The organism is Komarekiella delphini-convector SJRDD-AB1 (genome assembly GCF_014831675.1).
In the GTDB taxonomy this organism is placed as follows: Bacteria; Cyanobacteriota; Cyanobacteriia; order Cyanobacteriales; family Nostocaceae; genus Komarekiella.
In genome coordinates, this window is the sequence record NZ_VJXY01000040.1 from 1 (window position 1) to 57,671 (window position 57,671).

The window sequence follows — 57,671 nt, forward strand, 5'->3', positions numbered from 1 at the left end:
CTTGGGAGAAAGAACGCAATCAAAAAAAAGCCAGCGTCTATTGGGGTTTTAAAACCAAGGATGCACGTAAAAAAATGCAGCGTTTATATCCGAGCATTTAACCTAGCAAAATTGCCTTGGCAGACTACTAGGCACAGAGGCTTAATGGCTTTTACTAAATAGCGATCGCTATCATGAATAAATATCTTGTATAAATGCCTAAATTGTGATATTTAGCAAAGCTAAGCATAGGAGTGGGATTAATTCCTGCGTAACTAAGGCGTAGCTTGCAAATCTTGTAGGGGTATTCTCCACCGCGTTCCGTACCACTCAAATAAGAAAGCATTCAAGCATTTTGAGAAAGCAAAATGCTTGAATGCTTATTGAATTGCCAAGATTTTTAACTAACTGCTGCTAAAGGCTGAGGTGTTTCAGATTTCCGCCACACTGATTGCCCTGTTAGGAGTTCTGCTACATCCATACCATTGCCAATTACACCAGGTACGCTAGGATAACCAGCACTCGCTCCTACAAAAAATAGGTTAGGCAACTCTGTCGTGTATCCTAGGCGATTTAAACCAACCTGTTTGGGCACTAATTTTGCACCATAAATATTACCCTGCGGTTGACCTAAATAAAACTCGCTGGTAGTGGGTGTGCCATAAACTTTCATCCGGGCGTAGTTGTCTATGTCTGGAATCAAATCCCGCACGCTAGTCATTATCTGCTGATAAACTTCTCGCTTTTTGGCTTTATACCCTTTTGGGTTAGTTTTGTGCAGCTGTTCAAAAGGTTCATAAGGGCAGACAGTGGCAATTTCTAGGACATGATGCCCCTCTGGCCCCATCCCTGGTTCGCTGGATTTCATCGTCGGACAAGAGAGGAAAATCCACGGGTGGTTGAGATCACCTTGCAATTGTTGTTGATATTCTTTGTTCAAGTCACCTGTCGGATAATACCAAATATTCCAGTTACCGATGCCATAGCTTTGGGGATCGAAGCGGTTATCTAAACCCAGGTATATATTGAAAGCACTGGCTGAATATTCGTATTTAGTGAGACGTTGACGCTCTTTGTAACTCAAAGCTTCTGGATCATGCATTAACTCTACTGTTAATTTGGGGTCGAGGTCGCTGATATAAGCTTTGCTGGCGCGGTAGATTATACCATCGGCAAGTATGCTGTGAACAGTGTGGTTACTAACTTGTATATGGTTAACTGAGGTTGAGTACTTAACGACACCTCCACCTGATGTAATTGCCTCAACAATACTGTCAACAAAGTGTTTGAAGTGATGTTTTGGATAGTAAGCACCTTCTGAGTAGTCCCAAACAAGAGAAGTGTGGGTGAGTAGCGCAATTTCTTGCGGTGGTAATGCATAGTCGCCACTTTGCCCCGCCAGCAATGCTTGCAGTTTGGGCGACAATCCAACATAGTTATACAAATCTTGTAAAGTCCAAGTTCGTTTCCAAAATAAATTTAAATATTTTGGCAACTTCAACCAGTCAGAAAACTTCTGATCAAACCAGCGTACTTCTCGCACTAGGTTACGAATTTCTTGATGAAGTTGCTGAATTTCGTGACAGTATCGATTGATAGCATCAGTCTCTTCTGGAAATGTGGAGAGTAAACGCGATCGCAGATTCTCCCATCCCAAGGGAATTTTAAAATCTGCCTGTGGTGTGATGACTCGATCAATGCAGTCTGGATCAAGACTATTAAAGGGAACGTCCTGATGAATATAGTCGAGAAATTGCCCTATGGTTTGATGAGCACCACATTGAGAAATATAATGCACGTCAGCACAAAAGCTGTATTCGCCATAATCAAAAGTGTGACAGCATCCACCAGGTAAGTAATGTTGCTCTAGAACTGCTACGCGGTAGCCTTGTCGGGTTAAACAAGCTGCGGTCGAAAGTCCACCTAGTCCGGCTCCCAGAATCACATAATCGAAGATTTCCATCTCAGCCTCCTCTAGCAATTTGATTTCTGTTTATCGGTGATCTGGTTCTTCATCACCGTTTTTTATGCGTATAAATGCCAAAACCTTCAGCAGATCTTCATCTAGAACACCAATTCAGCGAAAAACCGATTATTTCGTAGAGACATTGTAATGAAACGTCTCTACAATCAACGAAAATTGGTCGTTTTACCGAAAAGAAATCGGGTTTTGCAATTACTGAATCAATGCTCTAGCTTTGAAATTTTCAATCAATGAAAATAAAGCAGACCAACCTGAAGGAGAAAGTGTAAGGATTTTCATCGGTATCAAGGCAATTCTGCCAAAACCGAATTTTTTAATAATTTAGCTACGGCAATTTTTTGCCAACACAAATTAGCTAAGATTTAGATGCCCAGAAAGATGTTTAAGTTTATGGCGAACTAACTGCAATTCTTAATAAAATGCAGCTAGATTATAAGGACATATATGACTTTAAGTCCTTTATCTTCACCCTTTATTTATTTAGCTTATCGAAGCTTGAAAAATTTGTTTGCCAATATTTGCTTTTTTTAACATGAACGATCACAAGAGCCCCGACTTCTTTGAGAAGTCGGGGCTCTGGGGAGAGGGATCTTATTTTATTATTTAAGCTGCAATACGTGGCCGGCTCTTGGGTGTTGGTGCGGTCTGAGCTAGCAGATGAGTGTATAGCTGAGTCAGTCTCGATGCCACACTATACCAACTAAAGGCAATTTCTGTCCGTTGCCGAGCAGCTTCACCCAACTGATCTCGCCAAGCTGGATTAAGGAGAATACGATCTATGGCAGCCGCAAAAGCTACTTCATCTTTGGGGGGCGCAAGTAACCCTGTGATTTCAGGTACGACTGTAAATTGTAACCCGCCAACATTACTAGCTACAACTGGTGTCTTACTAGCCATTGCTTCAATAGTGACTAAACCAAAGGGTTCATAATGGCTGGGTACTACGCAGACATCAGCAGCAGCGTAGTAAAAGGGAAGAATATTATCATCTAAGCGACCAGAAAAGGTTGTGCAATCTTCTAGCCCAAGTTCTGCGACAATACTGGCAATGCGATCGCGTTCAATTCCATCACTCTGACCTGGACGGCTACCACCACCAATTACTAATTGGAGGTTAGCCTCACCCCTTAAACTAGATTTGGCAATGGCTCTTACTAAGGTTTCAATCCCTTTACGCCGATCAAAACGACCAACGTAGAGAACCATCTTGGCATCCTGTGCAATTCCTAGTTTTTCCCGTGCAGCAGACCGCTGAATTCCTCCAAATTTATCAATATCTGTACCACAGGGAATCATTTCAATTTGTCCCTTAGCGGAAACGAGTATTTGCATGTCCTTCTGCTCTTGTGGACTAGTCGCAACCACCCGGTCTACAGTCTCCAAGCAGGCTTGTTCTACAGCTAATCGCTGGGTAGCAATTAAGGGGACATCACTAATACTTCTATATTTGACCGCTCCTAGAGAGTGATAAGTATGTACTTGAATCAGCGGTTGCAGCTTTTTCAATTCCATACCTACCCAAGATGATAACCAGTAGTTGCTATGAATTAGGGAGTACCAAAATCCTTCGCGCTGCTGGAATTGTTGAAATTCTTCGATAAATTCAGGTAGATAGTCGAACAGGTTATCTCGCCCGATGAATTCAGCTGGGCCAGCTTTCAACCGAATAGTACGACAGTTGGAGCTATGTTGAACGATCGCAGCTTGCTCAGGACTACTGCGACGCGTAAACATATCTACTTGCCAACCTTGCTGGGCTAGTGCATAACCGACTTGACGCACATACACATTTTGTCCCCCAGCTTCTTCCTGGCCGATTTCAACAGCAGGATCACCATCAACAGAAATGAAGGCAATGCGGTGTTTTTTTTGAAACATAGTCAAGTTTTACCTCAAGGCAACTAATCCTGTCTCTGACGCCATAAATCAAGCTAAATATTAGCTTTTCTTTAAGACTGAGCGCAGACATAACGAAGCGTAAAGTTACCAGCCAAGGACACTAACGAGAACAAAGCATTACTTGTTAGAATGCTGCTCGTTCAATCTCCTCTCAATGCCGACGAAGTTAGCTGACGGGCTAGGACTGAGAGATGTCCTTCTTGGAAAGAATGAGGTCTGAAGTTTGAAGTTTGTGCTTCTTACTTTAGTCCTGATCTTTATTTGCAGATATGCCCCAAACTTGGTTCCTCCGTTCCAGCTGACTCTCGTAAACAAATGTTTACTGGGGAAGAGAGCGGATTAGGCAGACTGATTTACATTTCTTCAGACTCTAACTTGTAACTAGAACTACGTCAACAGTATGAACAAAAATAGTGTAATTGCGATTACTTTTATTTCCACTGGTAGAATACTTATTTCTTTGGTCAGCAAGGGTTTGGTAGGCTGCTAAAGTAGATTTTGTTACTTGATATTTTAGTTGAAAGAAGCGATCGCCTAATCCCAAAAAGTAGGTTCAAGTATCAGTTAGGATTGTAAAACTGTCTGTCATCGGTAAACTTTTCACTCTTGCGGTCAGTATTTGTTTTATAGCGATAGCAGCTACGCCAGAGGAAAAAAATATGCAGTGGATAGAATTAAGTCTCGATACAACAAACGAGGCGGTTGATTGGGTCTGTACACTAGTTGCTGAAACTATCAATATTGATGATGTTCAGATCACAGAATATGCTGAATTAAACCAAGCTCAGTGGACGTTTACAATTCGCTTATATCTGGCTTATGATGTCCATTCACGGGCACGTGTAGAAAAAATTATTAATTTACTATCGCCTTTACACCGTACGGGATTAGCAACGGCAATACAAACTACTGTAGTTGATCAAAAGCCTACAAACGCAGACATACTCAACCCGCCTGTGCATCGGATTGGGAAACGATTCGTTGTGCTAACTCCTGATGCACTTTATCAATCTCAAGCAGCAGACGAAATAACTTTGAGATTGAAGACAACCCTGTCCTTTGGCAGTGGTTTACACCCAGCAACCATTGTTAGCCTGCAAATGCTTGAGCGGTACGTCTTACCGACGATGAATGTTCTTGATTTGGGATCAGGTTCAGGTATTTTAAGTGTTGCGATCGCCAAGCTAGGAGCAAATGTCTTAGCATTAGACAACGACAGTATTGCTGTGGATGCAACTCAGGACGCTGTGTATCTTAACGGCGTAGAGCAACAGGTAACAGTGACCAAAGGAAGTCTGGGATGTGGAAGCGACTTAGGGCATTGGATGGGTGGAGATACCATCGACAATGTCCCAAAAATCGAGGCTAGAAATAAATTTGACCTCATCGTTGCCAATATCCTTGCACGGATGCATATCGCCCTTGCTAATGATTTTCAGCGTGCGCTGCGTCAGACTGATGCACACCCAGGACTACTGATTACAGCCGGTTTTACTACGGATAATGAGGACAATGTTGCTAAGGCATTAACAGAGGTTGGATTTGAGTTAGTCGGTTGTGAACGATTAAACGAATGGGTCGCACTTACCCATCGCTTGAAAGTATAGCGACTTATAGCGATTTTCGTCGTATCCTACTGTTGAGCAACGTAAATCATCGTGATGGCATTAATTGTGATTGGTAGTATTCTGTACGTTAAACAACAACGTTGGTTATAGCCTCATGTCTAACCCTGTCAATGTGTAGCATTCCACATTTGATGTTATTCGTGCTTTTGTGGTGACAACAATTCATTTCATAAACCACAAAGATACAAAGACACAAAGTAAAATCATTTATTAATCGCACCGATAAAGCTAAAGCAGATTTTTCACCATCTTGACAGGGATGACCTCATGTCCTATGTCCACGACAAATGCATCCTTAGCGATCGCACTAGTGTAAAACTAACCATAGATTAAAATTGATGGTTATTGTAAGTTTGCTCTAATGTATCAATCATAAAACTATGGAACTGTCAAAACATATAAACTTTTCTCTATGATTGCAATTCAATAACGATAAAAGCATAATTAACAATATTGGCTTGAAAAGCTGTAAGCTAATTTAAACATCCCAATGAATGATGGTTATAAAGAAAGCTTGCAATTTAGATAAGTATTTATAACCAAATTTTTAATTTGTACTTTGCCCTAACTTTCTCTACTGAGATTTGGACTATGGCACACCATGTATAAAGGCGCGATCGCCTTTAGCACTGTAAGAAACTTGTGTTTTTTTTGCAGAAATCTTCGTAGGCATAAAAAATGAAATTTACTCAAAGTAGATCGCATTTTTTCTAAATCAATATGTTTACGTTTTTGTTTTTAAATACCCCAATATGTCATTGACCAACACTATCCATTTTAGAAACTTACGAGGCGATTTATTTGGTGGTTTAACTGCCGCGATCGTTTCCTTGCCCCTGGCGTTGGCGTTCGGTGTTGCTTCTGGTGCTGGGCCCGTAGCGGGTCTTTACGGTGCTGTTTGTGTTGGCTTTTTTGCCGCACTATTTGGGGGAACACCAACTCTAATTTCTGAACCAACTGGGCCGATGACCGTAGTCATGACTGCAATTGTCAGTTCAATGACTGCAAATAACCCAGAGAATGGTTTAGCAATGGCATTTACTGTAGTCATGCTCGCCGGGATATTTCAAATCTTCTTTGGAATATTTAAGCTGGGTAAATATATTACCCTCATGCCCTACAGCGTGATTTCCGGCTTTATGTCTGGGATTGGCGTAATTCTAATCATCTTACAAATTGCGCCTTTTGTCGGGCAGCCAAATCCTAAAGGTGGCGTACTTGGAATGGTACAAAATCTACCCAATCTGTTAGCAAATATAAATCCTGTCGAAACAGTTTTGGGACTTTTGACCTTGGCAATCATTTTCTTAATGCCATCCAAAATTAAACGCTTTGCTCCACCGCAATTAGTCGCATTAATAGTAGTAACTGTAGTTTCTCTTGTCTTCTTCGGAAACGTTGAAATTAGACGAATTGGCGAAATCCCGATGGGGTTGCCAAAATTGCAAATGCCCACCTTCAGTGCATCCCAAATCACTGTGATGATTGTTGATGGCGCGATGTTGGGGCTGTTGGGTTGTATTGATACCTTGCTAACAGCAGTGATTGCCGATAGTTTGACTCGTACCGAACATAAATCTGATAAAGAATTGATTGGTCAAGGTATCGGGAACTTAGTATCAGGTTTGTGTGGTGGACTACCTGGTGCTGGTGCAACAATGGGAACGGTGGTTAATATCCAGACTGGTGCTAAAACGGCTTTATCTGGACTAACTCGTGCCTTAATCTTACTAATTGTAGTTTTGTGGGCTGCGGGTCTAACTCGAAGCATTCCCATGGCAGTTTTGGCTGGTATTGCCCTCAAAGTTGGGATTGACATTCTGGACTGGAGCTTTTTGAAACGCGCTCATAAAGTATCCTTGAAGGGCGCAATTATTATGTACGGTGTATTGTTCCTCACCGTATTTGTTGATTTGATTGTTGCCGTCGGTGTGGGAGTTTTCATTGCCAACATCTTGACTATCGAACGTCTTTCCCAGTTACAGTCTCATGACGTGAAGACGATTACCGATGCTGATGATGCAATTGTCTTGAACAATGAAGAGAAACAATTGCTAGATCAAGCTAATGGACGCATCCTGCTATTTTACTTGAGTGGGCCGATGATCTTTGGAGTTTCTAAAGCGATCGCTCGTGAGCATTCAGCAATGGCAGATTCCGACGTGCTAATTTTGGATCTAAGCGATGTACCCATGTTGGGCGTGACTGCTTCACTAGCGATCGAAAATGCTATCAAAGATGCCCATGATCAAGGTCGTCAGGTATTGATAGTTGGTGCAGCTGGCAAGGTCAAACAGCGCTTAGAAAAGTTTGGGATTTTGAAATTTGTACCCCAACATCACTTCTTTGCAAATCGTGTAGAGGCACTCAAGCAAGCTGTTTCTTTAGTTAATCCTCATGCAGTTGCAAATGCTACTAACACTAGCGAATATTCCTCTCAAGTGAATGATACTGACACCTACGGCTATCAAGCTTAATCAAAACGTAGGAGGGTATTAACACTTTTTGCATAAGTCTAATTACCTCTGTTGAAGTCTCAAAATATAGTTGAAAGGGAGAGGGGAAAAACAAGCATTTTCCCTTTTTTATTTTTTCAATCCTATTAATCATAGTTTGACTTCACACTGTACTTGGCATTAATCACAACTACTTCTCAAGTGCCACATGATAGCAAAAGACAGTCCATCCCATAAAGGAGTATTAGCATTAGCTTTTCTCAAACCTTCTGCTGTCCAAGAATTACAAGTTTTTAATATTGAGTAACTGCCATTTGCTGCATAAAACCCTGTATTTTTGGTGTGACCATCACCAAGACGAATTTTGCTACCTTTGGCATCTACTTTAAAACTAGCTTGGATAAATTCCATTAATCGCAAATAATCTGTTTGATTAACTTTAATACATTTTACTTCTAAATAATTAGGTATTGATTGATAAACTTTGACATCCATAACAGAAGGAGTTGGTAAAAATAGTGCCTTGAAAGTTGTAGATAATTTTAGATCGGTTATAGAAGGGGTTGACATATAAAAATCACGATCTCCCCAACCAAAACTTAAATAATTGTAATTATTAATCGTATCTCTACCTATCTTATCTATCAAAATATTCTGATACCAATCAAAAACATGATTTTTGATTGGCACTATAATATTAGAATGAATACCCGTATTAGAAATACAAATATTTAAATTACAGTGTTTTTGTGAGTAATTACCCCATTTTTTAGGTATTAACACACCGATAGCTAATAAAGCTAAACTAGAGAAAACAAAACTAAAAAAGAAGCGGCCACAAAAAAACAAGCCTTGACGAACTGAATTATTATTAACTCGCATAACAGCCTAAACACTTTTTTATAGTAAATTCCAAGCAGAGTCTATGGATGCAGATAATTGGACATTTAAACTACAAAGGGCACTACCCATAAGTTCCCGCGCACTGCTGTTAGTAAATCGTCACGCCCGCCAAGGACAAAAGAGTTTGTCAGAAGCGATCAATTATCTTAAGACACTGGGCTTTAGTGTAATTGAGGAGTCTATAGAAGACCCAAAACATCTTTCTGAAGTTATAGTTCAATATCAGCAGCAAGTTGACTTGGTAATTATTGGTGGTGGAGATGGTACTCTTAATGCCGCAGTAGATGCTTTAGTTGATACCCAATTACCCTTGGGAATCTTGCCTTTGGGAACTGCAAACGACCTAGCGAGGACTTTGGGAATCCCGAACTCTCTACCCGAAGCTTGCAAAATTATTGCCTATGGAGATTTGCGACGCATCGATTTAGGATGGGTAAACGGCAAGCACTTTTTCAACGTTGCCAGTTTAGGGCTAAGTGTGAAAATTACCCAGCGACTTACCAAAGAAGTCAAACGCCGTTGGGGAATATTCGCTTACGCCGCCACTGCATTGCAAGTAATTTGGGAAGCACGACCTTTTAGTGCGGAGATTGTGCTCAATAGTAAATCGCTTCGTGTCAAAACTGTACAAATTGCCGTGGGTAATGGTCGTTATTACGGTGGTGGGATGGCAGTAGCTCCTGATGCCACAATAGACGACCAAAGGCTAGATCTTTATAGCTTGGAGATTAAGCATTGGTGGCAGATTATACTATTACTACCTGCAATGCGACAAGGGCGACATATACATTGGCGGGGTGTCCGCGCCCTACAGGGACAAGAAATAGAGGTTTATACACGTAAACCTCGTCCGATAAATACCGATGGCGAAATTACTACTTATACTCCTGCCCATTTCCGAGTTATACCTAAAGCGATAGCTGTTCTAGTGCCTCCAGAAGAAACCAATATAGTTAATGGTCAATAGTCAAGGGTCAAACCAGTTCGCTGCGGGGCTGCGCTAACGCTATATAGCCAATTGCTGACCGCTAATGGTAAAAAACAATTAGTGATTAGCAATTAGCACTATGACTAATTTTCTGCAACCACCAAGGTTACGCATTGGTGAAAACAGCGAAGAAGAACGACGCGCCACTTGGCTGGAACTTTTTTATGATTTGGTGTTTGTGGTTGCAGTCTCTCAACTTGCCCACAATTTAACTGAGGATATTTCTCTATCAGGATTGTTTGGGTTTGTAGCTCTATTTATACCCGTTTGGTGGTCATGGATTGGCACGACATTTTATGCCAATCGCTTTGACAGCGATGATATAATACGCCGATTGCTTGTTGGTCTGCACATGCTGACGGCTGCGGCGATGGCTATCAACATCCACCACGGCTTAGGCGAGAGTTCCGCTGGTTTTGCCCTTTCCTATGCTCTTGGTCGTGTTGTGCTGATTGTCGAATATATTCGTGCGGGAATGCACATACCTTCAGCGCGTCCTTTAACTACTCGCTATGCTATGGGTTTTGCGATCGCAGCCTTTCTTTGGCTAGTATCGGTATTGTTACCCATTCCTTGGCGATTCGCACTCTGGACACTAGGAGTCATCATTGACTTTGCCACACCCCTGACAGCACGTAAGTTCCAACTAGGGTTACTTCCCCACGCCTCCCACTTACCAGAACGTTTTGGGTTGTTTACCATGATTGTTTTGGGTGAAGCAATTATTGCGGTTGTTAAAGGTGTATCTGAACAAAAATGGGATTTTTTAACAGTAATTTCTGCTGTATTTGGTCTAATTATCGCTTTTAGCTTGTGGTGGGTTTATTTTGATAATTTAGGTGGCACACCCATTCAAACGGCGCGAGAAAATGGACGAGTTGGTGTTGTCAATCTCTGGCTCTACACGCATTTACCGCTAGTGATTGGGATTGCTGCGACTGGAGTCGGCGTAGAACACATCTTGTTGAGTAAATCGGGATTAGCACTACCCGATCCGCAGCGATGGCTTATCTGTGGTGCAGTTGCATTATGCTCGCTAGCCCTCGGCATTCTCCACCGATTTGGGGTAATTCGCTATTGCAAAATCCGCTCCCAGTATAGACTTTGGGGGGCAGTTTTGCTAGTGGCGATCGCCATCTTTGGCAAAGGTTTATTACCCGTTACAGTCATCGCCTTTGTAGCTGTAGTTGCTGTTGTGCAAGTTGTTCAAGATTTATACCAAAGCCGTCCCACTACTCGCTTAGTCGATCCAGAAATTTAGTTTCTTTATTAAATAGAAAACGCTTTATAGCTTGTAGTTGACGTTATCTTTGCTAAAACGCCAACTACTAAATTTAATTTACTTATACCTACCTGCCTATCAAACAATAGGGTTCATTTAAGAAGAATAGTAGTAGTCTGTTGCAAAAGTTTCGAGAGGTTCGTAGTAAGCACTTTAGTGCTGAAAAAATTAAGGACTAAAGTCCTTATTACAAACACGTATGATTATTAAAATCAATGAGACAGACCACTAGTCTATTAGTTATTTTGTAACCAGTATAGTATTTTTGCTTACCTGCAAAAGAGTCTTTAAGTATACTAAATAGTATGAGGTATTATATGACATCTCTTCCTGACTACAAAAATGATCCTGAAGCTTACGAAATTGAAGAACGCTCTCGTCCAGACGAAATGCTCATGCTTGAGGTTGCTGGCGAAATGGCGATAGAATCACTTGAAAATATCCATAATGTCGCTGTACTTGATTTGTGTTGTGGTACAGGGCTTTCTTTGGAACGTATTATTAATCATCCAAATATCTCGTGTGCTGTAGGCGTGGATATCTGCCAACCATACCTAGACTTTGCCAAAATAAAATACAAACAACATAGATTAAAACCAACTTTTATCCTTGGCGATGCCGTATCAGTTAGACTTCCACGTGAGCAATGGGATGTGATCATGTTGGCATCAGCTTATCATCATATCGAACATGAAAGAAAGGTTGAATTCTTAAATCGTGTACACTACCTTCTTGATAATTCTGGCTATGCAATCATTGCAGAAAATGTTTTGCCGGAATATGAAGAAAGTAACACTAAAGAATATGCTCATGCTGTTAAACAGTTTTACACTGAAGTTCTAAATACTGCAAAACAACAAAATCCTAACCTTCCTGACTATGTAGCGAATCTAATCAAAAGAGTAGCTCAGTATGGTTATGATGGAGACTATGAATATAAAGTTTCTCTGTCGCTGCTACTAAAAGATTTAGCTAAAGCTAGACTTCAGATTGTTACACAAAAGCGTGTTTGGCCTAAAGATGAATCCAAATTGGGTAAAACAGGTGGTAATTACGTTTTTAAAGTATGCTGCTTGTGAAAAGTATACTAATTTAGTATACGCAAAATCCCATAAATCAGACCTTAAGTGAAGACTCTCAAAGGATAAAAGAATGGATAGTTCCTTAAAAAGAAACATTGCTTTTGCTTTTATTGGCGCATTGTTTTCTTTCATTTTAACGTTAAGTAGTACAGCATCTATAGCGCCCTCAGAACAGCTACACAAAATTATCTTACCTGCTATTATCTCAATTCCTCCAGGTTTAATTGCTGGATTGCTTTTTGCTTTCATTCAAACTTATCAAGAAACGCTAATAGAATATAAACAAGAAGTTAGGGGATTAACTAAAATTCTTGATAAGAATGAAAAACATCTTGAACAAATTTATGATTTTCTTGATGCAGCAAAATCTAGCTTAAATCATTATGCTACTGTCAGGGGATTGCTGATTGCGAGTAAAACTCACAGATATTTAGTAGAAAGCTTCATTGAAAAAGCGGTAGGACATCCTTGCTATATACCAAGAGCTTCTGAAGATGACTTCTACGAAATACTAACCTTGGGTATTAGAGCATCATCTAGAAGCTGGTGTGCAATTCACCAAGGACAGATTAGCAAGTTAGGTTTCAACCCTATTGATAACGAGGGAGAATTTTACTTTTCCTCCTTAAGAAATTCTGATTCTCATATTGATAAAAAAAGAATAATTATTCTTAATAAAGATGAACAAAAAGAGCTAATAAATCCCGATATTATGAAAGCATTTTGGGATAAGACAGGTAGAGACATCCCATCTTACTGGATTAGCGATGATTATTTCTACAATTTAACTAGACTAAGCCGGGATATCAGAGTAGATGATTGTTCTCTGCATGATGATGAGGTACTTCTTCATTATCATCGAGAAAATAAGTTAATTATGTTAGCTTTTGAAGATAGTAGAGATCCTATTTGGAGCGCGGTGAAGAAACTTTTTCAAAGGTTGGATACCTTAGAGAATAGAAAAAGTTCGGAATTTAATCATATTACTCAACAGCAGATTGATAATTTAATAAATCAACAAAATTCTCCCTAAAAAAATCTAATTAAGGTAGTGTAAATTACCATAGCTCAATTTTTTTGAGAATATATACTACTTCTATGCTAGACATTTAGCGTTAAATCATAACATTAGGTTTAAGAATTTTGTGAAATTACCATCTCATTTGGATTATCGTGTTTTCAGCTACAGTTATATTCAAGCAAAGTAGGCAATAATATTTATAAATAACTAGAAAGGCAGCCCTTTCTGTAAACAATGCTGCTGTTTCATGAAACCTCGAATTATTGTTTGTGGCTTAGGACGTACTGGATATAAAATTTTTCGTTTGCTGAGACAGCAAGGAGCGTTTGTCGTTGGCATTCATAACAAACCCATTCTTGGCGAAGACACAGGAGACGTGATTGTTGGTGATTTACAAGCAGCTGCTACGCTGAAAGCAGCTGAAATTGAGCAAGCACAGACTTTAGTGATCGCTGGGCCTGATGATGCTGTAAATTTGTCAATTATGATGCAGGCGCGGGTGCTGAATCCCCAAATTCGGATTATCAACCGTTTTTACAATACAAATTTAGGGGAACGCTTAGATCATACTTTACCGGATCATTTGAGTATGAGTGTTGTCGGTTTGGCAGCACCCGTATTTACTTTTGCAGCATTAGGAAACCAAGCGATTGGACAAATCAAGTTATTTAAGCAAACTTGGCCGATTCATGAAGAATACATTGATGAAAATCATCCGTGGAAGGGCCGAAAGCTAAGTGAATTGTGGGAAGACCGATCGCGGATGCTAATTTATTACTTACCAGTGGAAGGTGAGATGAATTTGGTATCTGCGGTGCTAGCGGGACAAGAAATCAAAATAGGCGATCGCTTAATTATTGGCACTCAGCCTTATGTCCGTTCCAAACGCAGATCAATGATTAGAAAACTGCTGAAAGTTATGAGTAATTTTAGGCAGTTTCAACAACATGGGCGATCTGTAGTAGTTGGTGCTATTGTTTTGCTCGCCGTTATTATGGTTGCCACACTCACCTACATGTCTGCTGAACTAAGCTTGTCTGTTGTAGATGCTTTATATTTTTCTGTAGGCATGATAACAGGAGCAGGTGGTAATGACAAAGTTGTAGAAAAAGCTCCCGACAGTATTAAATTATTTACCGTTGTCATGATGCTAGTTGGGGCAGTGGTGATTGGTATTTGGTACGCAATGCTCACCGATTTTGTCCTAGGAAGCCGCTTTAAGCAATTTTGGGATGCTGCTCGCATTCCCCAGCGACATCACTATATTGTCTGTGGCTTAAGTGGCATCGGTTTAAGGATTGTCCAGCAACTCCACGCTAGCGGCAATGAAGTGGTAGTGATTGAAACTGACTCCAATAACAAATATGTCAACACTGCCAGGGGGCTAGGTATTCCAGTAATTCAGGGTGATGCTAGCTTTCGCGCAACACTCAAAGCTAGCAATGTAGACTCTGCCGCCGCAGTGCTTGCGGTTACTAGCAATGATGCCACTAATTTAGAGATTGCCCTCAAGGCTAAAGGACTAACACCTAGCATTCCGGTGATTGTCCATTATGCTGATCCCGATTTTGCTGGTATGGCGCAACAAGTATTTGATTTTGAGGCCGTACTGAGTCCGGCTGAACTAGCCGCTCCAGCTTTTGCGGCAGCTGCACTAGGGGGGCAAATCCTTGGTAATGGGATCACAGCCGATAGTCTTTGGGTGGCTTTTGCTACGGTGATTACCCCGTTACATCCTTTGTATAATCAGCGTGTGAAAGATGTAGCAATGTCTGCTGATTTTGTTCCCTTGTACTTAGAAACGAATTACCAAACCCTTCACGGGTGGGATTTGCTAGAATCCATCCTCAGTGCAGGGGATATCTTATATATGACTATGCCAGCAAATCGGTTATATCAATTGTGGCGTGACGAGCGATCGCAAGTCATGATCAGTTAATTATTTCATTGCTCGCTACTACTTTGTCAACTTATTACACAGGAGATAAGAGTCATTTGTCATTAATTATTCTCTTCCCCTGCTCCCTCACTTTCCCACTCTCCTTATTGATGCACTTGCAACCAAGCTATTAAATCCTCTGTCGTAGAGAAATCTAACAGAGCTTCACTGAGAGCTTCTAGCTGGACACTAGAAAGCTGTTGAATCTGTGCTTGCAACTCTGGAGAAACTGTACCCAGTCGGCGCGTGAGTAGGCGCAGAGCTAGTGTCACCTCTCCTTGTTGAATACCTTGTTGAATACCTAGTTGAATGCCTTGTTGTACACCTTCTTGTAGAATTTCTTGATATAGAGGTGATTCCCGCATAAGCTCCTCCCTGAGAAATTGCCGAACTAAATCTTCTTCAAATTTCAGCCTTGCCAACACTTCCACACATGCAGAAATGTTTCGTTGTTTGTCTGATTCTTTGATCATATCGACCTTTGCAGCTACTTGCTCTAACAAGCCTGCTGAAGAGTCTGTCTGAGCTAGAACTGCTAGAGGTAGCAGTCCCGGATTTGTCAATAACAGAGATGGGTCTTGTTCCCAGATTCGTACAACGCGGTAAGAGTGGAAAGTTTTATCCACAGCAAACTGGTTAATGTAAACCGCCTCCGAGGTGGTTTCCTTCAAGAAAATAACCACCTGTTCAATGGAACAATTATACTTACGGTAAAGCCTGACCCAATAATCCAACATCCGCAAAGGTAGAGTTGGTTTGGAAGTAGGTACAGTTTGAAATTCTAAGTGGAGAATCTGATTACAGTCTGGCAGCAAGTAAAGGGCATCAGAGCGGATAGGTTCAAGGTTAAGTTCAGTGGGTAATGGCTGAATTGCCGTGATATCGCCATCAAGTAGCCAATTTACAAACGCGTCTGGGTACTCAACTGCCAGATAGCGACAGATGTTGTCGTAAGCCAAGAGGATGAAACAATAGGATGGACTATACAATTTTAGGGATTGTATGTCTACTATGGCGTATACGCAAAGCGAGTTGTAGTTAGAAATCGCTAGCACTAAAACAATTTTAGAACTTACGCACTGAATCCTGAAACCTAGATCCCCCCTAGCCCACGCCAGTCGCTCATGGGGAGCCACCCCCTTGCGGAGGTTCCCGACGCTCGTTCGCGCAGCGTGTCGCAGACAAGACTCGCTAACGCTGCGCTATCCGTTGTGGGGAGTGGCGTGGAAACCCCCTTGGCGCTAGCCTCTCCCTTTGGGAGAAGACCGCGCTGGCTCCCCTTAAAAAGGCTACGGTGTACACACATCTCTGTACCAAACCAAAATCGTGTAGATCCTCCTAAATCCTCCTTAAAAAGGAGGACTTTGAGAAGTTTTTGCCCCCCTTTTGAAGGGGGGTTGGGGGGATCAAAAGCTTGTGAGGCCACTCTCAAAGACTTGTGTGTACACCGTAGCCTTAAAAAGAGGGGAACTTCTAAAGCCCCCTTTTTAAGGGGGTTGGGGGATCTGAGTGCGTAAGTCCTGAATTTATGTGGTCAGTGCTAAAAAAAATTCCTTAATTAGCACTTCGTAAATTAAATAATCACAGTAATTTAACTTAAAAGTACTTCAATTTTAGTTCTGAGCTTGGATGATGGAGTTCTAATCTCGGAGTTCCGAGTTCTGAGCTTGGATGATGGAGTTCTAATGTGGCGATTCTACGTTTTGAGCTTGAATGATCAAGTGCGATCGCAAAGTTTAGATGAAACTTTGACACTATACTCAATAGCAATTCCCAACAGCAGTAATTTACTCTAAAGATTCCATCAACTCAATACACTTGCCCATCTGCTGGCGCATGGTATCAGTATCAGCATGAAATCTCCGTCCATGGCCCGGTAGTACCCACTCAAAAGAGTAATTAGCCAATTGACGCATTGATTTAATCTGTTCTGACCAAGAATACCAACAAACATCGTAAAATGCGGCCAACTGATGATATCTTTCTGACCAAGCGAGATGGTCGCCAGTGAAGAGAAACTTGTTTTTGTAGAGTAAAACAGTATGTCCTTTAGTGTGACCGGGAACTGGGATAATCAATAAATCTGGAGTCAAGTTAAATGTTTGAGAACCAGTTAGCTGAATTTCTACATTGCGAGTACCCGCCGAAATTTCATCAGTGTGGAGAATGCGATCGCACTGAAAATGCTCAGCAAATTTTTGATGATCTGCTATATCATCCCTATGAGTTAGATACATATAACGAATTCCCCCCATCTGTTCTAGACGCTTGACCAAAGGCGGCGTAAACCGGGGAGAATCTACCAAAATATTACCTTCTGGTAGTTGAATTAAATAGCTAGCAGCACCGTAGGATTTTTCGGAATGATAGCCGCAGTGGTAAACATTTTCCTCTACTAAAATTGGGAAACTCTGCTGAGCGACTTTGATATCTTGCGGGTTTTCAACTGTACCAATGGAACTGGTAGGACAAGATAACAGTGCTTCTAGCGCCACTAATCTTTCTGCTTCATTTTTTGGTTGGTGATAAACTACTGACTGTTCATCAACACGAGAAAATACTTCAGAAGCCATCCAGCGACAGGTATCACAATCAATACAGGTTGTATCTACATAAAAATCGCCGTTGACATTTTGGGTATGACGTTGATTTAAATGTGCCATATTAATCCTCTAGTTTTCAGTCACTTATCAGGGAGTGATTAAACCTCATATCACTACGCTAGCAAAAATGACTTCAGACGGTTGTGTCGGAAAAATAGGTCAATTGCTTGTTCTTAGATGATTGCTGCAATAGAACCGAATTTACTCTGTATCTTGAGCAAATGGTTTTAAGTGGGCTGTAACTCTTAATTTACTGAGCCTTCGCACTAAGTACAAAGCTTGTTGTTTATATAGTGCTATTGGTAGCTGTCCAGGCAAGTTATTCATCAACTTTCTAGCTGTGCTCATCTTACATCCTGAAATTAAACTTATTTCATTTGCGCCGTCAAAAATAGCATCTTGAGCTAAAACTTTTTCCACTTGTACTTGCCAAGTTCGGGGAAAAATTTCGCCTCGCTCAATCCGCTGGAGACTATTACTATTAGCCAGAACAATCAGGCGATCGCCAACAGCAAGCCGCGTATGATCAGTAGGCATTAACTTAACAGGCGATCGCTTAGATTTTTGGTATAGAATCGGCACAACACCATAACCATAGGCGACTTCAGCTAAGAGTAATTCATTTAGTGTATCTCCAGCTTCAATCATGTACTCCACTACCAAAATAGTTTTAGTATCAAAGTGAAAGACGCTGAGAATATTTTCTCCAAAAGCAGCAGCGGCAAAGACTTCTGCTGAAATAGCAGAAGTACAAAGAACTTGAGCATAGGGAAACAATCGTGCTACGTTATCACTAAAGTATCGGTCGTAAGTACGAATAACCACATGAGTAGTAGGACTTTGAACATGAGCCATCAAAGCTATTTCTAGATTCTCCATGTCATCGTCTGTAACTACAACAATACTTTTAGTATTAGCGAGATTTACCTTACCTAAAGCATCAGAAATATTACCAATAATCAGTGGAATTTTATTTATAAAATCGGCGTTAACTGCTGTACTACTAATACCTACCAAAGGTTGCTTGAGTTCTTGTAACAAAGCCGCAACTCGTTGACCAACTCTATTTAACCCAATCAGTACAACATAATTATTTTTGGGCATCAATGGCTGATAATTATTGAAAAATTGGAATCTTGAGCTTAACAAAGCATTCGTTAGCAATGCATATAAAACTCCTACAAAACCTATACCAATCACCGTTAATCCTAGACTAAATAATCGTAACCACCCTGGCATACGTTCAGCTAGCTCTGGTGGTGTTTTAAAATTAATCCCACCAAATAAATCACCATATCCTCCCAAAAGCAACATCGCAGTACCATAAAATGCTTCTACTATATTAGTGTCAGGATAATTTAAGCTATAAATAACTGTTCCAAAACACCAGAGAAAAAAGACTGTAATACCACAGATAATTGCTACTCGCAAACTCTGATAACGATCTGATGTTTGCCAAAGATATGCTATTTTCTGTTTTAAATTTTTGTATACTCTGCCTAATACAATCTCTTGCCATAACTGCTGCAAATTGTATTTAGGTTGATTATTAAGTTGTTTGGCTTTAAGCTGCTCTGTAACTTCAAGATATATAACAATATCCCCTGGCTGTAATCTAGCTTCTGGTTCCCACTGATGAAATTCTTGAGGCAAGTAAGATGGATTATTAGTGTGATTTAATACCCTACGATATAAAGTGTTCATCTCACATACACGCCATTTATTGCTCCATTGATCACTCGCTTTAATCTGATGCTTTACCACCCGAAGTTGATGTCCTTCAAGTTGAAAGCATCCGAGATTTTCATCTCCAAGGGCTGCAATAGCAAAGCCAGAAGCAGAAATTTGATTCGGCTCAAAGGCAATAAAATTGCCAAGATTCTGACTTAAAAGCTCATTAAGATTTTGTTTATCAGAACGGACAACAAGACGAACTTGGGGATTTAAAAGCCTTGCTGCAAAGGCAGCTTCTATATTCACCCGTTCATTACCAGTGACTAAAAGTATAGTTCGGCACTGACTAATATTGGCTTGTTCTAAAATACTGGTCTGACGGCAATCACCAATTAGTAACTGTTCTAATAAATCTAATAAATTTGGTACCTGCCAGTTTTTGGGTTCTTCTTGATCAATAGCATTGACAACAGCACCATATTCTTTCAAGATGGCAACACAATGCTGACCCAAACTTCCTAGCCCACAAACTAAAAACTGATCTAGTTTTGTCTGAGAATCTTTAACAGGCTGGTAATTACTTTCTGATGATGGCAGCATACAATAAATACCGCCAATGGTATACATTATTTACCTAATATTATTTATATCGTACATTTTGATAGGCTTTTTACCCGCCAATACCAGAGATATCAATCAACAGCAAAAATGGTATTGTTGAATTAAAGACGATTAATGGCGATGGAGCTCGCCAAAACCGCTATCCCAGTCTGATCTGGGAAGCTGATGGCTCCTACTTTCCTGAGTTACAGCGGGAGAGTAGGGCTTGGCTCAAAGCATCACCTAACTCCCCTGTAGAAAGTATCTGTCTACAAATTGCACTTCCAGGAGTTATGGGATGTTAGCCAGTGTGTTATGGATTTTGATGATGGGCTTTTTTGTGGGTCAACTTGCCCGTCGTTTGGGTGCTCCGCCTTTAATTGGCATGATTTTAGTCGGGATTATTCTTGGCCCGCAAGTGCGTAATGTCATTAGTCAGGATGTGCTGGGTGCTGCTGATGAATTAAGAACTTTGGCAGTGATGATTATCTTGATGAAAGCTGGACTAGGGCTAGATTGGGAAAAACTGGCTCAGCAGGGAACTGTGGCCCTGCGCTTGGGATTTTTGCCAGCGACAACAGAAGCGATCGCAATTGCGATCGCTTCTATGCTAATTTTCCATTTAAACTTTCCCACTGCATTGCTCTTAGGCTGCGTAATTGGCGCTGAATCTCCCGCTGTCATCGTCCCTGGAATGCTCAGACTTAAAAGTTTAGGCTGGGGTGTCACAAAAGGTATTCCTGATGCAATTTTAACTGGGAGTGCTTTATCTGATGTTTTGCTATTGCTAGTTTTCAGCCTCTTGCTGAGTTTCTTGAGTGACGGAGGTATTGAGCAGATTTCTCTACCTGGGGGATTTACTTTAACTGCTCTACAATTACTTCCGTTACAAATTATTATGCAAATTTTGTTGGGAGTTTTGTTTGGCTATTTAGCAGCCCGTTTGCTCGTTTTGCTATTAACAAAACAAAACTGGACGCAGAATGCAGTTCAAGATACTGTGATTGCCGCAGGTTTGGCTTTATTGCTAGTAATTGTGGCTCACACTGTACCTTACTTTTCTGGTTATTTAGCAGCAATGGCTATGGGGTTTTTCTTAATTGAATTAGATGCTCCTTTAGCTCGAAGATTGCGTGTTGGATTTGACAGTTTATGGATAGTAGCTGAGATTTTTTTATTTGTCTTATTAGGAGCAACTATTCAACTACAAGTATTGGAGAAAATTCTGTTACCTGGCATTTTAATTCTGGCGATTGGTTTATTTATCGGTCGAATGGTTGGCTGGTATCTTTCGACTCTGGGTAGTAATTGGAATTGGCGCGAAAGACTATTTTTGTTACCAGGAAACTCTGCTAAAGCTACAGTCCAAGCTGCCATTGGTGCAATTCCCCTCTCCCAAGGTATTGCAGGAGGAGAGATAATTTTAGCGATCGCAGCTTTATCAATTTTAATCACTGCACCTTTAGGGGCTTGGGCAACTATGACTTTTGCTCCTAAATTGCTTACAAAAGGAGAAGTTGACCCCACCAAAGTCACGGTTGCTGCTCGTACATTATTGCTAGCAGCAGTGGATACATCTATGGCGACAGAAATTTTAACCAAAGTTGCAGATTTGGCACGACGCAGTAATGGCGAAGTGATTGTTTTGCATGTAATTAATACCTCGAACCAGCAAGCTGTAGAACAAATAAACGAACAAGCTAAACGGTTGCTGGCTGATATCAGATATGAGTTTTTAACTACGACTGGCGCTGTTCCAGAGGAGATTATTCGCATTGCTCAGGAGCATTATGCCACTGCGATCGTTATGGGAAAACGGGGACATCAACCTTGGGAACAAGTACTGATTGGCTCAGTATCACAAGCGGTCTTAGAAACCAGTCCAATACCTGTAATCTTGCTGGAAAACCGTGAGCCTAAGTCAGTTTAAATCAGCTGCTCTTGAACCTATTGATTAATAGTTCCCATTACCCCATACCCAATGCCCATCCAATTACTGTTTAGTCATTTGGTAAGGTATTGCGTTAAAATAAGCGATCGCTATCCTAGTAAGTAATGCCCGGAAATTCCCGGAGGTGTGATTGACCAAGTTTATTTTGAAAATTCTGTGGTTAGACGAAAACGTCGCCTTAGCAGTCGATCAAGTAGTGGGCAAAGGCACAAGTCCTTTGACTAAATACTTTTTCTGGCCGAGAAATGATGCCTGGGAAGAATTAAAGAAGGAACTCGAATCCAAACACTGGATTAGTGACCTAGATCGCGTCGAGTTACTCAACAAAGCGACAGAAGTGATTAACTACTGGCAAGAAGAAGGCAGAAACCGCCCGATGGCGGAAGCTCAGTTGAAATTTCCGGAAGTTGCCTTTACAGGTAGCGCGTAATCTCACCAAAACATTACTGAGCAATGATTCAGCAATGCTCAGTTACGTTTCCCCCTTGGCGTCTCACGCCACTTGCTACCCTTCTTTTATGGTCGCCGCTACGCGTTGGCATTAGCGTTGGCGTAGCCTCTCGTAGAGAAGCGGTAGCGAGTTATCGAGCGTCAGCCTCTCGTAAAGAAGGCAAAAGACCGCAGTGGCTACCCTTGGAAGAAGTTCAGTTCGACGGTACTCCTTCCCTACGGGACGCTCCACGAACGTAGAACCCGTAGGTAGCCGCCGCACCCTGTGGGTTCTATTTATTTTTGAGCGAGATTTCGGTAGACGCCATACTTGGGCTGTGATAAAAATCTGAGTTATTACCAAGAAAGCCGAGGGCGTAATACTGAGTTTATTCGACCGAGTGTGCGATCGCATCCTCAGACGACTGCACGAGATAATAACAATGCCTCGTTCAATTGTTGCCGACCATCAATGTCCTTTGATAATCTCTGCAAACTACTGTCCGAAAAATATCCAGAAAGCTTTGCTAGTTGGGTTTTGGACTCACCACAAACAACCGTCAAAGTCCTCAAAACCGAATTGAGCATTGAACCTATTCGCGCTGATTATGTGACGTTCTTACAGCTACAAGGACGCATTCTTCACCTAGAATTTCAAACCAAACTAGAATCCACACCACCTCTACCCTTGCGAATGCTAGATTACTGGGTACGCTTGTATCGTTTATATCGTCTACCAGTAACCCAAGTTGTCGTATTATTGCTTCCCCCCGCACCAGAAACAGTAATTGAAACTGCCTTTACAGTCGAAACAACTCGTCATGAATATCGCGTAATTCCCATGTGGGAACAAAATCCCGAACCATTTCTTAATGACCCAGCTTTGTTACCCTTAGCAACACTGGCAGCAACCACGCAACCTCAAGCCTTGTTGCAACGAGTTGTGGGAAAAGTTAATCAACTTGAGCCAAAACAACGACCAGAAATTTCCAGTTACACCCAAATCTTAGCGGGGTTAAAATACAATAAAGACTTGATTCGACAACTATTTCGGGAGGGCATGATGCGCGAGTCAGTGATTTATCAAGAAATTCTTGCTGAAGGGGAACAACGCGGAGAACAACGAGGACGGCAAGAAGGACGAAAAGCAGAAGGGCAATTGCTTATTCTCCGACAGCTAACTCGACGGGTGGGAGAATTACCTCAAGAGGTGCGATCGCGCATTGAAACTCTTTCCTTGGAACAATTAGAAAATCTCGGTGAGGCATTGTTAGATTTTCAGGCGATCGCAGATTTAGAAGCGTGGTTTAGTACATTAGAGTAGCAATGTTCTTCTAGTGAAAAAAGAATATTACAACACAATAATTGCCCACATACTAGCTCCTAGTCCAATAGTTGCTAAATGTTGCCAAAGGAGCGATCGCAGTGGTTGTCTTGCAATCTTTTGCGTTAATAATATTGTCAATAATACTGAGAAAATCAGGGTTGAACCTTGCAGAAAGCCAATTACAGCGGGGTGTGCTACTAATATTGGCAATTGTTCACCATTCAAACCAAAAGTAGCAAAAGTCACAGGCAAAATCCGTCCGCCTTCACCCAAGCCCAAACGTAGATAATGAGCCAAGTTTCCCCCTAAAACTAATGGTAGATAGCCATAAGCAAGTTCTACAAATGGTCGAGGCTTACGTTGAAAATTAAACAGTTTGATCAAGCCATAAGCTGCAAAAGTGGCTGCTGCTGGGATAATTAACACTAGCAGCGACAATCCCAAGTGCTGCCAAAACTGAGTTAAATCCAGTTGTAAGCCCAACCACGATTGCAACTCTGGCAAACGATGCAGATATACACCACCCAATAGCAAAAACAATAATGCTACTTCATAGGTACGGGGTACATGAGTCGTCCACAGTTCAATACCAGGAGGACGTAAATTGAACTCGACAGAACGATGGGGACAAGCTTTCAAACAAGTCATACATAGCACGCAATCTCTGTTATCTTCCAACTGTGCTGGGTGAGAGTACAAGGGACATCCATTTGTTTCCATCCCTTCACCCTTTTGCGGCCCACCTTTATAGCACTGGTAAGTGGTGCAAGTTGCAGAACAGATGCCTTGCTGTGCCCGAAGTTCGGTCATTGAAAGTTTGGCAAATAAACCATTCATCCCGCCAATGGGGCAAAGATAGCGACACCAAAACCGCCGCTCAAAAATGGCAGAGAAAATCATTGCCCCAGCGGTAATTAATAACAGCAAACAAGCAGAAAGGTAGGCAGTATTTTCTAATTTCCAGAGTTCTTCCCATAAGAAAATTAAGGTAAACAGCCCAAACATAAACCATCCGCCCCATTTTTCAGCTTGTTGTCTGGGCCAGCGCTTGAGTTGTCTAGGAAAGAACCATAAAGATAGCTTTTGGGTAATTTCGCCGTAAATCATGAAGGGACAAACAGAACACCACACACGGCCCAAAAAGGGAAAGAGAAACAGGAAGAAAGGCCACCACCAAGCCCAAAATAGATTTAAAACAAAATTGCGATCGCGTGTTTGAGGCCCAACAAATAACACCGCAACGATGATCGCAAAAGCAGCTGCGGTAAAACCATAATTAATGCGATCGGGCCACCACGGACTACGTAGAAACTTCCGTAAACCAGGATAGGCATTTAAAAGATTCACCCGAAACCGTTTTTTCTTAACTTCGGCTGGCCAGAAGATTTCTTCTGTTAATTCACTTGCTTCTCCCGCTTGGACTATTGCCCGTTCTACCAGATTTTTTAATTCCTTAAGATTGCCAGGAAAATCATAAGACTGTAAGCGGCGTAAAGCTTCTGGGGTAATGTGCGGTTTAGGAATGCCTCTAGCCTGTGTGTAGAGACTAATATAATATTCCACCTGGATTTTAATATCAGCTTTGCGTACCCGTAGCGGCGGTACTTTAATAATATGACCAACACAGCGTTCAATTCTTGATTGACTTTTTTCTGAAACAATCAGAATACGTGCTCTGCTGGGGCGAGGTTGGGCGGTTGGTTCTCCGGGACGAGTAACGGGAGTGTATGTACCCGTTTTTAGCAACTGCGTCACAGCAGGTAATAACTCACTTGGCAATTCTTGGATGTTATTAAAAACTAGAGTGCCTTCCCCCAGCCACTCCAACAGTCCTGGTTTGCCGCCAAAACGACCGAATAAATCTGCACCGCTAGTTTGGAGAATCCCACAATTAACTTTAATAATTGGTTCTCGCCTTTTTGGAGAACCAAAGTGGATGAGAGCAGCTATATTATCTTTTTCTAGTCCTGGTTCCCCAAAGATATCCACTGACTTGCGGTCAGCAGCAGCTTCTCTAATTTGCTCCCGTAGACGTACAGCATAGCGACTTGTACCCACGATTCCCCGTTGTGCTTTGGTAACTAAATATGGTCGTAAAGCAAGGGAGCGTTCTTGTTCATAGCTCAGAGCAGATGTTACCTGAGCCAATTCTTGAGCTAATTGGCGGGAAAAAGCCTGATTAATTTCAGGGTATTGGGTAGCAAAAGCGCGAAATTTAGTAGCAGGTACAACCCATAAATGACACTCTGTTAGGGCGGTAATTTTAAATGGAGTTACTTCATCCAACAGCAATTCTTTGAGGTGAATCACTGCTCCGGGGAGGAATCCACAAGCTAAAGCTGGGTTGGTTTGATTGGTGCTACTGCTTTCAAGCTGACCTTCGATGAGAATATAAAGCGCTTCTGGAGGAGTGCCTTCACTAACTAGGTTAGTTTGGGCTGGTACAACTTGTTCTTCAATGACTTCGGCGATCGCATTCAACACTACAGGTGAGAGAATTCCTAAAGTCGAGCGCTCTTGTAGCCAGATAACCGTTTCTGGAGATGTCATATTGGGTTCTCCGCGCAGGCTGTTGTATAAAAGGAATTATCCTTTGAAAGCTACGTTAAAAGATCTGCGTGCTGGCTATTGTACATTAATGCCGGGGAATTTACTGGAGGGAAAATTATGGCAATTTATCTAGACTCTGCGATCGCATCTGATGCTGAAACTGTTAAGCTTTGGGGCTGGGTAAAGGGCATTACAACCAATCCCACGCTTTTGGCTCAAAGTGATACCCCGCCAGAAACTACGCTCAAAAAATTAGTTAACTTGACGAATGGGCCGTTATACTATCAACTTATGGCATCTAATAAAGATGAGATGCTAGCTGAAGGTAGGAAAGCTTTTGAAATTATTGGTTCGCAAACAATATTAAAGATTCCCGCAACACCCGTAGGGTTTGAAGTAGTGGCAAGTCTATCGCCAGAAATTACTTGTTCGGTGACAGCGATATACAGTGCAGCACAAGCAGCGGTAGCACGGGAGGCGGGAGCTAAGATTGCCATAGCTTATGTAAATCGCGCTACCCGATTGTTAGGTGATGGTATTGCTTTGGTGCGAGATATGGCTAGTGTACTTAAAGGTAGTGACACAGAAATTCTGGCAGCTAGTATCAAATCTCCGCAAGAAGCAGCAGAATCGCTACAAGCTGGAGCGGATCATTTAACTTTACCTTTGGCAATGTTGCAGGCGATCGCAACTCATGAATTATCACAAAAAACTGTTGAAGAATTCGCAAAAGGAGGCATTGGATTAAAATAATTCGTAATACTCGCGCCAGGCGCGAGAAGCTACGTAATTCGTAATTAAATATGAGTTTGTCTGATGTGCCTAATCTCTGGGTTCCCTTGGCGCTTTTGGGTTTAATTATTTTGGCTGCTGTATTTTTTAGTCGCGGCAACTGATTTTTAAAGTATTACGGTGGAGGTGGAGGCACTAATTTTATGTTTGCTGTTGTCACACCAGATACAATTCATTTACCTCCAGGAGCGGTAGTACGCTTACCCGGAAGTTGGCAAGACTATCAAGCACTGAATGAACAACTACGCGATCGCTCATCTCCTCGCATCAAGTATCGAGATAGAGAAATTCTTTTGATGGCACTGCTCCTAGAACATGGACGTAAAGTAAGTGTAATTGCAGATGTGGTCAAAGTTTTGCTCGATCATTTGGACAGGAATACGAAGCATTTACCCCAATTACAATGGAACTACCACAGGCAAGTGGTATTGAACCAGACTACTGTTTTTATATTGAAAACTGGAAGGCGATCGCAGGTAAAAATCGCATCAATTGGAGCGTTGATCCATCACCTGATTTAGTAGTAGAGATAGACATAACAAGCTATACGGATGTGAATGATTATTTACCCTATCGAGTACCAGAAGTATGGTTGTGGAGACAGCTGATGATTTATAGATTGCAGGGCGATCGCTACACTATTGAAACTAGGAGCTGCTATTTCCCGAATATTAATGTGTCAGAGGTAGTCACAGAATGTTTGCAAATTGACTACGAGCGTAATACTAGCGCAGCCATTCGAGAATTACGACGCAAATTAGCAACCGAGAATTAAATCTCTAGCGATCGCTTCAACATGACGAGAAATGTTAGGATAGGCTGCTAAAAGCCTATTTCAGAAGATATTTGCTATTATTCTCCTCTTAATAACCTCTTAAGCCTTAATTAAGCATAGCCAGTCATATTAACGGCTAGTTGGCGATTGTCCAGCTTTTCGTTACCTTTTTATACTTTAAAAAGGATTTTTATGGAACGTTTTTATTCTGAACACTGGCTATCTACTAAAGCAAAGCGGCGGCGTTTTCTGATGGGCGCTGGAGTAATGAGCGCAAGTGCGATCGCTAGCCTCTGGACTCATAAAGTTATAGCAAAATCAAGATTTTCTGCTTATCCTTTTAGTCTTGGTGTCGCTTCTGGTGATCCCTTACAAGATAGTGTCATACTCTGGACGCGGCTGGCTCCAGATCCATTAAATGGTGGTGGAATGCCACCATTTAATGTACCAGTGCATTGGCAAGTTGCTTTAGACGAAAACATGAAAAAAGTTGTGCTACGAGGCGTAGCACTGGCAACCCCTGAATTTGCACACTCTGTTCATGTAGATGTACGAGGATTGCAACCTAACCGTTGGTATTGGTATCAGTTTAGAGTAGGTAATGAACTTAGCCCCATCGGTCGCACCCGTACCGCCCCAACCCCTGGTACTTGGCTCAATCAGCTTAATTTTGCTTTTGTCACTTGCCAAAAATGGGAGGATGGCTACTACTCTGCCTACCGCCACTTAGCTGAAGAAGATTTGGATTTAGTCTTTCACCTAGGCGACTACATCTACGAATATGGTATTCCTGCCCAAGGTGGTGTACGCAACGTATCTTTGCCTAAGCAGTATGAGGAAGAGACAAAAACTCTTGAGCAATACCGTCTTCGGTACGCTCTATACAAAACCGATCCGGATCTCCAAAAGGCTCATGCTTTATTCCCCTTTGTAGTCACTTGGGATGACCATGAAGTAGACAACGACTACACTGACGAGATATCAGAAAATAATGATCCTGTTGAACAGTTCTTCCGCAGACGTACAGCCGCCTATCAGGCTTACTACGAACACCTACCGCTACGCCAGTTTTCCTTGCCACAGGGCGCAGATATGCACCTCTATCGTCGCCTAACCTTCGGTGATTTAGCAGAATTCAGCGTACTCGACACGCGCCAATACCGCAATGATCAGCCGTGCGGTGACGGTGAAACACCTCGTTGTTCAGCAGCACTAGATCCGTTGAAGACCATGCTTGGCACTCAGCAGGAACGCTGGCTACTTGATGGTCTTGACCGCTCCCAAGCACGCTGGAACATACTTGCCCAACAGGTGTTGATGGCGGAACTAGATCACAAGCTTGGTGCAGGCGAGATTTTTTGGAACGACTCTTGGGACGGATACCCCCTTGCACGTAACCGCATCTTGAGTCACATCGCCAACCGGAAGATCGCTAACCCAGTTGTAATCACTGGCGATTGGCACTCTACATTCGTTAACAACCTGAAGCTAGACTTTAAAGATTCTAATCCAACCATCGCCGCAGAGTTTGTAACTCCCTCACTTACTAGCAATGGTGATGCGGAAGTCTACGGCCCCTACTACGGCCCAATGATTCCAGAGAACCCGCATATTAAGTTCTTTGACGGCGATCGCCGCGGCTACTTTCGGGTAAACCTCAACCACGAACGTTGGCAAACTGATTTACGTATTGTCACAACCGTGAGTCGTCCAGATGCGTCTATATACAATCTGGCTTCTTTCGTCGTTGAAAATGGTCGTCCAGGCGTTCAGGATGCATAAGATGTTCTGCCTTGAAAATAGGGACTGGGGACTGGGGACTGGGGACTGGGGAAACAAATAACTATTGTCTCTTGACCCTTGACCCTTGACCTTGACTCTGACTTTTGCAAGAAGTCTGATGTTCTGAACGAAACATAGTCCAGTGTATAGCGTAGGAGTATTAAAACGCTTTTAGTGAACCTTCAACAGACACTTTAAGGATTTATACCAAAGACTCCACTATCTGCGATGACATGGGCGATCGCAAGCAAACCATATATCAACAAATCTGCGTTGATTGAACCGGATTGTGGTAATTAGTGAATTAATCAGCAGGTTCAGTAAATACAACCTCGTAGAGATGAAATTCGTTTTCTGCCAGACCTTGCCAATATTCACCTAAAGATGCATACTTTGGATCTTTCAATAGTTTCTCAAAATCTGCAAAGCTGCGCCACTGACCATAATTTACATTGTGTACGCCATCCAACGAACGGTGAAAATTACCTGATAGAAGTCCTGGATTTTGCAATCCAACAGGTAGGTATTCTCTTTCCAATTCCACTAAGCGTTGCTGATTTTCTGGCTTTACCCGAAATTCTGCAAGGTGAATCTTATCACCTTTGGTAATTTTGAGTGTGGCGTCATCTGGTAAGGAAACGACAACTTCGTAGATATGCGACTCGTGGATTTGGAACTGGAAAACCTTTGCTCCTAGTTTTTGAGTTTCCGAATTATTCACAAATGCTTGATAGTCTTCCAAGGTTTTCCACTGAGCATAGTTCATCACCCGCACACCATCTATACTTTTGTGGATGCTGGATGAGACGAAGCCTGCTTGATGTTTTACCCCTGTTTCCAGAAATTCTACAATGGTATCAACTAGTTCGTGCTGACGTTCAGGTTCAACTGCAAAGATAATTATGACAGTAATTACATCATTATTCTTGGCAATAGTAGGCATTTTGATACCTCTAATAACTCTTTGATCAACTCAAACGATTCCACCGTTTACACGGATGTTTTGCCCAGTTATCCATCGGGCTTCGTCACTAGCGAGAAATGCTACCACATCGGCGATTTCTTGCACGTCTCCAAGTCTGCCAAATGCGGCCATTTGAGCTAAACGGTCGATTTGTTCTTGTGTTTTGCCTTCTCGAAACAGTTCTGTATCGGTGGGGCCAGGAGAAACAACATTAACTGTAATACTTTTTGCTCCCAACTCTTTGGCTAATACTCGCGTGATTTGTTCAACAGCACCTTTAGTTGCTACATAGGCACTATAAGTTGGCAGCATCATTGCCGTAGTGGATGAAGAAAAGTTGATAATGCGTCCCTCTTCTGCCATGTGTTGCGCGGCTTGTTGACAAGCAAAATAAGTGCCTTTGACATTAATTGCAAAAATTTTGTCAAAATCTGCTTCTGTAACCTGAGTAATTGGCTGATAAGTTGCAATTCCGGCATTGTTTACCAAAATATCAATTTTACCAAAGTGGTTAATTGTTTGCTCAAACAACCGTTGAATATCAGCTACTTTGCTCACATCAGCTTGTACAGAAATTGCCTTTACTCCCAGCTTTTCAATTTCTGCAACAACTTCTTGCGCTTTGTCTGCATTACTCGCAAAATTGACGACAACAGACGCACCGTTACCAGCTAATTTAAGGGCGATCGCTCGTCCAATTCCCCGTGATGCGCCAGTAATAATTGCAACTTTTCCAGCTGATTTTGCCATAGATTTACTTAATTAAATCAGTAGTCAGTGCTGAGTCAACAGTCAAGGGTCAAGAGGCAGTAGTTATTTATTTCCCCATTCCCCTACTCCCCCCACCTCACAGATGGCTAGCAGAAGGAACTTTCTCATCATGACTAGAATCTAGCTGCTGAGGCTGACGACGTGGACTCATGCGATCGCGAATGTTGCCAATTACGATATATAAAATTGGTACGATAAACAGACTCAAGAAAGTTGAGACAATCATGCCGCCAGCCACGGCTGTGCCAAGAGATCTTCTACTGGCTGCGCCTGCGCCTTCAGGATTGACCAATGGCCAAATACCCAGAATAAAAGATAAGGAAGTCATGAGAATAGGTCGCAAGCGCTCTTGTGAAGCTTGGATTGCGGCTTTGGTCAGCGATAGACCTTGATCTCGTAGTTGGTTGGCAAATTCTACAATCAAAATGGCATTTTTACTTGCCAGACCAATCAACATCACTAGACCAACTTGACAAAATACATCGTTGGCTAGACCCCGCATCGACTGCGCCAATAATGCCCCCAAGATAGCTAGGGGAACTGACAACATAATAATCACTGGGTCAACATAGTTCTCATACTGAGCAGCCAGCACGAGGAAGACGAAGACAAGTCCCAATCCAAAAATTAATGGCGCTAAACCTCCAGACTGCTTTTCTTCAGCGGTAATCCCTGCCCATTCGTAGCCCATACTTGCAGGTAAAACCTCCTTTGCCAGTCCCTCCATTGCTGTGGTTGCTTGTCCAGAACTGTAACCAGGAGCCGCGGAGCCATTAATTTCAATTGAGCGGAACAAGTTGAAGTGATTAATCGTTTGCGCTCCGGTAGCAGGAGTAAGTTTCACCAAATTGCTCAGGGCAATCATCTGATTGTTGGCAGAGCGAACGTATAATTTACCGATGTCCTCTGGGTTGGAGCGGAATTGAGCGTCTGCTTGGATATACACCCGGTAAGTCCGCTGTAGCAAATTAAAGTCGTTAACATACCGCGAACCTAAGTAACTCTGTAGGGTATTAAAGATATCGTCTACGTCTACTTGCAAAGATTTGGCTTTATTGCGGTCTACTTCAATCAATATTTGAGGTGTATTTGCACTAAAAGTGCTAAACACAGCTTGTAATCCTGGTGTCTGATTACCGCGCTCTAGCAACTGACCCATAGTTTGCAACAGGTTATCTAAGCCGCTGTTACCTCTTCTGTCTTGTAGTTGAAATTGAAAACCGCCAAAACTGCCTAAACCTTGAATAGATGGCGGATTAACTGGGAAAATTCTTGCTTCGGGAATTGCCGATAGCACTCCTGTCAACTTGCCAATGATAGCCTGCGCTGACTGCTCCGGTTCGTGGCGATCGCCCCAAGGCTTGAGGGTGGTAAAAATCGCCCCACTGTTGGCAGAGTTGCCACTAAAACCAAAGCCACCGATGGCAAAAGTACCTGTAACTTCAGGCAATTTCAGGATTTCTTTTTCTACCTGAGCCATGACTTTGCTGGTGTAGTTAAGCGAAACTCCTTCTGGGCCTTGGATAATGGTGATGAAATAGCCTTGGTCATCATCGGGGATAAATGCTGTGGGTACGCGAGTGTAAAGCCAGCCTGTCAGCCCCAAGGACAAGATAAATAGCAGCACAACGATCGCTTTTACCCGGTTGAGACGGTAGAGCGATCGCTCATACTTTCTACGTGTCCAATCAAGAAACCTGTTAATTCTTTCAAAAATCCAGCCTAACCAACCACGTGGTTTTTGTCCTGGCCGCAGCAGCATGGCTGAGAGCGAGGGAGTCAAAGTTAGTGCCAGAAAGGTAGAAATCAACATCGAAAAGGCGATCGTGAGCGCAAATTGCTTATATATCTGTCCCGTAGATCCTGGAAAGAATGCAACGGGGATAAATACAGCCATTAGCACCAAAGAAGTTGCAATTACTGCTCCAAACAGTTCCTTCATGGACTCAGAAGCAGCTTGGCGAGGCGACATCCCCTCCTCAATTAAGCGAGAGATATTTTCGACTACAATAATTGCGTCATCAACCACTAACCCAGTTGCCAAGGTTAAACCAAACATGGTCAGGGTGTTGATGGAAAATCCGAAAACTTTGATGAAGGCAAAAGTGCCAACCAAGGTTAAGGGAATGACAATCACGGGAATCAATGTGGTGCGCCAGTCTTGTAAGAAGATGTAAATCACCAAGACCACAAGAGCGATCGCTTCTATTAAAGTCTTGATCACTTCTGCTAGAGACGCTTCCACAAAGAGCGTTGTGTCAAAGGCTACTTCATACTCTAGTCCCGGCGGAAAACTTTGCCCCAGTCGTACCATTTCAGCTTTCACTGCTTTAGCAACTTCTAAAGCATTACTCCCTGGAGTGGGAAATATCCCCATACCCACACCCTCATTGCCTTTAAATCGCAAAAAAGTGCTGTAATTTTCCGCTCCCAGTTCCGTCCGGCCCACATCTTTCAACTTAATTAGTGTGCCATCCTCACCGGTCTTGATCACCATGTCAGCAAATTCTGTTGCCTCACTCAACCTACCAAGAGCTTGCAAATCTATTTGATACATCTGCTCCGGCACTGTTGGCTGCTGCCCGATTTGCCCAGCACCCACCTGTAAGTTTTGTTCATCTAGCGCATCGATCACATCCTGGGCAGTAAGGTTACGACTAGCAAGGCGGTTGGGGTCGAGCCATAGACGCATAGCATAGCGACGTTCACCAAAAATCTGTACCTGACCTACACCCTTAATTCTTTTGAGGGCATCTACTACGTATAGATCAGCGTAATTACTTAGAAATACATTGTCATAGTCTTTGTTATCTGAGTACAGCCCAATCGCCAAAAGAATGTTGTTAGACTGCTTATTAACGACCACTCCAGTTCGCTGCACAACTTCTGGTAACAGCGGTTCGGCTAGAGACACACGATTTTGCACATCGACCGCTGCAATATCTTTATTGCGCGATGCATCAAATGTAACTGTAATCGTACTTGTGCCATTGTTACTGCTACTTGAGGTCATATATTTCATGCCCTCAACGCCATTAATTTGCCGCTCTAAGATCGTCGTAACTGTATTTTCTACAACCTCAGCAGTAGCACCGACATAGTTAGCAGTAACATTAATTTGAGTCGGGCTGATTTCTGGATATTGATCTGTAGGCAATGTTGGAATACTAATTGCTCCTACCAGCAGAATGATAATAGCGCAGACACTTGTAAATACAGGTCGCTTAATAAAGAAGTCAACAAACATGGGTATTGGGTATTGGGGATTGGGTATTAGGGATTAGGGATTGGGTATTGGGGATTGGGTATTGGGGATTGGGTATTAGGGATTAAGTATTAGGTATTGGGTATTAGGGATTAGGGATTGGGATTATTTATTCACCTCGTCCCCCAGTCCCCAGTCCCCAGTCCCCAGTCCCCAGTCCCCAGTCCCCAGTCCCCAGTCCCCAGTCCCCAGCAAACATTTCTAAGATTCTGGAACGATTGGAACACCATCCCTAAGATTAAGCAACCCTGAGATAATAATTTTCTCTTCTGGCTGTAATCCTTCAAGAACTTGGTAATTGTTACCTCTGATATCGCCTAGCTTCACCCGCTTTTGTCTAGCTACTTGTTGAGACACACCTTCAGGAGATTTTTCTGTTTGAACTACATAGGCAAAAGTTTCTCCAGCCACACGAGTTACTGCTGTCGTTGGGATTAAGACTCCAGACCGCTGATTCCAGATCACTCTAGCTCGTACCAATTGATCTGCACGTAGCTGACCTTTAGAGTTGTTGAAAAGTGCTTTTATCTGTATTGATTGCGTATTATAGCTGACGTTAGGAGCAATGAAAAAGACTCTACTAGTACCCAGGCTTTGTCCTTGAGCATTCATGATCTCTACTGGCATTCCTTTACGCAATTGCGATCCCCGTTCTAGTGGCACAGAGATTTGAACTTCTAAAGGTCGGTTTTGAGTGATGGTAGCTAATTGTGTAGAAGTATTAACGAAATCACCAACTTTCACTGGAATGTCGCCAACTGTGCCATCAAAGGGAGCGGTAATTTTGTAGTACTGAAGCTGGACTTGTTGTCCTCTAGTATTTGCATCAGCTTGCAGCAAGGCTTTTTCAGCCTGTAATATTGTGGCTTTTTGTGCTTGAATCCGAGAATCAATTGCACCGAGTTGAGCTTTAGCTGTGGCGAGCCTGTTAGCATATTGCTCGCTAGTCTGTCGAGACACGGCTCCTTGATCTGCTAGGTCAGAATATCTTTTGTAATCTTGCTGGTTCAACTGCACATCAGCAACGTTAGATAGTCGTTCTGCTTCCAGGGATTTGAGTGTAGCGCGAGCATTCTCCAACTGAGCCACAGATGCTTGAGCCGCAGCATTAATCCCACTGAGTGCAGCTTGTTGTTCTCTGGGATCTACTTGGATAATTGCTGCTCCTGCTGTAACTGGATCTCCTGATCTGACAAATATTTGGGTGACTTGACCCTGAATTCTGGGCTGGAGGCTGACAGAGCGCCGGGATTCTAGGCTAGCAATAAAATCTGAACTTTCCTCAATTGTGCCAGTTTGTACTGTCGATAGCTTTACTCTCACTCCTGGAGGTTGAGCATTAGCAGTTGCGGGTGCTGAATCTGGATTGAGTAAACGCCATATTACAGCTGCTCCGCCCCCAAACACTAGTAGTACAGCTAACAATAACCAAAGCCACCGCCGTTTTCTAGGAGGTGGCTCAAATGAGGTTTGTGGAATATTTTCTTCAAGATCAGTTTGAGGCTCAGGGGATGTCATGGCTTACGAAGAACCTAAAGAACAAATTAACTTGAACTTAATGATGATTTTATCTATCGGTATTAAAATTACTTATTTAGCATGAGGTTTTGTAGCAAGTTATGTGTTATCCCATCCAAATATACATGGTTATAATTTTGTCTAAATCTACCGAAAGGTCAATGGTAAAATCAAACTCCAAAATGATGTGATTACGTTATAGTTTCAAAAATTGCCTAAAATATTCTAATTTTGCTATAATAGTGCGTTTTTAATTCTCAAGATCGGCATAGAAACAAAAACATAAGGATTACCTAATTCAAGCTGGAAAAAGTTATCAAACTTCAACAGCGATTATTCGCTTGATGTTTTTGTCGTCAAGAAAATAATTTTTTATTTTTTAAATGTAATTTAACTTTGTATCAAGTTTAAATTAATAATTCATTTTTAACAGTATGAAAAAGTCATAGGTCGTAAGGTTTTTAAAATGTCATTTATATTAATTTATATAAAATATGTGGGTAAAAGTCTGAAAATGTCATATTGAGTTTTGTTAAATAATGAAATTAAGAGACATCTTTGTTTTGCGATCGCATAATTTTCAGATGACTGTTATAATCCTTTTTTTCCTTGAATTTGATTTGGGAATACTTGAAAACTAACCCTTTCAAGGTGACTCGTAAAATCTCGTTTGCAATATTTCTATTTGGCACTACTAACTCTATAGCTGCGTCAACTATTTTGCAGTTAAATTACTGTATGAGTTCTCCTGGTGTAGTAATTTAACGTTTATATGCAATGAAGTATAACCAATTAATCTCATTTAGTAAGCAGAAGTAATGACAACTCAGTTTTGGAAAAAAAGCATAGAAATAAATGCTACTCTAACTAACTTACTATTTAAGCCTGTGCATAGACGCGTACTCCTAGGTCTAAGCAAACTACGCATAGCGTCTGTCTACGACACGCTGCGCGAACGTACAAAAGTAGCTGATTGCCAGACATCGCCTTTTATTCATCAAGGTTGGTGGTTTTTGAGAAAGCGTATGCTGCCATTATTATGTTTGATATCATTTGTTGCAGTATTGCTACTTAACAACCTTACCCCTGTCATTGCCCAACTACCGCCTCAACTTCGTCAGGAAATTAGGGGAGTATGGCTAAGTGGTAACGATTTTAGCGTTTTCAGAAATCGTTCACAGGTACAAGCAGCCATGAGCCAACTGCGGCAGTTAAACTTTAATACTGTTTATCCCGTAGTGTGGAACGATGGTTATACACAATACCCTAGCGCCATAACGCAAAAAATGGGTATCCCTTTTTTCTTCAAAGGAGTAGATGGACAAGATGTAATTGCAGACATCATCAGCCAAGCCCGCAGCCAAGGGCTACTAGCAATACCCTGGTTTGAATTTGGTTTCATGATTCCTCTAACTTCGGAACTCGCTTCGCAGCATCCAGATTGGCTAACACAAAAGCAGGATGGGACTCAAACTTCAATTAGTGCTGCGGGTGAAGTTGCATGGTTGAATCCCTTTCACCCCGAAGTACAAAAGTTTATCAGAGAGCTCGTCACAGAAGTTATCACTCAATACGATGCTGATGGCGTTCAATTTGACGACCACATGAGTTTACCTGTGGATTTTGGTTACGATAAGTACACCATTAGTCTATATACTCAAGAAAATGGCAATCCTCCCCCACCCAATCCCCAAGCCCAAGCATGGATAAAATGGCGGGCAGATAAAATTACTGCATTCATGGTAGACCTCCACCAAACTGTGAAAGCCAGAAAACCGAATGCCATCTTCTCAGTTTCTCCCAATTACTATGATTTTGCCTACAAGCTGCAACTACAAGACTGGCTCAACTGGGTACGGTTGGGTATTGTCGATGAGTTGGTTATGCAAGTGTACCGTAATGATTTAGAAAGTTTTATCGGTCAAATTACCCGCCCAGAAATTTTAGAAACACAACAAATTATTCCAACTGGTATCGGTATTATGGCGGGGTTACGAAATCGCCCAGTTTCGATACAACAAATCCAATCCCAGGTACAAGCAGCGCATCAACGCGGTTTAGGTATCGGCTTTTTCTACTACGAAAGCCTTTGGGATATTGCACCTGAACCAGCAGCACAACGACAATCAGCATTTGCGGCTCTTTTCCCAAATTCAGCGTTGCGCGACATCTCTCAAAATATACCTCGCCAGCCAACTTTTAAGACCATATCGTTACCTTTATATCCAAAACCTTCCCTCGGTCAACGTGTTCGCGGCAATTTTCTGGAAGTAGCAGTAGCAGGTGGTCAGCCAAAGCGTATTTTATTAGATACAGGGTCAGCAGGGCTGCGAGTTCCCAAAGAGTTTTTAGGTAATGCCCCTATCCGCAAAACAGGGCAAAATATCAAGGAGGTATTAAGTGATGGTACTATCCTGGAGGGAGAATTAGTTTATGCAAATGTCCGGTTTGGTTTGATTCCCACCGCCGAACCTGTTCCCATACAGGTTGTTACTAGTCGCCAATGTACTGCACAAAAACCCAAATGTTCAGCAAAGAGTGGTGTGCCATTTTCTGGTATTGTCGGTGTCAACTATTTTGAAAAATCACTTCCTTATAACCCGTTGAGAAAATTACCAGGCAATCTGAGTAACGGATTTATTGTAATTGGCAATGGTGGTAGTAACAGCAATGGCAGCCTAATTCTCGGTTTAACTGCCGATAATCAAGCAGGTTTCAAAATGGCTTCTTGGAGTCAACAACCAGAAATTAATGGTGTACCCGGTAACAGATGGGACTCTCGACTGAGCAAAGTTTGTTTAACTATTGCTGGGAGCTCTGCTAAAAATTCTTGTAATAGCAAAATGATTGCTGATACTGCAACTATTAATGGTTTGACTGAGTTCAAGTCAGCTACCACAGCAGGTAAACTCAAACCAGGATTATTACGTTCAGCAAATGCCGTGAAGGTAGCAATTAATGGCGTTTTTGATTACAACCTAACACCAGGAACCCGCGACGGATTTAATCGCTGGAATTTGAGTGTCTCACCACAAGCAGAAGTTCCTATACTTGTTAATACTGGCATCGCATTTTTTGATAAATATGATGTACTCTTTGACCCAGTTAATGGAAGACAGGGTTTTCGCAGTCGGCGGTAAGGAGTTCTCGTTAATTAATCGTGCCTTGAAGAGTCAGGCATAATTGTCTTTTGAAGATTTACGCCGCTAAGGTTCGCTCCTCTGATGTTAGCTCCTCTAAGGTTCGCTCCTGCTAAGTTCGCTCCTGCTAAGTTCGCTCCGGTGAGGTTACTCCATGCTAAGTTCGCATCGGTCAAGTTAGCCTCACTCAGGTTGGCTCGTAACAAATATGCACCGCTGAAGTGAGCCTTACTCAGATTAGCTTTGTACAGATCAGTTTTGTAAAGGTAGGCCCCCATTGCTTCCACCTCGTAAAGGTTTGCCTCGCTCAAGTTTGCCGCAATCAAGTTAGCTGTGATTAGGTTTGCAAAACTGAGGTTAGTGCGATGAAGCTTTGCTGCGCCTAAATCAGCATCTTTTAAATTAGCGCCTCTCAAGTCAGTGCCAATCAAGTTAGCATCAGTAATCACAGATTTTGTCAGATTTGCCTCACTCAAGTCGGCTCCAATCAGATTGGCATGACTGAGATCTGCCTGTATCAGTGTAGCGCCTCTTAAGTTAGCAATAGTGAAGTTAGCGGCACTCAGGTTAGCTTCAATAAGAATTGCTTTGTAGAGGTTAGCGCTGCTGAGGTCAGCACCACTAAGGTTTGCTCGCACAAGTAAAGCATTACCTAAATCTGCCTTGTTCAAGTTGCTCCCTTGGAGGTTTGCACCTCTGAGATTATTACCTTGCAGGTTTGCAGCGCTAAGGTCTGGTTCAATCTGGAGATTTTTCTGTCTCCACTCAATCCATTTAACTGCACCTGCTTTGAGTAAAGCCAGATGCTCTCGATTTGCCATTTTTTATCCTTTACTCCTGACGTCCACTCTGAGCAACCCGTCCAGCTACATTTTCAATCGCCGCTAATGCTCCCGCCGCACCTGCAAGAATATCTCGTTCTTGTCCACCTAAGTAAAGCCTTCCAAAACTACCTACAGCTTGAACCTCAAGAATATTAATCGATGCTGCTTTCTCTGCTTCATTCGCAGCTAGTGCAGCATAAGCAGCAGGTTCAACTTCTAATACATATAGTGTTTGTCCTGCTAATAATAGCTGTCCCCGTCGCGTGCGATTGATCAGTTGTGTTTGGTAAGCATCAATGTTGCGGATAATTTGGGTAGAAACGACACGCGGTTTTAAACATTCTTCTTTTTTAACTCCTAATGTCGCCAAAATTGCTTGACCAGCAGCTCGCGTTTCTCCTTGAGAGGCAGAATGAACTTCTAATAGACCATACAGGCGTTCAACTACTTGTACTCCTGGACGAACAGAAGCAGACTTGAGCGCTACATCAGTAATTTTATTGATTTCGATGCCAGGGGAGATTTCAATCCACAATGATGTATCTCCTGGTAATGGTAAAAAACCTTGGGCTACTGTTCCTATGTATGCTGCATGTTGAGGTTGCAGGCTGTCGAGAAAGACGAAACTGCGTAGTTCGATTCCCAAGGTGTCGCTCTCCAGTCATAAGGGTAAAAGTTATCTATTGCAATCTATGAGTGTAACGTTAAACTACCATCTGAATTTGTCGTGTGGCGATCGCAAGCTTACAGCAACCTTGTAGTCATTACAATGCCAGTCCTGCTCTTGACTTCTGTACAGACGCGATCAATCGCGTCTCTACTCTTATCTAATTAATCCAAACTAAATTCTGGAAGCTCTGATTGCCCAAATAGCATATTTCGATCCACTGCTGACAAAACTTTATTGTTAGCACGATCAGAATTTAAACACCGACAAACTAACTGCGCGACATCTGCACGATTAATAGTGCCAATAATGCGTGGATCTTCACTTAAAATGCCATTACCCGTTGCTGGATCAGATTTTAGTCCGCCAGGACGAATGATTGTGTAGGTTAGTCCACTAGCAATTAAATATTGTTCAGCTTTGTCCTTCTCGGCTAAAACAGGCCCCAGTGTTTGCAAAACTTGGGGAGGCACAGCAACGGCACTATTACCAGTACCAATTGAAGATACAAGAATAAATTTTTTCGCTCCAGCTTTGAGAGCCGCATCGATCAGATTTTTATTACCAAAGTAATCTGGTCTTTGAGCGTCTGTAGGTAAGCCGCCAAGTGTACTGATAACGGCGTGGATAGGTTCTGTCAGAATTGCACGTTCTACATCATCAACATTCAAGGCATCTCCCAAAACTACCTGAATACCCATTGCTTCAAGTTCAGCAGCACTAGCTTCTGTTCTCAGAAGTGCTTTTACTTTTAGCGATTGTGCTGTTAAATATGTGGCAATTTCTCTACCAACGCCGCGACTTGCTCCAGCCAGAAAAATGTCAGATGCACTTGTCATATTGATTTGGGATTTTTGGTTATTTAGACAAAGTTATTTCACTACTAACAAATCATTAAAACAAGAAGTAGCGCTGGGCCATAGGTAAATTAGCAGCAGGTTCACAAGTTAACAATTCCCCATTGGCTCTGACTTCGTAGGTTTCTGGGTTAACTTCAATGTGTGGAGTAGCATCGTTGTGTTTCAAATCCTTTTTGCTCACATTACGGGTATTAGAAACAGCTGCGGTTCGAGTGGTTAAGCCAAGTTGTTCAGGTATACCTCTATTCAAAGCTTCTTGAGAAATGAAGGTAATTGAGGTAGCGCCAATGGCCCCGCCAAAAGCGCCAAACATTGGACGCATGTGAACGGGTTCGGGGGTAGGAATACTGGCATTAGGGTCGCCCATTTGTGCCCAAACAATCATTCCTCCTTTAATAACAAGCTCTGGTTTTACGCCAAAAAAGGCAGGTTTCCATAAACACAAATCAGCTAATTTCCCTTCTTCAATGGAACCGACGTAATCAGCAATTCCATGAGCGATCGCAGGATTAATCGTGTATTTTGCAATATAGCGCTTAGCCCTAAAGTTATCATTGTTTGAGGAACTTTTCTCAGGAGATAATGGCCCTCTCTGGACTTTCATCTTGTGAGCAGTTTGCCAAGTCCGTAGAATTACTTCCCCTACCCTGCCCATTGCTTGGGAATCGGAAGCCATAATGCTAATAACGCCTAGATCGTGCAAAATATCCTCAGCTGCGATCGTTTGTGGGCGAATTCTAGAATCGGCAAATTTGACATCTTCCTCAATGTTCGGATCAAGGTGATGGCACACCATCAACATATCCTTGTGTTCAGCTAAGGTATTGATGGTGTAGGGGCGAGTGGGATTTGTCGAAGCAGGTAGAACATAATCGTATTGGCAGACTTTTAAAATATCAGGCGCATGTCCACCACCTGCACCCTCGGTGTGGAAAGTGTGAATTACACGTTCTTCAAAAGCGGCAATTGTTTTTTCCACAAATCCTGCTTCGTTGAGGGTGTCAGTGTGAATGGCGACTTGTACATCATATTCATCAGCAACATTAAGACAAGTACGAATCGCCTCCGGCGTGGTTCCCCAGTCTTCATGCAGCTTTAAACCGATGACTCCAGCCGCAACTTGTTGGACTAAGCCATCACGTACACTGGCATTACCTTTGCCCAAGAAACCGATGTTTACAGGAAAAGCATCAGCCGCTTGTAACATGCGGTGAATGTGCCAAGGGCCAGGGGTGCAAGTGGTGGCGGTAGTACCAGCCGCCGGGCCTGTACCACCACCAATCATGGTTGTAGTTCCAGAGGCGATCGCGGTTTCGATTTGTTGGGGACAAATAAAGTGAATGTGGGTGTCAATGGCTCCCGCTGTAACAATTCTGCCTTCTCCGGCTATAACTTCCGTGCCTGGCCCAATGATAATATCGATATTATCTTGAATATTGGGATTGCCTGCTTTCCCAATTTTGAAAATTTTCCCGCCTTTAATGCCAATATCGGCTTTAACGATGCCCCACCAGTCGAGAATCAAGGCGTTGGTAATTACCGTATCTACAGCGTTATCTTTATCGTCACCATTAATGATGGGAGATTGTCCCATACCATCTCGGATCACCTTACCGCCGCCGAATTTTACCTCTTCGCCGTAGGTGGTGTAGTCTCTTTCAACTTCGATAAATAATTCTGTATCAGCAAGACGGACGCGATCGCCAACAGTCGGGCCGAACATGGCCGCATAGTCTTGTCGTTTAATCCGATAGCTCATGTTTTTCCTTCTAATTAAGTAAATGAAATTTATTGATTTAACTTTCTCATAGAGCAGTAATTATTATCTAACTCTGCGTTTCTTTGTGTTTTACAACAGAATGTAAAACTAATAAACCTCAGCATCATTCAACTAGACATAATCGGCTAGTGTTGTGCGTAGGCGTAGCCTGTTGTAGCGAAAAGTAGAAGCGGCGGCTTCCGCCGTTAGCTTGCGGAGTGCGAGTCGCAGCGTAAAGCCTGCGGCATAGCTTTGCTTAGAGCGAGGCAGGAGCGTCACTTTTCAAGACAGACATCGCTCAAGTATCCAATTTTTTATAAGATGTTCAACGGCAGTACAACGGTTAAAGGCCAACGGCGGCAGGCAATTCCGTTTTCACTGTTAACCTCTGTTTCATCCGGTGCAACATGGTTGTTAGGCGATAATACTCACCAACCTACTATTTGCAAATTCTCAACTTCCTGGAAATGGGCATCGCGTGTTACTAAGGTCAACTCATACTGCAATGCCAGGGCTGCAATCCAAATATCATTCTCAGGCAATGGACGCCCTCTGAGCCTTAGCTTGTTTTTGACCTCACCATATTGATGAGCGGTTTCGGCATCACACACAAGCACAGTGCTGTTAGCAACCAACTCATCAACTCTTGTTAGATTCTCTTGAGGTCGTCTTGATTTTCTTGCACCATAATATAACTCCCCGATTGCAATGCTTGGGATAAAAACCTCATCAGCTTGGGCAAGGTTATTTTTGATTACTGCTTCATCTGCAAAGAGAGCAATGATGATATTGGTGTCCAGCAAGTATCTACCACTCATTGGCATCAACTTGCTCACAGCCTTGCTCGATTGCCTCACGCATTAACTGGAGATCATCGGGTGGTATTGAACCTGCAAAAGGTAGCAATTGTTGCCCTGGAGTACCTCGAACTTGAGATTTGGCTAGGATTCGAGCAAATTCGAGTACCCGCCATTGCAGGTGTTGTGGCATCACTCTTAGTTGCTCGATTACTTCGTCGATGATGGATATGTTCATTTTGTCCTCCTATCCATCATCCTACACCGCCTTAAGATGTGCAGCTGGAGATGCATTCTTTGATAAACTCATAGATGAGCTTAACAAAAGTGCGTAGGCGTAGCCCGTCGTAGCGAAAAGTCGGAGCGGCGGCTTGCGCCGTTAGCGTAGCGATAGCGAGTCTGCAAGCGTCTCTGTTAGCGCAGCGCTAGCGAGGAACGAGCGTCCGCAGGAGCGTCACTTTTCAAGACAGACATCGCTCAAACACTGAATCAACAATTTCAACAATGTCGGGACTTACACCTTTCCTTTTTTTTGACTAGTCCAGGATCAACCTTTTTCAGGTAATCTCGAAATATTTGATGTGCAGTTTTATGGTCGCCTTCTGGAGTCATGTCGCATAACCACCATATAAGGCTACTTTGATAGCACCTTGGTTGATCTGTTGCAATTAACCGACCAAGGTGTTCACAATTCCAACCAAAGAAAGTGTATTCCCAACTAGCAAAAACATGAAGGGCTTGTTTAAGCCGCTCAATTGTTTGCTTTGGCTCAAAAGCGATATGGTCAATACCAAGAACGAATTTTGCTTCTTTTCTTTCAAATGGACACAACCCACTACCTGTATCAAAAATATGTATATCTGACATACCAATCCCGTAATGCCAGAACGGATCGGATGGATTCTGCCAGTTTAGTAAACGTCCGTATCGCTTACTCCAAGGGTCAGCAAGACGCTCGATTGCTTCTATTCTGTTCCCAATTTGGTCTAGAGATAACGGCATACATGAAGACGGATTTACTAGCTACTGGTAATTTAGCACTTTTATCCCTAATAGGTTGAGGATTTATTAATCTGGCGTCGCTGAATCATGGGATGATTTCGCTCAATTTGGAACGAATTTTCAATGGTTTCAACCGCCAATTCATCCCGCATTTATGCAACGCCATTAATCTTTCTGTGCATCTAACTCTGCGTTCTTTTGTGTTTTACAACCCTATGACTGTGCGATAATGCGCTTCAATTTGTGCCACGGTTTGAGACTTGCGTGTTGTCTCCCATTGACTGCGGTTAAATAATTCTTGCCGCAATTCGTCAACATCAACTGTGGTAACTTTACCATCAGCAATAACTTGCTTACCATTCACCCAAGTACTATTTACAACATTAGTAGGACGCCCTAAAACTAACAAACCAATGGGATCTGTACGGGGTAGTAATGATAAATTTGTGAGGTCATAAAGTACTAAATCGGCTTGTTTTCCTGGGGTGAGGGAACCAAGTTTATCTGCTATATTCAGTCCCTTCGCGCCTCCCAAGGACGCCATTTCTACCGCTTGCCGGGGCGTAATCCAGTGCTGATAATCTGAATCTGTAACGTTGTGCAAAATGGAACCAATTTTGATGGCTTCTAGTAAGTCTTGGGAGTCATTGCTGGAAGCGCCATCACAACCAAAAGTTACGTTTACCCCAGCTTGCCGATATTTTAAAATTGGGGCAATGCCACTGCCTAAACGCAGATTACTCAAAGGATTGTGAACGACTGTAGATTGAGTTTGGGCGAGGATGGCGATGTCAGCATCATTTAAGTGGACACAATGAGCTAGTGTTGTGCGATCGCTTAAGTACCCGATTCTTTTAAGATGTTCAACAGCAGTACAACCGTATTTTTCTTCGGCAAGTTTTTCCTGTGCCCTGGTTTCCAGTAAATGAGAGTGACGACAGAGATTATAACGTGAGCTTAACTCAATACAGCCTTCAAACAAAGCATCAGTACACAACTGAATTCCTGTTGGGGCAACTAAAATATTTACACCCTCATCCGGGCGATGAAATTGTCTCACCGCCTCTTCAATGATTTCCAGTGTGGCCGCAGTTGAGCGAAAATAAGGCTCGTGAGTTTGTGCTGATTCCCCAGATGGCATCCCTGCTGTGAGAGATTCATCTTGAATCAAGGGGGCGATAAAAGCACGAATTCCCACTTCTCTGTAAGCACGAGTTGCGGTGGCAATGGTTTCTAACTCTTGTCCTGGAATTAGCACCAGATGATCTACCACACTCGTACCGCCAGAAAGTAGGGTTTCCACGGCAGTTCCCAAAGCGCTGAGATAAACCTTTTCTAAATCGAGGGGCGCAAAGTCATAAAGTTCCGCTAACCATAATTCTAAAGGCAAGGCTGACATGATCCCGCGTTGCCACATCTCTGATGAGTGGGTGTGGGCGTTAAAGAAGCCAGGAAGCAACAGTTTGTTGTTACCATCAAAGGTAGTACCGACAACATCTAATTCGGCTGCAATGGCGGCAATCTTACCGTCTACAACCTGTACATCTACGGTTGCATAACCATCACGAGCGGCAATCAAAACATTCTGGATAGTGATCACGATTTTAACCTTGATTAAGTAATTGAACGCTCAACAGAATTTCAAGTTACAAAATAAAAAAGGTGTTGGGTGTTGCAATTTTATGAATATGGCTTTTCGGACATTGGGAGTTGCACCAAATGCTTGGACTGTGAATCAAGCGATCGCAGATATTACTCGTCCTCACAAGACCCCACAACCCGTTATCTTATCAACAGAGACTAAAGCCCTGCGCCTAGATTTGGCAAAAACTGCCATTCTCATCATTGATATGCAAAACGACTTCTGTCACCCTGATGGCTGGTTAGCGCATATCGGCGTAGATGTGACTCCGGCGCAAAAGCCTGTCGAGCCTTTAAACAACTTACTTCCTGAACTGCGTGACGCTGGTGTTCCCGTAATTTGGGTCAATTGGGGAAATCGTCCCGATTTACTCAATATCAGTGCCAGTTCGCGTCACGTCTACAACCCCACAGGTAACGGCGTGGGATTGGGCGATCCCCTACCTAGCAATGGTGCTAGGGTACTTATGGCAGGTAGTTGGGCAGCGGCGGTGATAGACGAACTAGAACAGCTACCAGAAGATATTCGTGTGGATAAATACCGCATGAGTGGCTTTTGGGATACTCCTTTAGATAGTATCCTGCGAAATCTGGGAAAAACGACACTATTTTTTGCTGGTGTCAATGCTGATCAGTGTGTGCTAACCACGCTGTGTGACGCCAATTTCTTAGGATATGATTGCGTTTTAGTTAAAGATTGCACAGCTACAACTTCCCCCGAATATTGTTGGCTGGCGACACTATATAACGTGAAACAATGCTTTGGTTTTGTCACTGACTCACAAGCAATTTTAACAGCGCTGAATAATCCTGATTCAACAGGAGGAGATAAATAAATGCACTCTACTCGTTGTGTAATTCCTATTATCAAATCTCCCAAAGATTACCAGGTATATCGCATTAGTCCTACTGACTCGAATCGGTTAGCAATTATCTTTGATTCAACTAATGCTAATACTTCTTTGACTTGCTGCATAGAAATTTTTGATGTTGGTGGACAAACACCGCCAAATCGTCATCAATGGGCGGTGGAAATGTTTTTTGTCCTCAAAGGGGAAGGAATAGCCATGTGTGATGGCAAGATTGCCCAAATCAAAACGGGAGATAGTTTATTAGTGCCTCCCACTGGTACTCATTTGATTAGAAATACAGGTTCCAATCGTTTGTATACGCTGACTGTGATGGTTCCTAATGAAGATTTTTCGGAATTAATTCGCAGTGGTACACCAGTGGAATTAGATGCGGAAGATATGGCAGTGTTGGGGAGATTCGATGCTTTGATGCCTTGTTGAAGAATACAGAATTCAGAATTCAGTAGGGCAGCACAGTTGTGCTACCCTATTATTTTTTGTAGGGTGTGTTATGCCGTAGACTAAGAGGATTTGTAAGAGGATGTTTGAAAAGTCCTCTTTTCAGTAGCAAAATCTTTCAGATCCTCCTAAATCCACGCCACTTGCTCCACTTGGGGAAACCCCAAGACCGCAGTGGCTCCCCTTAAAAAGGGGGACTATGATTCCGGTTCCCTCCTTAGAAAGGGGGGTTGGGGGGGATCAATAAGTGCAAAGATACAGCCAAACACTTTTCAAACAACCTCTAAAGGGCAATATGGTTCAGTTAAGCTCAAAAAATATATTGCGTAGGTTGGGTTGAGGAACGAAACCCAACATTTTCGGTCATTTGTTGGGTTGAACGAAGTGAAACCCAACCTACAATTATCCTTAACTATTATCAGTATTTATGCAAGAGGTCTAATGGATGAACTGGCTACTTGCTCAGATCCCCGACTTCTTCAAGAAGTCGGGGAGAACAAATTAAAGCAGAGTTGGGCTATTTTACGCATGGTTCTAGCTTACTAGACAAAGCGATCGCCTCTGTCCGGGGCCGTGTGGAGATAGACCGTGCAAAAAGCGATCGCTTACAGTTTACTTTTTGGCTTCACTGTAGGAATCTTGATTTGGGGTTGCGATAAACTTTGGCAGTCCCATAAGCACAAGCGCCAGTCATAAGCCCAAGATTATCAGATTCATGCTGAAAGTCCTCCCCAAACAAACCGCCTCCATGTACACCCGCGACGGTGTACGCTTGGATGCAGATATCTATCGCCCTGATGCAGATGGTGAGTTTCCTGTATTATTAATGCGACAACCCTACGGACGTGCGATCGCCTCTACTGTTGTCTATGCTCACCCGACTTGGTATGCTACTCACGGCTACATTGTGGTAATTCAAGATGTTCGCGGACGCGGCACATCTGAAGGTGAATTTAAGCTATTTGTTCACGAAATTGCCGATGGCGAAGATGCGGTAAACTGGGCGGCGAAACTACCTGGTAGCAATAGCAAAGTTGGTATGTATGGTTTTTCTTATCAGGGAATGACTCAGTTATATGCCGCGGCTGCTAAACCGCCAGCGTTAACAACAATTTGCCCTGCTATGATTGGTTATGATTTGTATTCAGATTGGGCTTATGAAGGAGGCGCATTCTGTTTGCAAACTAATCTCGCTTGGGCAATTCAATTAGCTACTGAAACTGCACGTTTACAAGGTGATAAAACAGCTTATCAAGCATTATTTGCCGCTTCTCGCAATCTACCTTTAAATAATTCAGAAATCCTGAAAAATCTTGCGCCTGATTCGTTTTATCACGAGTGGTTAGCACATCCCCAACCAGATGCATACTGGGAAAAACTTTCACCCAAAAGCTACTTGCAAACTGTTGATTTACCCATGTTTCACATTGGGGGATGGTTTGATACATACCTGCGCGGGACTCTGCATTTATATCAGGATATGGCAGTTCGTAATGCTACACCTCAACATTTATTGGTTGGGCCTTGGGCGCATTTGCCTTGGGGGCGCAAAGTTGGGGATATTGATTTTGGTGCAAAGGCGGCGAGTCCTGTAGATAAAATGCAAATCCGCTGGTTTGACCATTTTCTTAAAGGTATCGATACAGGATTGTTTGAGGAAGCGCCTGTTTGCCTGTTTGAGATGGGAAGTAATTTTTGGCGCACTTTCCCTAGCTTACCTACACAAAACCAGAAATCCTATTTTTTGTCAACTACTGGACTTGCCAGCATCCGAGAAGATTCAGGAACCCTTAGCACTGAAAACTCAACACTCAGCACTACTGACGTTTTGGTTCATGATCCTTGGCGACCAGTTCCAGCTTTAGGTGGTCATGCAGCAATTCCGGCGGGTGTATTTGAGCGATCGCATATTGATTGCCGTTCTGATGTCTTAACTTACACTAGTGAACCCTTGATAGAAGACTTGCATTTGGCGGGGAATGTAACGCTGGAAATCTGGAGTAGTGCTGATCAACCTAGTTATGATTTGTGTGCAGTGCTGTCGTTAATGCATCCTGATGGGCGTGTGTTCAATCTGACTCAAGGTTATCTGCATTGCCCTGATGGGGTAAATAATGTTTCTAGAACAATTAAATTGCAAGCAACTTGTGTGCGAATTGCTCAGGGAAATGCATTGCGTCTGAGTTTGAGTGCTGCATGTTTTCCAGCCTACGCGATGAATGGTAATGGTGCTGTGGTTAGTAGCAATAGTTTATTGAATGCTCAAATTATCACTGTGACGATAAGTTGTGGTGCTTATCCATCACGAATTGTTTTACCTGTAGTTGCCACCAAATAAGTTAAACCATTCTCGTTTTCATGAGACGTTGCAATGTAACGTCTCTACTTGCTAATGACTGTACTCGTTAACTCCATAATTTTCTCAAACTGGAAGTTATGAGTTAAATCTATTAAATAGTTGTTTAATACAACATTATTTGAGGGGATTTGCTCAATCAATTCTAAAATTAAATAATCGCTGCATTGGGCTGCGGCATTATATAGCTTTATTAGCCATTCAGATGACATTTGAGATAACAGAAAAACTAAATCTGTAAAATTCAAAATTTGTTCATTTTCTTGTTGATTTTGATTAGATGTTTGATTACTATCTTGGGAATAAACATATTGTAACCCCAGATATTCGCTCAATTTTTCTAGTAGTTCTTGTTCTCGGAAGGGCTTGTTAATAAAATCATCACAACCTACTTTGATCATTGCCTCTCGTTGTTCCTCAAAAGCATTGGCAGTTAAGGCAATAATGATGGTATTTGTAGGCTGTAATTCTTCACTATTCTCTTTTTCTCTAGATTTAATTACTCTTGTGGCTTCGTAGCCATCCATAACAGGCATCCGCATATCCATTAAAATCAGGTGTGGTTGCCATTTTTGCCAAAGAGCGATCGCTTCGATACCATTTGCAGCTTCTTGGGTTACAAAGCCAATAGATGTTAATAGTTTAACTACCAATAAACGACTGTCTGTAACATCATCAACCACCAATATCCGATATTCTTTTTGCTCTGGTGCTAAACCAATAATTTGGCGTTTATGCTGAATCTGAATTTCGTTAGCTATAGCTAGAGTAATTGGAATATTAAAAGTAAATTTACTTCCTTCACCCACAGTGCTGATGACGCGAATATCTCCTTCCATTAGTTGCACATATTTGCGGCTAATTGCTAAACCTAGTCCCGTTCCCTGTTGGGATTTTCTGCCAGTTTCAGTTTGCCCAAAAGCTTCAAACAATAAGTCAATTTCTTGGGGAGCAATACCAGGGCCGGTGTCTTGTACCTCAAAGAAGAGATGAGGTTGTGGGGGAGTGGAAGAATAATTTTGAATTGTTTCCTCTTGTTGTTCTTCCTGCTCTTTCATTTCCACCCGCAGTGTTACCCTTCCAGTTTCGGTAAATTTGATCGCATTTCCTAGTAGGTTGAGCAAGACTTGACGTAGTTTACTTGCGTCAGCTTGCACATATCTAGGAAGGTTTGGAGTGTATTCAAATACCAAGTGTAATCCTTTGGCGGCAGCACGGAAGTGTAACATCTCTTCGAGGTTTTCTAAGAGGCGAATAAAATCAAAATTGTTGACATTCAATGTTATTCTGCCAGCTTCGATTTTTGACATTTCCAGAATGTCGTTGATTAAGTTGAGGAGATGTTCCCCAGCACGATTGATAATTGCTAGGTTTTGCTGATGTTCTGTGGATAGAGAATGATCATGGCTCATAACTTGGGTAAAACCGAGTATGGCATTGAGTGGGGTACGTAGTTCGTGGCTCATGTTGGCGAGAAATTCGCTTTTAGCGCGGTTAGCAGCATCAGCAGCTATGACAGTTTCTTGCAATACTTGTGACTGTCTTTGCGTTTTTGCGAGTAATTGGGCTTGTTGCAAAGCAACTCCTAATTGATTGCCAATTTGAACTACAATGTTGATTTCTCCTGGTTTCCATTGGCGGGAACCAGAATTTTGATAACTCGCCAGTAAACCCCAAAGTTGATTCCCACATAAGATGGGGACGATAATATAAGCTTTTGCCTGAAAGCGCTCTAAAAGGTTGATGTAACAAGGATGAAACCCAGCTTTGTAAATGTCTGGGACACAACGGAAACTTGCACCTTGTGTGAATATACTACTTTGGGTTGTTTGCAGTTCTGGATCTTGCTCCTGGTTGTTGGCGCTATTCAATATTTTTGCTAAGCAACAACTATCTTCTAAAATACCTTCTATGAGATTGGGATCATTGTTGTGTTCTTCTATTAGAGAAATCCAACCATTACCCACTGATTCTGAGACAAATTCGCCACTCCAGTAAGGATTGAAACGATAGACAATGACACGATCGCAATTGAGTACTTGGCGTAATTCTTGGGTTGTAGCAGCAAATATAGTTTCCAAATCCAAAGTCTGGCGCATCCTTTGAATTACTTGGGCGATCGCTTTTTCTCGTTCTGCACTTTCACGCAAAGCTTCTTCTGCCAGTTTTCCCTCGGTAATATCTGTTACTGTACCGATATAACCTTTAATTTCTTGATCATTGCCTATTTCGGGCAAAGCTTGGGTAATTACCCAGACAACTGTACCATCAGGATGTAGAAAGCGATGCTCAAATTTAAATGGTGCTTTCCTGATTGCTGCTGCTTCATAACCTGATTGAAGTATGCGATCGCGGTCTTCTGGATGTATAGCATTTACCCAACCTTTTCCTAGAGAATCTGCTTCGGAAAGTCCAAAAATTTCAGTACAGCGCTGATTCAAATAGAAGCAATTGCCATCAGAATCAGCGTGGAATATACAAACTGGTGAGGCTTCTGCTAAAAGTTGATATCGCTGCTGACTTGACTGTAAAGCTAATTGTGCCAGTTTGCGATCGTTGATGTCTGCCCAATAACCAACGCACTCCATAGGATTACCTGCTTCATCACGGATTAACCTCACCTGTTCATAAAACCAGTGATAAGTTCCATCAGCGTGTAACCACCGATATTCGTAGTAGCTGTACTCTTGCTCAGAAAGCTCCGATAATTTTCCTAAGACAAGTTCAACATCTTCTAGGTGAATGTGGTCGAGCCAGAAACTAGAATTATTGAGAAATTCCTGGGCTTCGTAGCCAACCATGGCTTTAACGTTCTCACTGATAAAAGTAGTGCCGAAATCTCCTGATGTTTTGCAGCTATAAATGACTACAGCACTAGAAGTAAGCAGATATTGCAGGCGTTCGTTGGCTAAGCGCAGTTCTTTTTCGACGCGTTTACGTTCACGTAGTGCTGCTTGCAGTTCGCTAATTTCTACCATCACTGTACCTACACCAGAGGGGCGATCGTCCTCACCGGGAATTGGAAAATAAGAAATTAGGAAGTGGCGGATAAAATCCGGTTGGTAGGGTGATTTGCCGCTTAATTCTTGGTTAAGAATAGGTTGACCAGTCAATAGAACTTGTTGATAGATTGGTTCTACTAAAGAGGCAATATGGGGTAAGACTTCATGGATAGTTTTACCGATATGATCTTTTTGGGATTTTCCATTAATTTGTGCCAGTAGTTCGTTGATTTGCACAAACCGTAGTTGGTTATCTAAAATGTTCATGCCCACAGGAGCACTGCTAAAAAAGGCATTCAGGCGGGCCTCTCTCAGTGCTAGTTCTCGTTCTAGGGTTTTGCGATCGGTGATGTCTTTGTGCGTACCTGTCATTCGCAAAGGTTTACCCCGTTCGTCGCGCTCAAAAATCTGACCACGAGACTGAATCCACTTCCACTCCCCAGAGGAGCAGCGCATCCGAAATTCTACTTCATAAACAGGACTAGTACCTTGGAGATGGGCGTTTAAGGCTGAATTGACTGCGGGCCAGTCTTCTGGATGTACTAGTTGCTCAAAGGCTTGCTGATTTTCTTCGACTTCATGTTCTGTGTACCCCAGCATCTTTCTCCATCGCCAGTCGCGGTAGATTTTGCCGTTGCGGATATTCCAATCCCATAACCCCAAATCGCTAGCTTCTAAGGCGAGATGCAAACGTTCTTCGCTTTGTTTATGGGCGGCTTCTATCTGTTTGCGCCTAATCAACCCACCTAACTGGACAGCAACAGCACCTACTAACATCAGCAAGCGCTTATCTACTGGAACTGAGGTGCGTTTAAAAAACACCAAAATAGCCAATACTTGGTTCCCTGAGAGGATGGGAACGCCAAAACCAGCTTTTAATCCTACTTTTATGGCTTGTGGCGATCGCAAAAAAGTTGGCTTTGTAACTTGAGACACATCCTCTATCCATTCTGGTTTCCGATGCTGCCATACTCGTCCTGGTAGTCCCACCCCTGGAGCAAATCCGACACTTTGGCTTTGGCGGCAAAATTCCTCTAAACTATCTTGTTCTCCGTACCAACCCAAACTATGTTCTAAAACAGTGCCATCTGCACTAGGTATCCAGGCTTCGCCAAAATCCCAGCTGATAGTATGACAAATTAAGCGTAAGACGAGGGTTAAAGCACTCTTTAAATCTATAGCGCGAGTGATGGCCTGGGTTGTCAACAGCAGTAAACGGCTTTCATTTTCAGCCTGCTTGCGCTCAGTGATGTCTTTCGCTGTACTTAGTACATATTGTTGCCCATCAATCTCGATCATTTCTGCACTCAGCAGCGTCGTCTTGATCTCTCCATTGGAGGTACGAAAATCAACCTCATGATTGCGAATGGCTTTTGTCTGTTGGAGGATTTGGGTCAACACAGTACACTGTTCTCGATTTACCCAAATATCCAATTCTTTGTGTGTGCGACCAATAATTTGAGCACGAGAATATCCAAAAAACCGACAGAAGCTATCGTTAACTTCGGTGTAGCATGTATCTGGAAAAGTGGACAACGAAATCGGGTCAGGAGATGATCTAAAAGCCGATGCTAATTTCTCTTCAGAAGCGCGTCGTGCGGCTTCTGCGCGTTGGCGTAAACGCGCTTCCAGCACTAAAGATACTAAATTGCTTGAGGAACGAGCAAAATTCTGGTCTTCTAGCGTCCAATGATGAGTAACACCTACCGCTTCCAGACACAAAACTCCTACAGTCTTTCCCCCCAGCCTGATGGGAGTATCGAGCAGAGAAATGATACTTAATGGAGTCGAATAAGATTCAGAAAATTCTTTGGTTCTGGGATCGGTGTATACATTATCTACGGTGATCAGTTGGTCTTGCTGTAAAGCTTGAAAATACGCTGGATGGTCTGCCGCTAAGAGGGAAAATCCTTCGCTGTGTTGGTTGCGACTCTGCTCAAATAGATCTAGGCATTGGAGATTAATGCCGATTTCGTCATACAGCCAAATACTAGCTCGTTCTACTCCTACATTTTTAGCAGCTGCTTCTGTGATTTCACTCAAAGCTGCTTTCAAGTCACCTTGATAAAGCGCCTGGTTTTTTGCCAGTTCCATTAGTATCAGGTTATGGTTGCGGAGTTTAATGGTAGTTTGTTGTAGGGCTTGTTCTACCTGTTGGTGTTCTGTAATGCTACCAACTAAACTCTCTTGATTGCGTAAGGCGATCGCCACCATCAAATCAAGAGTAGTACCATCTTTTAGCAATGGAATTTTATAATTAATTTCTCTTAGCAGATGGCTGCGGTCAAGTTGTTTTTGCAGAGCTTCCTCACTAAGTTGACAACTACTAATATTTGTTAAAGTAGATTCTATTTGTTTGTTGCGAGTATTCAACTCATCTGTTACTCTTTGTCGCTCTTGAATCTCCCATTGCAGTTGGGCATTTTGTTCTTTTAACTGTTTTTTCAGCTTGTGGACAGTGAGTTGATTATGTATGCTTAATAAAACCTTTTGAGTTTGTAAGGGTTTAGTAATATATTCAACAGTATCTAATTCAAAAACTTTTACTTTTTTAGCTATTTCATCTAAATCATTAAGAAAAATTATCGGAATATCTTGAGTTTTCTGGTTAGCTTTTAAATTTTGATAAGCTTTATAACCATCCATTTCTGGCATGAGCATGTTAAGCAAAATCAAATCAGGGAGAAAATTTAGTACTGTACTAATTATCATCTGCCCCGAAATGAGTTTTTGAACCTGATAACCTTGGTGTTGGAGGATATCTGATAAAAAATGTAAATCTTCTGGGCTGTTATCAACTAATAAAATTTTTATCTGCTGAAAATCCATTGTCATATCAACCATTAAGAGTTTTCAATCAGAGATAAATTTTTGAGTGAACGTGAAGATGAGCAAGAGCAAGTATTCATAAATATAATCTACACAAAAATATCAACTATCTTGTCCAAGATTAAGTTGTTACCCATTTTATTTACATAACTATGCGTTATGGCTCTCAAGAGGGGGACTTTACCCAAATCAAAAAAGCCCGTCCAGAAAAGCGTTGGTTTCGGGTTTTACATCCTTGATAGTGTTGGTATCTCTCAAAGCCTTAATACTGAACTCTATGCGCTCTGGGTTGTTTTCAGTGGAAGACATAAAAATGGATATTCTCGCATCCGAAAGGGGAAATATCAAGTTTAATCCAGGCAAATTGCCTTGGCTGGAAGCGAATACCTTTGTGTCCTCTTAGTTGTAGTGCGATTATACGCTTTTCCAAAACAGTCCCAGGTAATTGTCTAATATCAGTTCACGAAATTCTTGATACAAATCACTTTTCTTATCCCCCTGCTTCCCCTGCTCCTCCTGCTTGACATTTGTACAATCTTGGGGTGAAACGGTATAAGCCCCATCTTAAACGAAAACTCTCCACTAAATAAGTCGTTAATGCAAAAAATCCTGGATTTATAATCAAGAAGAATAAATCTAGAACACTGATTCAGTATTCAAGATAAAGGCGAAAAAACCGATGATTTCGTAGAGACGTTACAATGCAACGTCTCTACTATTAATTTCAATTTCTAATGTAATCTAGAAATAATTAAAAAGCGGATACTGGTAATTAACATCAGGAGTATGTCAAACCGAATAACTCCTCAACCTATTTATCTATATGATTAGATAGTTCAATGATAAATTAACTTGAGATTCAGCTTAGATAATAAATGTGGCTGAAAAGTGGCATATATTTGGTTAACAAGCATCAATTAATCTGAAAATGATTGCATATTTTAACATGATTTAGTCACTAATCTCGAAGATTATAATCTATTCCTTTAGATATATATCTTTAGCTAACTAAGCAAAACTCTTGGCAGATATGCCTGAAGTTTTATTTTGCTAAACCTATAATTAAAAGCTTGTGAATATCAAACTCCGAAAACTTACTATAATGTCTTTCAGGAAATTAAAAGACAGTTGAATATACTTAATCTATCGACATCCTGAGTTACCCATCTTTCTTAATATGTATATCTATGACATGGTGATTTTATAGTTTGGAATGAGATAAAGTAAAATCCAGCGATATAAATATTTTGCTAAATTTAGTTGCTTGAAGAGTACCTACAAATTCTAAATTAAACAATTAAATTGTGTATACAATTTAATTA

General features: G+C 42.2%; 40 protein-coding genes, 1 pseudogene and 2 riboswitches. Of the genes and pseudogenes, 19 read left to right on the plus strand and 22 right to left on the minus strand.

The genetic code is table 11. The features are described from left to right. Nucleotides 1-154: 154 nt before the first annotated feature. The 3 genes from FNW02_RS26935 to FNW02_RS26945 form a co-directional block, all read right to left on the minus strand. Nucleotides 155-325 (minus strand): hypothetical protein, encoded by a 171-nt coding sequence (locus FNW02_RS26935; protein ID WP_191760552.1) that lies wholly within the window; start codon nucleotides 323-325, stop codon nucleotides 155-157. Nucleotides 326-379: 54 nt separating this feature from the next. Next, on the minus strand, nucleotides 380-1,942 hold the full coding sequence (locus FNW02_RS26940; RefSeq protein WP_191760553.1) for a phytoene desaturase family protein: 1,563 nt from the start codon (nucleotides 1,940-1,942) through the stop codon (nucleotides 380-382). Between the two features lie 624 nt (nucleotides 1,943-2,566). Further along, nucleotides 2,567-3,841, minus strand: a complete 1,275-nt coding sequence (locus FNW02_RS26945; RefSeq protein ID WP_191760554.1) for a glycosyltransferase — start codon at nucleotides 3,839-3,841, stop codon at nucleotides 2,567-2,569. Nucleotides 3,842-4,002: 161 nt separating this feature from the next. Continuing rightward, nucleotides 4,003-4,186: riboswitch (cyclic di-AMP (ydaO/yuaA leader) on the minus strand. A 335-nt stretch (nucleotides 4,187-4,521) separates the two neighbouring features. Between FNW02_RS26945 and FNW02_RS26950 the strand changes: the two genes are divergently transcribed. Together FNW02_RS26950 and bicA are read left to right on the plus strand one after the other, a co-directional pair. Continuing rightward, on the plus strand, nucleotides 4,522-5,469 hold the full coding sequence (locus FNW02_RS26950) for a 50S ribosomal protein L11 methyltransferase (protein WP_191760555.1): 948 nt from the start codon (nucleotides 4,522-4,524) through the stop codon (nucleotides 5,467-5,469). Nucleotides 5,470-6,242: 773 nt separating this feature from the next. Further along, nucleotides 6,243-7,967, plus strand: coding sequence for a bicarbonate transporter BicA (gene bicA / locus FNW02_RS26955; RefSeq protein WP_191760556.1), 1,725 nt, complete (start codon nucleotides 6,243-6,245; stop codon nucleotides 7,965-7,967). Between the two features lie 159 nt (nucleotides 7,968-8,126). On the opposite strand, the gene FNW02_RS26960 is transcribed toward bicA, so the two are convergent. Beyond that, nucleotides 8,127-8,828 carry a TIGR02117 family protein gene (locus FNW02_RS26960; RefSeq protein WP_191760557.1) on the minus strand — a complete coding sequence of 234 codons (702 nt, stop codon included), beginning with the start codon at nucleotides 8,826-8,828 and terminating at the stop codon, nucleotides 8,127-8,129. 43 nt (nucleotides 8,829-8,871) lie between these two features. On the opposite strand from FNW02_RS26960, the gene FNW02_RS26965 reads away from it, so the two are divergent. The 5 genes from FNW02_RS26965 to FNW02_RS26985 all read left to right on the plus strand — a co-directional run bounded on the left by FNW02_RS26965 (nucleotide 8,872) and on the right by FNW02_RS26985 (nucleotide 15,161). Then, complete coding sequence (locus FNW02_RS26965) at nucleotides 8,872-9,816, plus strand: lipid kinase (protein ID WP_225225922.1); 945 nt, start codon at nucleotides 8,872-8,874, stop codon at nucleotides 9,814-9,816. A gap of 100 nt (nucleotides 9,817-9,916) precedes the next feature. Next, the gene (locus tag FNW02_RS26970) at nucleotides 9,917-11,098 is read left to right on the plus strand and encodes a low temperature requirement protein A (RefSeq protein WP_191760558.1); all 1,182 of its coding nucleotides are present in this window, start codon (nucleotides 9,917-9,919) and stop codon (nucleotides 11,096-11,098) included. A gap of 338 nt (nucleotides 11,099-11,436) precedes the next feature. Next, a complete protein-coding gene (locus tag FNW02_RS26975; protein ID WP_191760559.1) occupies nucleotides 11,437-12,198 on the plus strand; it encodes a class I SAM-dependent methyltransferase in 762 nt (253 codons plus the stop codon). 73 nt (nucleotides 12,199-12,271) lie between these two features. Continuing rightward, nucleotides 12,272-13,234, plus strand: a complete 963-nt coding sequence (locus FNW02_RS26980; protein ID WP_191760560.1) for a hypothetical protein — start codon at nucleotides 12,272-12,274, stop codon at nucleotides 13,232-13,234. A 235-nt stretch (nucleotides 13,235-13,469) separates the two neighbouring features. Further along, nucleotides 13,470-15,161: a potassium channel family protein gene (locus FNW02_RS26985; RefSeq protein WP_191760561.1), complete on the plus strand. Its 1,692-nt coding sequence runs from the start codon at nucleotides 13,470-13,472 to the stop codon at nucleotides 15,159-15,161. A gap of 104 nt (nucleotides 15,162-15,265) precedes the next feature. Here FNW02_RS26985 and FNW02_RS26990 read toward each other — a convergent pair whose 3' ends face one another. The 3 genes from FNW02_RS26990 to FNW02_RS27005 form a co-directional block, all read right to left on the minus strand. Continuing rightward, nucleotides 15,266-16,120 carry a DUF4351 domain-containing protein gene (locus tag FNW02_RS26990; RefSeq protein WP_191760562.1) on the minus strand — a complete coding sequence of 285 codons (855 nt, stop codon included), beginning with the start codon at nucleotides 16,118-16,120 and terminating at the stop codon, nucleotides 15,266-15,268. Between the two features lie 828 nt (nucleotides 16,121-16,948). Beyond that, nucleotides 16,949-17,824 carry an MBL fold metallo-hydrolase gene (locus tag FNW02_RS27000; protein WP_191760564.1) on the minus strand — a complete coding sequence of 292 codons (876 nt, stop codon included), beginning with the start codon at nucleotides 17,822-17,824 and terminating at the stop codon, nucleotides 16,949-16,951. Nucleotides 17,825-17,965: 141 nt separating this feature from the next. Further along, a complete protein-coding gene (locus FNW02_RS27005; RefSeq protein WP_225225923.1) occupies nucleotides 17,966-20,065 on the minus strand; it encodes a potassium channel family protein in 2,100 nt (699 codons plus the stop codon). Nucleotides 20,066-20,166: 101 nt separating this feature from the next. Beyond that, nucleotides 20,167-20,241, plus strand: a riboswitch (Fluoride riboswitch). A gap of 95 nt (nucleotides 20,242-20,336) precedes the next feature. Here FNW02_RS27005 and FNW02_RS27010 point away from each other — a divergent pair. From FNW02_RS27010 to FNW02_RS27025, 4 genes are all read left to right on the plus strand, one after another. Then, nucleotides 20,337-21,968: a cation:proton antiporter gene (locus FNW02_RS27010; protein WP_191760565.1), complete on the plus strand. Its 1,632-nt coding sequence runs from the start codon at nucleotides 20,337-20,339 to the stop codon at nucleotides 21,966-21,968. A 151-nt stretch (nucleotides 21,969-22,119) separates the two neighbouring features. After that, nucleotides 22,120-22,419 carry a 30S ribosomal protein PSRP-3 gene (locus tag FNW02_RS27015; protein ID WP_045870192.1) on the plus strand — a complete coding sequence of 100 codons (300 nt, stop codon included), beginning with the start codon at nucleotides 22,120-22,122 and terminating at the stop codon, nucleotides 22,417-22,419. 23 nt (nucleotides 22,420-22,442) lie between these two features. Further along, nucleotides 22,443-22,679: a hypothetical protein gene (locus tag FNW02_RS27020; RefSeq protein ID WP_191760566.1), complete on the plus strand. Its 237-nt coding sequence runs from the start codon at nucleotides 22,443-22,445 to the stop codon at nucleotides 22,677-22,679. A 211-nt stretch (nucleotides 22,680-22,890) separates the two neighbouring features. Beyond that, a complete protein-coding gene (locus tag FNW02_RS27025; protein ID WP_191760603.1) occupies nucleotides 22,891-23,742 on the plus strand; it encodes a DUF4351 domain-containing protein in 852 nt (283 codons plus the stop codon). Nucleotides 23,743-23,769: 27 nt separating this feature from the next. Here the strand turns inward: FNW02_RS27025 and FNW02_RS27030 are convergent, their stop codons facing one another. Beyond that, a complete protein-coding gene (locus FNW02_RS27030; RefSeq protein ID WP_191760567.1) occupies nucleotides 23,770-26,295 on the minus strand; it encodes an AAA-type ATPase lid domain-containing protein in 2,526 nt (841 codons plus the stop codon). 117 nt (nucleotides 26,296-26,412) lie between these two features. Between FNW02_RS27030 and FNW02_RS27035 the strand changes: the two genes are divergently transcribed. The 3 genes and pseudogenes from FNW02_RS27035 to FNW02_RS27045 all read left to right on the plus strand — a co-directional run bounded on the left by FNW02_RS27035 (nucleotide 26,413) and on the right by FNW02_RS27045 (nucleotide 29,644). Further along, nucleotides 26,413-27,048 (plus strand): transaldolase family protein, encoded by a 636-nt coding sequence (locus FNW02_RS27035; protein WP_191760568.1) that lies wholly within the window; start codon nucleotides 26,413-26,415, stop codon nucleotides 27,046-27,048. 182 nt (nucleotides 27,049-27,230) lie between these two features. Then, nucleotides 27,231-27,862, plus strand: a pseudogene (locus FNW02_RS27040) (Uma2 family endonuclease). Between the two features lie 192 nt (nucleotides 27,863-28,054). Further along, nucleotides 28,055-29,644, plus strand: coding sequence for an alkaline phosphatase D family protein (locus tag FNW02_RS27045; RefSeq protein ID WP_191760569.1), 1,590 nt, complete (start codon nucleotides 28,055-28,057; stop codon nucleotides 29,642-29,644). 304 nt (nucleotides 29,645-29,948) lie between these two features. On the opposite strand, the gene FNW02_RS27050 is transcribed toward FNW02_RS27045, so the two are convergent. The 4 genes from FNW02_RS27050 to FNW02_RS27065 all read right to left on the minus strand — a co-directional run bounded on the left by FNW02_RS27050 (nucleotide 29,949) and on the right by FNW02_RS27065 (nucleotide 36,162). Next, nucleotides 29,949-30,587, minus strand: coding sequence for an antibiotic biosynthesis monooxygenase (locus tag FNW02_RS27050; RefSeq protein WP_191760570.1), 639 nt, complete (start codon nucleotides 30,585-30,587; stop codon nucleotides 29,949-29,951). Nucleotides 30,588-30,617: 30 nt separating this feature from the next. Beyond that, the gene (locus FNW02_RS27055) at nucleotides 30,618-31,358 is read right to left on the minus strand and encodes an SDR family oxidoreductase (protein WP_191760571.1); all 741 of its coding nucleotides are present in this window, start codon (nucleotides 31,356-31,358) and stop codon (nucleotides 30,618-30,620) included. Between the two features lie 97 nt (nucleotides 31,359-31,455). After that, on the minus strand, nucleotides 31,456-34,626 hold the full coding sequence (locus FNW02_RS27060; protein ID WP_191760572.1) for an efflux RND transporter permease subunit: 3,171 nt from the start codon (nucleotides 34,624-34,626) through the stop codon (nucleotides 31,456-31,458). 219 nt (nucleotides 34,627-34,845) lie between these two features. Further along, the gene (locus FNW02_RS27065; protein ID WP_191760573.1) at nucleotides 34,846-36,162 is read right to left on the minus strand and encodes an efflux RND transporter periplasmic adaptor subunit; all 1,317 of its coding nucleotides are present in this window, start codon (nucleotides 36,160-36,162) and stop codon (nucleotides 34,846-34,848) included. A gap of 818 nt (nucleotides 36,163-36,980) precedes the next feature. Between FNW02_RS27065 and FNW02_RS27070 the strand changes: the two genes are divergently transcribed. Continuing rightward, a complete protein-coding gene (locus tag FNW02_RS27070) occupies nucleotides 36,981-39,302 on the plus strand; it encodes a glycoside hydrolase family 10 protein (RefSeq protein ID WP_225225924.1) in 2,322 nt (773 codons plus the stop codon). 14 nt (nucleotides 39,303-39,316) lie between these two features. Here the strand turns inward: FNW02_RS27070 and FNW02_RS27075 are convergent, their stop codons facing one another. From FNW02_RS27075 to FNW02_RS27115, 9 genes are all read right to left on the minus strand, one after another. Next, nucleotides 39,317-40,123 (minus strand): pentapeptide repeat-containing protein, encoded by an 807-nt coding sequence (locus FNW02_RS27075; RefSeq protein ID WP_191760574.1) that lies wholly within the window; start codon nucleotides 40,121-40,123, stop codon nucleotides 39,317-39,319. A gap of 10 nt (nucleotides 40,124-40,133) precedes the next feature. Beyond that, nucleotides 40,134-40,772, minus strand: coding sequence for a hypothetical protein (locus FNW02_RS27080; protein WP_191760575.1), 639 nt, complete (start codon nucleotides 40,770-40,772; stop codon nucleotides 40,134-40,136). Between the two features lie 185 nt (nucleotides 40,773-40,957). Then, entirely contained in the window at nucleotides 40,958-41,632 is a 675-nt protein-coding gene (locus tag FNW02_RS27085; protein ID WP_191760576.1) for an SDR family oxidoreductase, read from the minus strand. A gap of 55 nt (nucleotides 41,633-41,687) precedes the next feature. Further along, on the minus strand, nucleotides 41,688-43,412 hold the full coding sequence (gene ureC, locus FNW02_RS27090; RefSeq protein ID WP_191760577.1) for an urease subunit alpha: 1,725 nt from the start codon (nucleotides 43,410-43,412) through the stop codon (nucleotides 41,688-41,690). Between the two features lie 132 nt (nucleotides 43,413-43,544). Beyond that, nucleotides 43,545-43,691: a hypothetical protein gene (locus FNW02_RS27095; RefSeq protein WP_191760578.1), complete on the minus strand. Its 147-nt coding sequence runs from the start codon at nucleotides 43,689-43,691 to the stop codon at nucleotides 43,545-43,547. A 149-nt stretch (nucleotides 43,692-43,840) separates the two neighbouring features. After that, nucleotides 43,841-44,230: a type II toxin-antitoxin system VapC family toxin gene (locus tag FNW02_RS27100; protein WP_191760579.1), complete on the minus strand. Its 390-nt coding sequence runs from the start codon at nucleotides 44,228-44,230 to the stop codon at nucleotides 43,841-43,843. After that, nucleotides 44,220-44,447 (minus strand): hypothetical protein, encoded by a 228-nt coding sequence (locus FNW02_RS27105; RefSeq protein ID WP_191760580.1) that lies wholly within the window; start codon nucleotides 44,445-44,447, stop codon nucleotides 44,220-44,222. The genes FNW02_RS27100 and FNW02_RS27105 overlap by 11 nt, the downstream gene beginning before the upstream one ends. Before the next feature lie 260 nt (nucleotides 44,448-44,707). Then, on the minus strand, nucleotides 44,708-45,211 hold the full coding sequence (locus FNW02_RS27110) for a hypothetical protein (protein ID WP_191760581.1): 504 nt from the start codon (nucleotides 45,209-45,211) through the stop codon (nucleotides 44,708-44,710). Between the two features lie 205 nt (nucleotides 45,212-45,416). Next, the gene (locus FNW02_RS27115; protein ID WP_191760605.1) at nucleotides 45,417-46,814 is read right to left on the minus strand and encodes an amidohydrolase family protein; all 1,398 of its coding nucleotides are present in this window, start codon (nucleotides 46,812-46,814) and stop codon (nucleotides 45,417-45,419) included. A 79-nt stretch (nucleotides 46,815-46,893) separates the two neighbouring features. Between FNW02_RS27115 and FNW02_RS27120 the strand changes: the two genes are divergently transcribed. The 4 genes from FNW02_RS27120 (at nucleotide 46,894) to FNW02_RS27135 (ending at nucleotide 50,500) form a co-directional block, all read left to right on the plus strand. Next, on the plus strand, nucleotides 46,894-47,688 hold the full coding sequence (locus FNW02_RS27120; RefSeq protein ID WP_191760582.1) for a cysteine hydrolase family protein: 795 nt from the start codon (nucleotides 46,894-46,896) through the stop codon (nucleotides 47,686-47,688). Further along, entirely contained in the window at nucleotides 47,689-48,144 is a 456-nt protein-coding gene (locus FNW02_RS27125) for a cupin domain-containing protein (protein ID WP_191760583.1), read from the plus strand. Between the two features lie 476 nt (nucleotides 48,145-48,620). Then, entirely contained in the window at nucleotides 48,621-48,821 is a 201-nt protein-coding gene (locus FNW02_RS27130) for a hypothetical protein (RefSeq protein WP_191760584.1), read from the plus strand. Between the two features lie 56 nt (nucleotides 48,822-48,877). Continuing rightward, the gene (locus FNW02_RS27135; RefSeq protein WP_191760585.1) at nucleotides 48,878-50,500 is read left to right on the plus strand and encodes a CocE/NonD family hydrolase; all 1,623 of its coding nucleotides are present in this window, start codon (nucleotides 48,878-48,880) and stop codon (nucleotides 50,498-50,500) included. Between the two features lie 44 nt (nucleotides 50,501-50,544). On the opposite strand, the gene FNW02_RS27140 is transcribed toward FNW02_RS27135, so the two are convergent. Next, entirely contained in the window at nucleotides 50,545-56,364 is a 5,820-nt protein-coding gene (locus FNW02_RS27140; protein ID WP_431356824.1) for a PAS domain S-box protein, read from the minus strand. Nucleotides 56,365-57,671: the final 1,307 nt, after the last annotated feature.

Coding starts and splice junctions, on each gene's coding strand:
- ureC (WP_191760577.1), bottom strand. CDS start 43,412: ATGAGCTATCGGATTAAACGACAAGACTATGCGGCCATGTTCGGCCCG.
- FNW02_RS27065 (WP_191760573.1), bottom strand. CDS start 36,162: ATGACATCCCCTGAGCCTCAAACTGATCTTGAAGAAAATATTCCACAA.
- FNW02_RS26985 (WP_191760561.1), top strand. CDS start 13,470: ATGAAACCTCGAATTATTGTTTGTGGCTTAGGACGTACTGGATATAAA.
- FNW02_RS27075 (WP_191760574.1), bottom strand. CDS start 40,123: ATGGCAAATCGAGAGCATCTGGCTTTACTCAAAGCAGGTGCAGTTAAA.
- FNW02_RS26960 (WP_191760557.1), bottom strand. CDS start 8,828: ATGCGAGTTAATAATAATTCAGTTCGTCAAGGCTTGTTTTTTTGTGGC.
- bicA (WP_191760556.1), top strand. CDS start 6,243: ATGTCATTGACCAACACTATCCATTTTAGAAACTTACGAGGCGATTTA.
- FNW02_RS27060 (WP_191760572.1), bottom strand. CDS start 34,626: ATGTTTGTTGACTTCTTTATTAAGCGACCTGTATTTACAAGTGTCTGC.
- FNW02_RS27110 (WP_191760581.1), bottom strand. CDS start 45,211: ATGCCGTTATCTCTAGACCAAATTGGGAACAGAATAGAAGCAATCGAG.
- FNW02_RS26940 (WP_191760553.1), bottom strand. CDS start 1,942: ATGGAAATCTTCGATTATGTGATTCTGGGAGCCGGACTAGGTGGACTT.
- FNW02_RS26945 (WP_191760554.1), bottom strand. CDS start 3,841: ATGTTTCAAAAAAAACACCGCATTGCCTTCATTTCTGTTGATGGTGAT.
- FNW02_RS27125 (WP_191760583.1), top strand. CDS start 47,689: ATGCACTCTACTCGTTGTGTAATTCCTATTATCAAATCTCCCAAAGAT.
- FNW02_RS27050 (WP_191760570.1), bottom strand. CDS start 30,587: ATGCCTACTATTGCCAAGAATAATGATGTAATTACTGTCATAATTATC.
- FNW02_RS26935 (WP_191760552.1), bottom strand. CDS start 325: ATGCTTTCTTATTTGAGTGGTACGGAACGCGGTGGAGAATACCCCTAC.
- FNW02_RS27055 (WP_191760571.1), bottom strand. CDS start 31,358: ATGGCAAAATCAGCTGGAAAAGTTGCAATTATTACTGGCGCATCACGG.
- FNW02_RS27030 (WP_191760567.1), bottom strand. CDS start 26,295: ATGACATCTCCAGAAACGGTTATCTGGCTACAAGAGCGCTCGACTTTA.
- FNW02_RS27025 (WP_191760603.1), top strand. CDS start 22,891: ATGTCCTTTGATAATCTCTGCAAACTACTGTCCGAAAAATATCCAGAA.
- FNW02_RS26965 (WP_225225922.1), top strand. CDS start 8,872: ATGGATGCAGATAATTGGACATTTAAACTACAAAGGGCACTACCCATA.
- FNW02_RS27005 (WP_225225923.1), bottom strand. CDS start 20,065: ATGTATACCATTGGCGGTATTTATTGTATGCTGCCATCATCAGAAAGT.
- FNW02_RS27135 (WP_191760585.1), top strand. CDS start 48,878: ATGCTGAAAGTCCTCCCCAAACAAACCGCCTCCATGTACACCCGCGAC.
- FNW02_RS27035 (WP_191760568.1), top strand. CDS start 26,413: ATGGCAATTTATCTAGACTCTGCGATCGCATCTGATGCTGAAACTGTT.
- FNW02_RS27020 (WP_191760566.1), top strand. CDS start 22,443: ATGATTCAGCAATGCTCAGTTACGTTTCCCCCTTGGCGTCTCACGCCA.
- FNW02_RS27100 (WP_191760579.1), bottom strand. CDS start 44,230: ATGAGTGGTAGATACTTGCTGGACACCAATATCATCATTGCTCTCTTT.
- FNW02_RS27000 (WP_191760564.1), bottom strand. CDS start 17,824: ATGGCACATTTAAATCAACGTCATACCCAAAATGTCAACGGCGATTTT.
- FNW02_RS27010 (WP_191760565.1), top strand. CDS start 20,337: ATGTTAGCCAGTGTGTTATGGATTTTGATGATGGGCTTTTTTGTGGGT.
- FNW02_RS26970 (WP_191760558.1), top strand. CDS start 9,917: ATGACTAATTTTCTGCAACCACCAAGGTTACGCATTGGTGAAAACAGC.
- FNW02_RS27045 (WP_191760569.1), top strand. CDS start 28,055: ATGGAACGTTTTTATTCTGAACACTGGCTATCTACTAAAGCAAAGCGG.
- FNW02_RS27105 (WP_191760580.1), bottom strand. CDS start 44,447: ATGAACATATCCATCATCGACGAAGTAATCGAGCAACTAAGAGTGATG.
- FNW02_RS26950 (WP_191760555.1), top strand. CDS start 4,522: ATGCAGTGGATAGAATTAAGTCTCGATACAACAAACGAGGCGGTTGAT.
- FNW02_RS27140 (WP_431356824.1), bottom strand. CDS start 56,364: ATGGTTGATATGACAATGGATTTTCAGCAGATAAAAATTTTATTAGTT.
- FNW02_RS26975 (WP_191760559.1), top strand. CDS start 11,437: ATGACATCTCTTCCTGACTACAAAAATGATCCTGAAGCTTACGAAATT.
- FNW02_RS27070 (WP_225225924.1), top strand. CDS start 36,981: ATGACAACTCAGTTTTGGAAAAAAAGCATAGAAATAAATGCTACTCTA.
- FNW02_RS27085 (WP_191760576.1), bottom strand. CDS start 41,632: ATGACAAGTGCATCTGACATTTTTCTGGCTGGAGCAAGTCGCGGCGTT.
- FNW02_RS26980 (WP_191760560.1), top strand. CDS start 12,272: ATGGATAGTTCCTTAAAAAGAAACATTGCTTTTGCTTTTATTGGCGCA.
- FNW02_RS27120 (WP_191760582.1), top strand. CDS start 46,894: ATGAATATGGCTTTTCGGACATTGGGAGTTGCACCAAATGCTTGGACT.